General features: G+C 61.7%; 45 protein-coding genes and 1 pseudogene (1 of these 46 running past the window's edge). 24 read left to right on the top strand and 22 right to left on the bottom strand.

Going from position 1 to position 57,671, the window contains the following annotated elements; translation table 11 throughout:
• Positions 1–1,040: the 5' portion of an NAD(P)/FAD-dependent oxidoreductase gene (locus tag AAC077_RS14880; RefSeq protein ID WP_339770954.1), read on the bottom strand. The gene continues 223 nt to the left of window position 1, outside the view; 1,040 of the gene's 1,263 nt are visible here — the first part of the coding sequence; it begins with the start codon at positions 1,038–1,040; its stop codon lies beyond the left edge, outside the window.
• A 147-nt stretch (positions 1,041–1,187) separates the two neighbouring features.
• Positions 1,188–1,871 carry a GntR family transcriptional regulator gene (locus AAC077_RS14875; protein ID WP_339771098.1) on the bottom strand — a complete coding sequence of 228 codons (684 nt, stop codon included), beginning with the start codon at positions 1,869–1,871 and terminating at the stop codon, positions 1,188–1,190.
• A gap of 143 nt (positions 1,872–2,014) precedes the next feature.
• Between AAC077_RS14875 and AAC077_RS14870 the strand changes: the two genes are divergently transcribed.
• Genes AAC077_RS14870 through AAC077_RS14860 form a run of 3 tightly spaced genes read left to right on the top strand, consistent with a single transcriptional unit; the run spans position 2,015 to position 5,463 of the window.
• Positions 2,015–2,971: an ABC transporter permease gene (locus AAC077_RS14870; protein WP_339770952.1), complete on the top strand. Its 957-nt coding sequence runs from the start codon at positions 2,015–2,017 to the stop codon at positions 2,969–2,971.
• Between the two features lie 6 nt (positions 2,972–2,977).
• Positions 2,978–3,835, top strand: a complete 858-nt coding sequence (locus tag AAC077_RS14865) for an ABC transporter permease (RefSeq protein ID WP_339770950.1) — start codon at positions 2,978–2,980, stop codon at positions 3,833–3,835.
• A 2-nt stretch (positions 3,836–3,837) separates the two neighbouring features.
• Positions 3,838–5,463, top strand: coding sequence for an ABC transporter ATP-binding protein (locus AAC077_RS14860; protein WP_339770948.1), 1,626 nt, complete (start codon positions 3,838–3,840; stop codon positions 5,461–5,463).
• Between the two features lie 35 nt (positions 5,464–5,498).
• Here the strand turns inward: AAC077_RS14860 and AAC077_RS14855 are convergent, their stop codons facing one another.
• The 3 genes from AAC077_RS14855 to AAC077_RS14845 form a co-directional block, all read right to left on the bottom strand.
• Positions 5,499–6,677, bottom strand: coding sequence for a 2Fe-2S iron-sulfur cluster-binding protein (locus AAC077_RS14855; RefSeq protein WP_339770946.1), 1,179 nt, complete (start codon positions 6,675–6,677; stop codon positions 5,499–5,501).
• A 1-nt stretch (position 6,678) separates the two neighbouring features.
• A complete protein-coding gene (locus AAC077_RS14850) occupies positions 6,679–7,719 on the bottom strand; it encodes an aromatic ring-hydroxylating dioxygenase subunit alpha (RefSeq protein WP_339770944.1) in 1,041 nt (346 codons plus the stop codon).
• 83 nt (positions 7,720–7,802) lie between these two features.
• Entirely contained in the window at positions 7,803–8,729 is a 927-nt protein-coding gene (locus AAC077_RS14845) for a LysR family transcriptional regulator (protein ID WP_339770942.1), read from the bottom strand.
• Positions 8,730–8,885: 156 nt separating this feature from the next.
• Between AAC077_RS14845 and AAC077_RS14840 the strand changes: the two genes are divergently transcribed.
• From AAC077_RS14840 to hisC, 3 genes are read left to right on the top strand one after another with little or no spacing between them, the layout of a single operon-like run.
• Positions 8,886–10,445, top strand: a complete 1,560-nt coding sequence (locus AAC077_RS14840) for an ABC transporter substrate-binding protein (protein WP_339770940.1) — start codon at positions 8,886–8,888, stop codon at positions 10,443–10,445.
• A 54-nt stretch (positions 10,446–10,499) separates the two neighbouring features.
• Positions 10,500–11,885, top strand: coding sequence for an FAD-linked oxidase C-terminal domain-containing protein (locus AAC077_RS14835; RefSeq protein WP_339770938.1), 1,386 nt, complete (start codon positions 10,500–10,502; stop codon positions 11,883–11,885).
• 14 nt (positions 11,886–11,899) lie between these two features.
• Positions 11,900–13,009: a histidinol-phosphate transaminase gene (hisC, locus tag AAC077_RS14830; protein ID WP_339770936.1), complete on the top strand. Its 1,110-nt coding sequence runs from the start codon at positions 11,900–11,902 to the stop codon at positions 13,007–13,009.
• Between the two features lie 62 nt (positions 13,010–13,071).
• Here hisC and AAC077_RS14825 read toward each other — a convergent pair whose 3' ends face one another.
• The 3 genes and pseudogenes from AAC077_RS14825 to AAC077_RS14815 form a co-directional block, all read right to left on the bottom strand.
• Positions 13,072–13,608, bottom strand: coding sequence for a HutD family protein (locus AAC077_RS14825; RefSeq protein WP_339770934.1), 537 nt, complete (start codon positions 13,606–13,608; stop codon positions 13,072–13,074).
• A gap of 204 nt (positions 13,609–13,812) precedes the next feature.
• Positions 13,813–14,043 (bottom strand): annotated as a pseudogene (locus tag AAC077_RS14820) (IS6 family transposase); the annotation flags it as partial.
• Positions 14,044–14,100: 57 nt separating this feature from the next.
• Positions 14,101–14,412 (bottom strand): helix-turn-helix domain-containing protein, encoded by a 312-nt coding sequence (locus AAC077_RS14815; protein WP_339770932.1) that lies wholly within the window; start codon positions 14,410–14,412, stop codon positions 14,101–14,103.
• A 104-nt stretch (positions 14,413–14,516) separates the two neighbouring features.
• Here AAC077_RS14815 and AAC077_RS14810 point away from each other — a divergent pair, with 104 nt between their 5' ends.
• From AAC077_RS14810 to cysG, 10 genes are all read left to right on the top strand, one after another.
• The gene (locus tag AAC077_RS14810; protein WP_339770930.1) at positions 14,517–15,101 is read left to right on the top strand and encodes an ANTAR domain-containing protein; all 585 of its coding nucleotides are present in this window, start codon (positions 14,517–14,519) and stop codon (positions 15,099–15,101) included.
• Complete coding sequence (locus AAC077_RS14805; protein ID WP_339770928.1) at positions 15,098–16,198, top strand: CmpA/NrtA family ABC transporter substrate-binding protein; 1,101 nt, start codon at positions 15,098–15,100, stop codon at positions 16,196–16,198. Before AAC077_RS14810 ends, AAC077_RS14805 begins: the two co-directional genes overlap by 4 nt.
• Positions 16,199–16,455: 257 nt before the next feature.
• Positions 16,456–17,808: a CmpA/NrtA family ABC transporter substrate-binding protein gene (locus tag AAC077_RS14800; protein ID WP_339770926.1), complete on the top strand. Its 1,353-nt coding sequence runs from the start codon at positions 16,456–16,458 to the stop codon at positions 17,806–17,808.
• 63 nt (positions 17,809–17,871) lie between these two features.
• A complete protein-coding gene (locus AAC077_RS14795) occupies positions 17,872–18,954 on the top strand; it encodes an ABC transporter permease (protein WP_339770924.1) in 1,083 nt (360 codons plus the stop codon).
• A gap of 5 nt (positions 18,955–18,959) precedes the next feature.
• Entirely contained in the window at positions 18,960–20,639 is a 1,680-nt protein-coding gene (locus tag AAC077_RS14790; RefSeq protein WP_339770922.1) for an ABC transporter ATP-binding protein, read from the top strand.
• 3 nt (positions 20,640–20,642) lie between these two features.
• Complete coding sequence (gene nirB, locus AAC077_RS14785) at positions 20,643–23,087, top strand: nitrite reductase large subunit NirB (protein ID WP_339770921.1); 2,445 nt, start codon at positions 20,643–20,645, stop codon at positions 23,085–23,087.
• Complete coding sequence (gene nirD, locus AAC077_RS14780) at positions 23,084–23,419, top strand: nitrite reductase small subunit NirD (RefSeq protein WP_339770919.1); 336 nt, start codon at positions 23,084–23,086, stop codon at positions 23,417–23,419. The genes nirB and nirD overlap by 4 nt, the downstream gene beginning before the upstream one ends.
• Positions 23,419–26,055: a molybdopterin-dependent oxidoreductase gene (locus AAC077_RS14775; RefSeq protein ID WP_339770917.1), complete on the top strand. Its 2,637-nt coding sequence runs from the start codon at positions 23,419–23,421 to the stop codon at positions 26,053–26,055. The genes nirD and AAC077_RS14775 overlap by 1 nt, the downstream gene beginning before the upstream one ends.
• Positions 26,052–27,011 carry a glycosyl transferase family protein gene (locus AAC077_RS14770; protein ID WP_339770915.1) on the top strand — a complete coding sequence of 320 codons (960 nt, stop codon included), beginning with the start codon at positions 26,052–26,054 and terminating at the stop codon, positions 27,009–27,011. Before AAC077_RS14775 ends, AAC077_RS14770 begins: the two co-directional genes overlap by 4 nt.
• A gap of 10 nt (positions 27,012–27,021) precedes the next feature.
• Positions 27,022–28,449: a siroheme synthase CysG gene (gene cysG, locus AAC077_RS14765; RefSeq protein ID WP_339770913.1), complete on the top strand. Its 1,428-nt coding sequence runs from the start codon at positions 27,022–27,024 to the stop codon at positions 28,447–28,449.
• A gap of 109 nt (positions 28,450–28,558) precedes the next feature.
• On the opposite strand, the gene AAC077_RS14760 is transcribed toward cysG, so the two are convergent.
• From AAC077_RS14760 to AAC077_RS14740, 5 genes are all read right to left on the bottom strand, one after another.
• Positions 28,559–30,250, bottom strand: coding sequence for an FAD/NAD(P)-binding protein (locus AAC077_RS14760; RefSeq protein ID WP_339770911.1), 1,692 nt, complete (start codon positions 30,248–30,250; stop codon positions 28,559–28,561).
• Between the two features lie 110 nt (positions 30,251–30,360).
• Entirely contained in the window at positions 30,361–32,172 is a 1,812-nt protein-coding gene (locus tag AAC077_RS14755) for an acetyl-CoA hydrolase/transferase C-terminal domain-containing protein (RefSeq protein WP_339770909.1), read from the bottom strand.
• Entirely contained in the window at positions 32,165–34,225 is a 2,061-nt protein-coding gene (locus AAC077_RS14750) for a 3-hydroxyacyl-CoA dehydrogenase NAD-binding domain-containing protein (protein ID WP_339770907.1), read from the bottom strand. The genes AAC077_RS14755 and AAC077_RS14750 overlap by 8 nt, the downstream gene beginning before the upstream one ends.
• Positions 34,225–35,508, bottom strand: coding sequence for an acetyl-CoA C-acetyltransferase (locus AAC077_RS14745; protein WP_339770905.1), 1,284 nt, complete (start codon positions 35,506–35,508; stop codon positions 34,225–34,227). The genes AAC077_RS14750 and AAC077_RS14745 overlap by 1 nt, the downstream gene beginning before the upstream one ends.
• Complete coding sequence (locus AAC077_RS14740; protein ID WP_339770903.1) at positions 35,505–35,723, bottom strand: hypothetical protein; 219 nt, start codon at positions 35,721–35,723, stop codon at positions 35,505–35,507. Before AAC077_RS14740 ends, AAC077_RS14745 begins: the two co-directional genes overlap by 4 nt.
• A 225-nt stretch (positions 35,724–35,948) precedes the next feature.
• On the opposite strand from AAC077_RS14740, the gene AAC077_RS14735 reads away from it, so the two are divergent.
• Positions 35,949–37,652 carry an ABC transporter ATP-binding protein gene (locus tag AAC077_RS14735; protein WP_339770901.1) on the top strand — a complete coding sequence of 568 codons (1,704 nt, stop codon included), beginning with the start codon at positions 35,949–35,951 and terminating at the stop codon, positions 37,650–37,652.
• A gap of 19 nt (positions 37,653–37,671) precedes the next feature.
• Here AAC077_RS14735 and AAC077_RS14730 read toward each other — a convergent pair whose 3' ends face one another.
• The 7 genes from AAC077_RS14730 to AAC077_RS14700 form a co-directional block, all read right to left on the bottom strand.
• Positions 37,672–38,718, bottom strand: coding sequence for a c-type cytochrome (locus AAC077_RS14730; RefSeq protein ID WP_339770899.1), 1,047 nt, complete (start codon positions 38,716–38,718; stop codon positions 37,672–37,674).
• The gene (locus AAC077_RS14725) at positions 38,715–39,299 is read right to left on the bottom strand and encodes a cytochrome c oxidase assembly protein (protein ID WP_339770897.1); all 585 of its coding nucleotides are present in this window, start codon (positions 39,297–39,299) and stop codon (positions 38,715–38,717) included. The genes AAC077_RS14730 and AAC077_RS14725 overlap by 4 nt, the downstream gene beginning before the upstream one ends.
• A complete protein-coding gene (locus AAC077_RS14720; RefSeq protein ID WP_339770895.1) occupies positions 39,290–39,691 on the bottom strand; it encodes a hypothetical protein in 402 nt (133 codons plus the stop codon). The genes AAC077_RS14725 and AAC077_RS14720 overlap by 10 nt, the downstream gene beginning before the upstream one ends.
• Positions 39,688–42,252, bottom strand: a complete 2,565-nt coding sequence (gene ctaD, locus AAC077_RS14715; RefSeq protein ID WP_339770893.1) for a cytochrome c oxidase subunit I — start codon at positions 42,250–42,252, stop codon at positions 39,688–39,690. The genes AAC077_RS14720 and ctaD overlap by 4 nt, the downstream gene beginning before the upstream one ends.
• Positions 42,249–43,238 (bottom strand): c-type cytochrome, encoded by a 990-nt coding sequence (locus tag AAC077_RS14710; RefSeq protein ID WP_339770891.1) that lies wholly within the window; start codon positions 43,236–43,238, stop codon positions 42,249–42,251. The genes ctaD and AAC077_RS14710 overlap by 4 nt, the downstream gene beginning before the upstream one ends.
• Positions 43,239–43,263: 25 nt before the next feature.
• A complete protein-coding gene (locus tag AAC077_RS14705) occupies positions 43,264–44,664 on the bottom strand; it encodes an APC family permease (protein ID WP_339770889.1) in 1,401 nt (466 codons plus the stop codon).
• Positions 44,665–44,726: 62 nt separating this feature from the next.
• The gene (locus AAC077_RS14700; RefSeq protein WP_339770887.1) at positions 44,727–47,156 is read right to left on the bottom strand and encodes a membrane-bound PQQ-dependent dehydrogenase, glucose/quinate/shikimate family; all 2,430 of its coding nucleotides are present in this window, start codon (positions 47,154–47,156) and stop codon (positions 44,727–44,729) included.
• A 656-nt stretch (positions 47,157–47,812) separates the two neighbouring features.
• Between AAC077_RS14700 and AAC077_RS14695 the strand changes: the two genes are divergently transcribed.
• The 7 genes from AAC077_RS14695 (at position 47,813) to AAC077_RS14665 (ending at position 55,151) form a co-directional block, all read left to right on the top strand.
• Positions 47,813–48,451: an XRE family transcriptional regulator gene (locus AAC077_RS14695; RefSeq protein ID WP_339770885.1), complete on the top strand. Its 639-nt coding sequence runs from the start codon at positions 47,813–47,815 to the stop codon at positions 48,449–48,451.
• A 65-nt stretch (positions 48,452–48,516) separates the two neighbouring features.
• Positions 48,517–50,106, top strand: a complete 1,590-nt coding sequence (locus AAC077_RS14690) for an ABC transporter substrate-binding protein (RefSeq protein ID WP_339770883.1) — start codon at positions 48,517–48,519, stop codon at positions 50,104–50,106.
• Positions 50,107–50,184: 78 nt separating this feature from the next.
• The gene (locus AAC077_RS14685; RefSeq protein WP_339770881.1) at positions 50,185–51,294 is read left to right on the top strand and encodes a Xaa-Pro peptidase family protein; all 1,110 of its coding nucleotides are present in this window, start codon (positions 50,185–50,187) and stop codon (positions 51,292–51,294) included.
• A complete protein-coding gene (locus tag AAC077_RS14680; protein WP_339770879.1) occupies positions 51,288–52,295 on the top strand; it encodes an ABC transporter permease subunit in 1,008 nt (335 codons plus the stop codon). Before AAC077_RS14685 ends, AAC077_RS14680 begins: the two co-directional genes overlap by 7 nt.
• A gap of 1 nt (position 52,296) precedes the next feature.
• Positions 52,297–53,202 (top strand): ABC transporter permease subunit, encoded by a 906-nt coding sequence (locus tag AAC077_RS14675; protein ID WP_339770877.1) that lies wholly within the window; start codon positions 52,297–52,299, stop codon positions 53,200–53,202.
• Positions 53,203–53,205: 3 nt separating this feature from the next.
• Positions 53,206–54,183: an ABC transporter ATP-binding protein gene (locus AAC077_RS14670; protein ID WP_339770875.1), complete on the top strand. Its 978-nt coding sequence runs from the start codon at positions 53,206–53,208 to the stop codon at positions 54,181–54,183.
• Positions 54,180–55,151, top strand: a complete 972-nt coding sequence (locus AAC077_RS14665; RefSeq protein WP_339770873.1) for a dipeptide ABC transporter ATP-binding protein — start codon at positions 54,180–54,182, stop codon at positions 55,149–55,151. The genes AAC077_RS14670 and AAC077_RS14665 overlap by 4 nt, the downstream gene beginning before the upstream one ends.
• A gap of 64 nt (positions 55,152–55,215) precedes the next feature.
• On the opposite strand, the gene AAC077_RS14660 is transcribed toward AAC077_RS14665, so the two are convergent.
• Together AAC077_RS14660 and AAC077_RS14655 are read right to left on the bottom strand one after the other, a co-directional pair.
• Complete coding sequence (locus AAC077_RS14660; RefSeq protein ID WP_339770871.1) at positions 55,216–56,433, bottom strand: MFS transporter; 1,218 nt, start codon at positions 56,431–56,433, stop codon at positions 55,216–55,218.
• A 286-nt stretch (positions 56,434–56,719) separates the two neighbouring features.
• Positions 56,720–57,430: an IS6 family transposase gene (locus tag AAC077_RS14655; protein ID WP_339770869.1), complete on the bottom strand. Its 711-nt coding sequence runs from the start codon at positions 57,428–57,430 to the stop codon at positions 56,720–56,722.
• Positions 57,431–57,671: the final 241 nt, after the last annotated feature.

Raw genomic sequence — 57,671 nt, 5'->3', positions numbered from 1 at the left:
TCTTGCTCAAAACCGGTCGCCCAGATGACAGTCGTGACGCCCGCCTCTGTCAGATCAAGTGACAGGACCGGATTGGTCAGGCACTCGGGATCGGACGGAAGAACATGCGCCTCGGGCTCTGCCGGAAGATCAAGTTCCTCTCTCGCGGCGTATTCGTCCGCCTCTTGCAACAGCGACAGGTAGTTCGCATCGCCAGCGGCAATATTTGCGACAAGATCGTCGTTGAACCGCACGACACCATCATCATACCCCTGCGTCCGACCAACCAGCGTGATGCCGGTGTCCGCAAGTCGGCGGAAGTCGACCGTTTCACCGCCGTTGGCTCCGCTGACCGCAATGGTCACATGCGCTTTTCCAGCGGGTGGCGTCCTGGCCTGCCATTTGCCCAGAACGCCCAGCCACCAGCAAAAGTCCCGTCCGCGATAGCGGCGTGGCGGCCGGTCATGCGGCCCCACAGACAGATAAACCCGGCGTCCGGCGCGTTGCAATTCACTGGCGATCTGCGTGCCGGACGATCCGGCGCCGACGACCATAACGGCACCCGGTTCCAGCTGGTCCGGGTTGCGATAGGCCGATGAATGCATCTGCGTCACACCGTCAAGGGCCGGCAGCACGGGCGGAATGACCGGTTTTTGAAACGGCCCCGTCGCGGCAACGATGTTTTGCGCCGCGATCGTCCCCTTGGATGTCTCGACCCGGAAACCTGTGCCGCCGACGCCGTGCCGGACGTGTCGGACCTCCACCCCGCAATGAACCGGGGCTTCGATCTGCCGCGCGAAATCCTCGAAATAGGACGCGACGCTGTGCTTGGTCGCAAAGGAGTCCGGTGCCGTATCCGCAAAAACCTTGCTGGGGAAACGGTCGTGCCAGGCCGGGCCGTTGGCCACTAGGGAATCCCACCGCTCCGTGCGCCATCGTTCGGCAATGCGGGCACGTTCCAGCACCACATGCGGGATACCGCAAGCGCTCAGATGCGCGCTCATCGCCAGCCCGGCCTGACCGCCACCTACGACAACCGTATCCGTTTTTTCGGGTAACATGGGAATCCTTTGCGCATCCGCGAGCCTTCTGGCACGTCTCGGATCAATCTACTCAGGGTAAGAACTGACTGAAAATACGATTGCGCTAAGCACTGCTTGCGCCCAGGCTTACGTCGCGGATCAGCTTTCAGGTCGCGCCGCAACAGGTCAGTATTTCGTCGTCACCCTGTGACCGCGACGATACGTAAGCCGGACAAGGGTGATTGCCCGCTCCCTCAGCCACGTTGTGCGTTCGGTGCGAAACAGGGCATTCGCGGCAAAGCACCCCATGTGATCGGCAATTTCCTGTGTCGCCTCCACCGCCATAAAACTGATCTCGGCATTGGAAAATGGTATCTCTGCGAGCAGCCATTCATTCGGTCCGCTCGCGGAAAAATCTGCATCCAGCACAGAGGGAACGACCTCGGGATTGATCCAGCGCTCTTCGTGCTGATAAGGGATACCATCGGCCCAATGCATGCAGACCACCCGCACCACCTGTTGGCCAGACGTCAGAGCAAGTCGCCCGCGCAGCCAGTCTGGCACCTCGGCGACTGTCCTGTCGATCAGCGCATAGCGGTACTCTGCCCCCTGCGCCTCGATCTCTTCCCGCACGATCGGAATCGAAAAGCGGGCCTGACGGATCGGTGCCTTGCGAACCCGCGTGCCGACCTTGCGCTTGCGTTCAACGATACCTTCGTCCGCCAATTCGCGCATCGCCCGATTGACCGTTGCACGTGCGCAGCCGTAGGTTTCGGCCAGGTCCATCTCGTTCGGCATCAAAGTGCCGGGCGCCATGATCCCCCGCGCAATCTGATCGAGAAGGTCCGCTTTGACATCCTTGAAGGTCACGGTCAATTGCACTTTCCCTTCATTATTTCAGCCAACCTAACCAATAGACCAGCCCAGCTATTCAAACTTCGGGTATACAGGCGGCTTAAGACCTTCATAATGATATACATAACGAAATAAAAGTAGACAATAGGACCGAACTCTTGTCGCCCATTCTCAAGATCATACTGTCCCGTCTCGTCATGGGAATTCTGACGCTTCTGATCGTGAGCCTTCTGATCTTTTCAGCCATCGAACTGTTGCCCGGCGACATCGCGACGGAAACGCTTGGACAATCCGCCAACGCAGAAACCATCGCCGCGTTCAAAGAGCGTTTTAATCTGAACGGCCCTGTGCATATGCGCTATCTGGAGTGGCTGGCGAATGCCGTTCAGGGTGATTTTGGCGTATCGCTGTCCAATCAGCGGCCGATCTCGGAACTGATTGCGCAACGCGCCGGCAACACCTTCTTTCTGGCCGGATACGCCGCGCTGATCGCGGTCCCAATTGCTGTCATCCTGGGGATGCTGGCCGCGCTCTACCGCAATTCGGCCTTCGACAAGACCGTGTCGGGCGCCACGCTGGCGGCGATCTCGTTTCCGGAATTCTTCGTCGCCTACATCCTGGTGCTGCTCTTTTCGGTAATCTTCGGCTGGTTTCCCAGCCTTGCCAGTGTCGATGCGTCGACCGGCCTAGGTGAACGGCTCTACCGCACCTTCCTGCCCGCCATGACCCTGACGCTGATCGTGGTGGCGCATATGATGCGGATGACCCGCGCCGCGATCATCAACCTGCTGGCCCTTCCATATATCGAAATGGCGCATCTCAAGGGCATACGACGCTGGCGGGTGATCTCGGTCCATGCTCTGGTGAACGCCGTGGCTCCGATCATCAACGTGGTGGCGCTGAACCTTGCCTACCTCGTCGTCGGTGTGGTGTTGGTCGAAGTGGTATTCGTCTATCCGGGGCTTGGACAGTTGCTGGTGGATGCCGTCTCAAATCGCGACGTGCCGATCGTGCAAGCTGCATGTTTGATCTTCGCTGCCACGTACATCCTGCTGAACATGACCGCGGACATCCTGTCGATCATCGCCAATCCACGCCTGCTTCACCCGAGGTAATCGCCGATGACGCTGTTCATAAGAAAACTCGGCGAGGCACCGCTTTCGGCCTGGTTCGGCATCGTTATCGTGACGTTGATCGCCCTTATCGCCATCTTTGCGCCGGTTCTTGCCCCCTACCCCGAATTCGAGATCGTCGGTCCGCAATACAGCCCCTGGGCGGCGCCCTATGCCTTGGGCACTGATGCGCTTGGCCGGGATGTATTGTCGCGCATGATTTATGGCGCACGCAATACTGTCGGGATCGCCCTGCTTACAACGGCACTCGCCTTTCTTCTGGGCGCGACCTTCGGCCTTCTGGCTGCGACTTTAGGTGGCTGGTTCGACATGATCGCAAGCCGGGCGGTCGATGTTCTGATGGCCATCCCCTCGCTGATCTTCGCCCTCCTGATCCTGACGATCACCGGCACCTCTGTCATTTCGCTGATCCTCGTGATTGCCGTGCTCGACAGCACCCGGGTCTTTCGCCTGTCCCGCGCAGTCGCCCAAGGCATTCTGACCATGGATTACGTCGAGGTCGCCCGGATCCGCGGAGAGAGCCTGCTCTGGATCATCCGGCGCGAAGTGCTACCGAATGCGGCTGCCCCGCTGATCGCCGAATTCGGGCTGCGCTTCTGCTTTGTCTTCCTGTTTATCTCGGCGCTGTCCTTCCTTGGGCTGGGGCTGCAACCGCCCATCGCGGACTGGGGCGCCATGGTCCGCGAAAGCGCCAAGCTCATTTCCTTCGCCGATTTTTCAACCTGGCAAACCGCCACCTTCGGGCTGGCGCCGCTTTTGCCCGCAGGCGCCATCGCGCTGCTGACCGTGTCCGTAAACCTGATCGTCGACTGGGTGTTGCACTTGGCCAGCGGGCTGGAGGATTGATCATGACCCAGACGTCCGACCTTTTGCTGGATATCCGCAATCTTGTCATCGAGGGCCGCTCTGGCGGTGCCTGGCTGCCCATCGTCAAGGGCATCGACCTGACTTTGAAACGCGGTGAGATCCTGGGCCTCATCGGTGAAAGCGGTGCCGGGAAATCGACGCTGGGCCTTGCCGCCATGGGCTATACCAAGTCGGGCTGCCGCATCGCCGGCGGCTCGATCAAGCTTGACGGTCAGGAACTCGTCGGTGCCCCGGCCAAGACTTTGCGCAACCTGCGTGGCAAACGCGTCGCCTATGTGGCGCAATCGGCGGCGGCAGCCTTTAACCCAGCCTATCGCCTGATCCGGCAATACAGCGAAGCGCCCGTGAAACATGGCGTCATGTCGCGGAAAGAGGCCGAGCGGGATGCCGTGCAGCTTTATCGCGCGATGCAATTGCCGAACCCGGACGAGATCGGCTTTCGCTATCCGCATCAGGTTTCGGGCGGGCAGTTGCAGCGGGCTATGACCGCGATGGCCATGGCCTGTCGCCCCGACCTCATCATCTTTGACGAACCCACCACCGCGCTGGATGTGACCACCCAGATCGAGGTGCTGGCGGCGATACGCAAGGTCGTGCGTGAACATCACACTGCGGCGATCTATATCACCCACGACCTGGCCGTCGTCGCGCAGATGGCCGACAGGATCAAGGTGCTGCTCAAGGGCGACGAGGTTGAAGAGGCCGAAACGCGGCAGATGCTGGCCGACCCGCGCGAAGAGTACACCAAATCCCTTTGGGCCGTGCGCGAATTCCGTCGCACGCCGATGGACCTGGGGGAAAAAACCGTGCCGATCCTGACAATCAAGGATGTCGATGCGTCTTATGGCACGCTTCAGGTTCTGAACCAGATCAATCTGACCATCGACCGAGGCCAGACCATGGCGGTGGTCGGCGAAAGTGGTTCGGGCAAATCGACTCTTGCGCGGGTGATCATGGGTTTGTTGCCGCCCGACAATGGCACTGTCCAACTCGACGGCATAACGCTGTCGCCGCTCAACCGACATCGCGAGAAAGGCGTGCAGCGCCGCGTGCAGATGATCCACCAGATGGCCGACACCGCGCTCAACCCCAAGCATCGCATCCGCGAGGTTCTGGGCCGTCCGCTGGAATTCTTCCTTGGCATGAAAGGCGCCGCCAAGGAGGCCCGTATTCGCGAACTTCTGACGATGATCGAGCTTGACCCCGAGTCCTTCATCGACCGGCTGCCGTCCGAACTGTCGGGCGGTCAGAAACAGCGGATCTGCCTCGCGCGGGCGCTGGCAGCAGAGCCGGATTTTATCATCTGTGACGAGGTCACATCGGCACTCGACCAGCTTGTCGCCGAAGACATCCTGCGGTTGCTGGACCGTTTGCAACGCGAGATGGGCCTGACCTATCTCTTTATCACCCACGACCTCGCCACAGTCCGGTCGATCGCGGACTGGGTCGTCGTGATGCAAAAAGGGGATATCGTTGAACAGGGCCCCAAGGACGACATCTTCAAACCACCGCACCATCCCTACACCGAGCTTCTTCTGTCCTCGCTACCCGAGATGGATCCGGACTGGCTGGACGGGGTGCTGAAGGCCAGACGCGCGGCCAGATAACGACCGCGCGCCGACGCACCGGGATTTCCAAAGTGTCAGAGGTCCAGCACAACACGGCCTTTGGGCCGGGCGCAGCAGATCAGAACCTGACCTGCGGGCGGCGTCTCCAGCGGCTCCTCAACATAGGACACCTCGCCTTCGACCAATGTGCAACGACAGGTGTTGCAGATGCCGGACCGGCAGGAAAAATCCGGCTCAAGGCCCGCATCTTCGGCCATTTCAAGAAGCGTGCGCACATCGCCGCCCATGGTGGCGGTGATCCCGGATTTGGAAAAGTGGACGGAATCGCCCGAGACGGCCATCTCCTGCCGGTCCCCGTCGGCCGTCGGCTCGTGGGTCTCTGACACTGCCCAGGCCTCTGGGTCGGTCAGGTTTACCAGCGCGGCAATTGCCTTGGGTGCGCGTGAGGCGGCGCGTGGTGCCGACACCGGTTGCACTGCCAGCTTATAAAGCGGTGTGGCCGCGCCGAAGAATTCATAAGCGATCCGGTTCTCGTGAATGCCAAGTTCTGTCAGAATGCGATACATGGCCACCATGAAGGCGGTCGGCCCGCACATGTAGACCTCGTAATCGTCCAGCGGCAGTTGCGATTGCAGCAGGTTCTTGTCAATGACCCCCTCGCTGTCAAAGCGGCCTCCGACCCGGTCATTCTCGTTCGGTGCCCGATGCACAACATGCAAGGCAATCCGGCCCTCAGCCCGTTCGGCCAGCGCCTTCAGTTCCGGACCCAGCGCCTGGACATCGCCGTTTTCACTGGCGTGAAAGATCCAGACGCGGCGCTTTGCGCGCGCCAGAACCTTTGCCATCGCCAGCAGGGGCGTAATGCCGATGCCACCGGCCAGCAGCAGCACGGGCCGGGTGCTTTCCTGATCCAGCACAAAGCCACCACGCGGCGGGGCGATGTCGATCTCGGCCCCTTCTTCAACCTGATCATGCAGCCAGCAGGAGCCAATCCCGTCCGGGACCTCCACACCATCAGGCGCGCACGCGCGCTTGACCGAAATCCGGTGCGCTTCGTCCCGCTGCACGTCGCCTGACAGCGAATAGGTCTTGAGCACCGTTCCTTGTGCGGTCGGCACCCGCAGCGTCAGGTACTGCCCCGGCAGCGCCTGCCAAAGCGGCCCGCCATCGACCGGCGTCAGATGGAACGAAGTGACGACTTCGCTTTCGCGCACCTTTGCGATAACGCGAAACCTGCGAAATGCATCGGCCATCTCACGCTTCCATTTTGGCGTCGACCATCCGTTCCTCGGCGATCATCGCCTCAAGCTGACGGCGGAACCGTAGCTGGCCGGCGTCGATGCTCAGGTCGATATGCGGAGAGTTCTTGTTGGTCATGCCGACCTGGACCTCTTGCAGGATGGCGCGATCCTCTTCGAAGGCGTGGCGCACATCCTCGGACATCATCTTGGACAACGCTTCGTCGTCGGGGCGGATATTGCGCAACTGGAACCAGTAATACCGCGTCTCCGTCTCGGATGTCGGCGTCATGAAGTTATAGCTGTCCATCACAAAGGTGTTTTCGTGCAGCGGCCCGTCCGGCCCACCGGTGCCCGCCGGGGTAAAGACCGCGCGGATCAGGGCGTGCGAGGGATAGCGCACTTCGTAATGCTGGAGGCGGTCGCAATTGCCTTCAAACTCGACCACCTTCTTGTAGAATGGCGCCGGTTCGTGGTCCATCATCCAGCGGTGGACGATCACGCCGTTATCGGTCTTGGTAACGCGCAGCGGCGTGTCCTTCGTGGCCGGCGCCGCAAAGGAACTTTGGTGTACCCAGGCCACGTGGCTGGGGTCCAGCAGGTTGTCGCACATCAGCAGATAATTGCACTGCAACTCCATCGCGGCACCCACATTGATGCCCCAGTCGGGGCTGTCAAAATTCGGGATGTCGATAATTTCTTCCGGGTCTGCCATGGCCGCGTTGCCCATCCAGATCCACACCAGGCCGTATTTCTCGTGGATCGGATAAGGCCGCACCTTGGCTGCCGAGGGGATGCGCCCGCCACCGGGCGCCCAGACACATTGCCCGGCGCAATCAAAGGTCAGGCCATGATAGCCGCATTCCACCGTGTTGCCCTTGATCCGTCCCTTTGACAGCGGCAGTTTGCGGTGCGGACAGGCATCTTCCAGCGCGATAACCTCGTCTTCCTCGGTGCGGAAGATACAGATCTTTTCGCCTAAAACCTTGATCTGCTGAAGATCCCGCGTAACCTCGGTACTCCATGCGGCGACATACCATGCATTGCGTAGAAACATTGGCGACCTCGTAAGTTGCTTGGGGTTAATCGCAATATGTCTGAACATGACGCATTTAATAGGTAGAAATGATCGTTGATACTTTAGATATCCTGATCTTCTGACGAGAGTTTCCGGCTAATTCCGATCAACCAGTTCAGAAATTCGCGTGCTTTCGGCTGGCTCAGCGTGGTGTCACCCCAGCAGACAAAATAGGGTTCGGGCATGGACAGGCTGTCCTGGGACAACCGCACAAGACGCCCAAGCTCCAGATCGAACCGCGCAAACGACCTCTGCGCAAGGACGACGCCCTGCCCGCCCGCAGCCGCCTCGAGCGCGCTGCTGGACAGCGAATGCACCGCCACCGGTTTGAAACTGGTGCGAGACATGCCATGCGCGGCGAACCAGTCCGACCACCGAGGCACCGTGCTGTAGGCAGGCCCCCAGTCAATTTCGATCAGGGGAAGACGCTGCAAACCTTCCACCGTCTTCGCCTCCGGATGCTGACTGAGAAAAGCAGGGGAACCAGCCGGGAAACAGACATCGGTAAACAACTCCCTGGCATGCGGAAACCGTTGCGACACATTTCCGTAAGTCAGCCGGAACATATCGACCGACATGTCCGGGTCCGGTTCAAGATGCGTGGCCTCAAGCCGCAGGGGAAGGTCATCCAGATGTGCCTGAATATCGTGCAACAGCGGGTTGAGCCATTTCAGAAGAAGTGTCGGAAGTCCTGATACTTTCAGGTCAGCGCCCATCTTTGTGCGTTGCACAAGTGAATGGGCCATCCGCAACCGATCGAACCCCTCGACGACCAACTTGTGAAAGGCAAGTGCCTCATCGGACAGCGCGGCCCGGCGCCCGTCCTTGTTGATCAACTTCAGCGAAAGGTGTTCCTCCAGAACCCTAAGCTGCTGACTGATTGCGCCCGAGGTTACACCCAGTTCCCGGGCAGCACCCCCAACGGAACCAAGACGCCCGAACGCTTCGAACGCCTGCAAGGCGCGCAAGGGGGGCAAATAGGATTTCACTGTCACCTTTTCAGCACCGAACCGAGGCATGTTTAGCTGCGCTACACAGTATCACAGGAATACTGAATTGTCCCAGCCTTATGTCTCCTCATACGGTATTATGAATAGACATATAATCAAACAAATATCCATAACCATCTCTGCAGGGAGAGAACCATGACAACTTCCACCAATCGGCGTACATTGCTACAGACTGCGGCCGCCTTTGGCACGCTTGGCGTACTCGGCCTTAACGGGCAACCCTTAAGGGCACAGTCAACGCCGCAAAAGGGCGGTACATTCCGCCTTGCAATCAATGACTTCGACAGCGGCGAAACGCTGGATCCGCAGGTCAACGAAAGCAAATTCATGCAGAACCTGCAATACCAGATCCGCAATGCGCTGATCGAGGTCGGCCCCGGCGGCGTTCTGATCCCCGAACTGGCGACAGAATGGTCAAGCAATGACGATTCGACCGTCTGGACCTTCAAGCTGCGCGAAGGCGTAGAGTTCCACAACGGCCAGCCCTTCACCGCCGAAGATGCGGTGTTCTCGGTCAACCTGCATCGCGGCGAAAAGACCATCTCGGTGATCAAGTCGCTGATGGCCGACGTGACCGACGTGCAGGCCACCGGCCCGCATGAGATGACCATCACGCTGTCCGGTCCGAACAGCGGCTTCCCGGCGGTCCTGTCCATGGCCGCGACGATCGTGGTTCCGGCCGGGACCACGAATTTCGACGAGGGGATCGGCACCGGCGGGTACACTCTGGAAAGCTATGAGCCCGGCGTGAAGGCGCGCGTGGTGAAGAATCCGAACTACTGGAAAGAAGGCCGCGCGCATTTCGACGCAGTGGAAATCCTGGCAATCCGCGATGTGAACGCGCGCACCACGGCCCTGCGTACCGGCGAAATTGATGCGATGAACGCCGTCGACGCGACGACTGCCCAGCTGATCAAGGCGATGCCCGGCATCGACCTGATCCAGGTGCAGGGCAAGATGCATTATTGCTTCTCCATGAACCTGTCCGAAACGCCCTATCAGGACCCCGACGTGCGCCTGGCCATGAAACTGGCCATCGACCGCGAGGACATGGTGAACAAGATCCTCGGCGGCTTCGGCTCCATCGCCAACGACCAGCCGATCTCGAGCGCTTATCCGAACCACTACCCCGACCTGCCGCAGCACAGCTACGATCCGGAACAGGCACGTGCGCTGATGAAAAAAGCAGGGATCGAAGGGCACAAGCACGTCCTACACGCATCCGACACCCCCTTTGCCGGGGCCGTGGATGCCGCACAACTTTTCAGCCAGCACGCTGCGGCAGCAGGGATCGACATCGAGGTCTCGCGCGAGCCGGAAGACGGCTATTGGTCGAACATTTGGGGCAAGACGCCGTTCTTTGCCTCGCGCTGGTCCGGCCGCGCCAACGAAGATCTGATGCTGACGCTAGCCTATTCGCGGGCAAGCCTCGGCAGCTGGAACGCGACTCACTGGGACAACGACGCCTTCAACACCGCGCTGGTCGCCGCGCGGGGCGAAAAGGACGACGCCAAGCGCAAGGAGCTATACTGGGAGTGCCAAAGTCTCATCCACGAAGACGGCGGCATGATCGCCCCGATCTGGGCCGACATCCTCGATGCCAAATCAAGCAAGGTCGCCACGGGCGAGCAGATCGCAAGCGATTGGGACGTGGACGGCAACCGTGCCTCTGAACGTTGGTGGTTTGCCGCCTGATCCCGATTGGCGGGCTACCTCTCCCCGGCCCGCCACCCACATATGCGAGGACACATGACACAGCATTCCAGCCCGCTCGATACGGTTCTTTCGGCCCTGTCGCCGCTTTTTGGCGACCGGCTGTCAACAGAGCAGGCGATCCGCGATCAGCACACCGCGGTGGAAAGCTGGCTGCCGCCTGCCGCACCGGATGCCGTCGTAATGGCCCACAGCACCGAAGAGGTGGCCGAGGTGCTCAAGCTGTGCCACGCACACGGCGTGCCGGTCGTGCCCTTTGGGGCCGGATCGTCGATAGAAGGCCAGGTCAACGCGCCGCACGGCGGGATCAGCCTGGACCTTTCGTCCATGGACCGGGTGCTGGCGGTGCACGCCGATGACATGGACTGTACGGTGCAATGCGGTGTCATCCGGCAACGTCTGAACGAAGATCTGCGTGCCTCTGGCCTGTTCTTTCCCGTCGACTTGGGCGCACACGCGACACTGGGCGGCATGGCGGCGACGCGCGCCTCGGGCACAACGACGGTGCGCTACGGCTCGATGAAGGACCTGGTGCTGGGCCTCACCGTGGTGCTGCCGGATGGCCGGATCGTCAAGACCGGAGGGCGCGCGCGCAAATCAGCGGCAGGTTACGACCTGACACACCTGTTTGTAGGCTCCGAGGGCACGCTTGGTATCATCACCGAACTCACCCTGCGGCTGGCCGGCATCCCCGAGGCGACCAGCACCCTGATGTGCAGCTTTGACGACATCGGAACGGCCACCGCCGCCGTGGTAACCGCGCTGCAATTCGGATTGTGCCTCAACCGGATCGAACTGGCGGATGCGGTCCAGATGGCCGCGATCAACGCCTACGGGAACTCGGACCTTCCCGAGGCCCCCACCCTGTGGATCGAGCTGGCCGGGTCCGAGGCCACCGTGGTTCATGATTCCGAAGTTCTGCAAGACCTGATCCGGGACGCGGGCGCAACCCGGTTGGAGCACGCCAAGGATGCCGAGGCCGCCGCCGCGCTCTGGCGGGTCCGCCATTCGGCACTCTATGCCGCCCGCGCCCTGCGCCCGGGTATTAAGGGGCTGTCGACCGATGTCTGCGTGCCGGTCTCTGCACTGCCCGCCTGTATCGAGGGGATCGGCAAGGTGGTCGCGACAACCTCGCTCAAGGCGCCGCTGATCGGGCATGTGGGCGACGGTAACTTTCACATGGTCCTGCTGTTCGATCCCGACAACCCCGAGGAAACCGCCCAAGGGCGCCGCATCAATTCCGCCCTGATCGAGCTGGCCCTGTCGCTCGGCGGCACATCGACCGGCGAACACGGCGTAGGCCTGGGCAAAAAGGCCTATATGGACGCCGAACACGGTGCCGCGCTCGACCTGATGCGCCAGCTTAAACTCTGCATCGACCCCGCGAATATCATGAACCCAGGCAAGATCTTCGATCTTTGAGCAAAGGACCCACGATGAACCCCGATCTGATCCGCCCTGAAATCGCGGCGCTGCCGACCTATAACGCGGGCCTCGCGCTGGATCGGTTCCGCGCGCATTACGGCATCGACTGCCTGGCCAAGCTGGACAGCAACGAAAATCCCGCAGGCCCCTGCCCCGGCGTCGTCGAGGCGATCCGCGCCGAGGCCGCAGGGATCGCGCGGTATCCCGATGCGGGCAACGGCGCACTGCGCGAAGACCTGGCCGCCGCCACCGGCACGACCGCCGACCAGATCATCATCGGCAACGGGTCCGAAGACCTCATCGGCGCCGTCTTCCGCACGGTTCTCCGCCCCGGCGATCACGTGGTCACGATCTGCCCCAGCTTCGGCCTGCACGAATTCGGCGCGCTGGCTTCGGGCGCGCATGTCACCAAGGTGCCGTTCAACGCCGACTGGACCTTTCCGCTGGACGGTATGATCCGCGCCATGACGGCAGAGGCGCCGCGCGTGCTGATCTTTTCGTCGCCCAGCAATCCCGCGGGTCCGGCGATTTCTGAGACGGAGTTCGGCGCACTGCTCAAGGCCACGCCCGCCGACACGCTGGTCGTGTTCGATGAGGCCTATCTCGAATATCTCGAACCCGCCGCTCGGTTCGATGCGATGGCGCGTCTGGCCGCTGGCCCCCATCCCTGGCTGATCCTGCGCACCTTTTCCAAGGCCTATGGTCTGGCGGGCGTGCGGGTCGGGTATGGCATCGCCTGCGCCCCCGACCTGGCCGCACAGATGATGAAGGCGCGCAACCCTTTCGGCGTGAACGCACTGGCCGTGGCCGCTGCGCGCGCCGCGCTCCGCGATACCGACCATCTGGCCCTTTCGGTAGGTCTGGCCGCCGAGGGGCGCGCGCATCTCGCCCGGCACCTGTCTGAGGCCGGGTTTGTTTGCGCGCCCAGCCAGACCAACTTTGTCTTCTTCGACACGGGCGGGGTGGCGACCGACTTTGCCGAAGCGCTTCGGCACAGGGGCGTGCTGATCAAGCCGTGGCTGGAAGACCCTTTCACAAGCTGGGCGCGTGTGACCGTCGGCACGCCGGACGAGAACCGGTATTTCCTTGAAGCTGTCGAAGCCATGCGCGTCCTGGCCTGAAGCGCGCCACGGCCCGCTTCAGCGGGCAGGCCGCGCCTTTGACCTGCGCCTTGCTCGGTGCGTCAGACGCTCTCCATCCTGACGATCACACAGCGCGCTTCCGGCCCAAGAATAATCGTGCCGCCTTGCCCAAGGGCGAAGGCCCCGACAGGCAAGGCCGCCCCGTCAAGCGCGACATCGCCGCGGTGACAGAACACACCGGTCTGCGCCGGTCCGTTCTCAATGCGCGCCGGTCCCACCGTCACCTCGACCGAAGCGGAGACCGCCGTCGGGTCGTATATCAGGTTCAGATCCCGCACCGGCCCGTTCACCATGCGGCTGTCCACAGGCGTGTCACCGGAAAAGGCCAACGGCTGGAACGGCCGCGCCGACAGCACGCCGTCGGGCGTGTGCAGGTCCAGCCCCCCGCCTTCGATCACCGTCAAGACGCGGGCTAGCCCCGCGAAGGTCGAGAACGGCCCATCGGTCGACACCTCGGCGATGCTGATCCGCCAGCGCCATGGATCCGCCCCCTTGTCGCGCAGGACCTCATGGGTGACGCCGCCGCCATTCTTCCACGGCGTCGTTGTGAACTCTTTGGGCCTGACGATACGAAACATGGCCTTGCGCTTCCTGGGTGTGTGCCACCCGGAGATCCGGGTGGAGAGAGGGTTGATAGGACGCTCCGCCCTGTGTCGAAGGGCCGGAGCGGGGTCGGGTCTGCGGCGGCGGTGTGGCTGCGGGCGCGCCCATGGTCATCGCCACCTCGGGCCCGCCGTGGCCCGCAATCATTGCATCCTGATCGGCAGAGGCCAAGTCGAGAGATCAGCCGCCGAAGGCAGGTCACACCTAACACAACGGGCGAAATGCTGACAAAACCGGCTCACCCATTTGCGTAGGGGTTTCCCGGCAGACGATTACACCTCGCTCGGCAAGCAGGTCTTCCACGTCCGTCGTTCTGAGTGCGAAATGGTGGTACGCCACACTGCATAAGCGATAATCTCACGAGGGAAGCGGTAGCCTTTCACGCGCGGCATCTCAGCTGGAATGTTCACAGTCACCAGCGAGGCCCCCTCAAGGGGCGCAGCAAGTTGGCAATCCCATAACGAGAGCTAGGCCGCCTTGATGCGCTTTTCCACGATCCTTGCGACCTCCGCGCCGTGATGGGTTCCCCACTCGCACAACGGCGCCAATCGTTCTGTCAATTTCCGGCCGAAGTCCGTCAATTCATATTCGACATGGGGCGGCACTGTCTGGAAATCTATGCGACGGATCAAACCGTCATCCGACAGTTCCTTGAGGTGCTGAATGAGCATCTTCTCACTCACATTGGTCACGAGCCTGCGGAGCTCACCAGTGCGCTTGGGGCCGTTGGCGAGATGATAGACAATGAGCGGTTTCCACTTGCCGCCAAGGACGGCCACCCCCCCGCAATTCTGCGCAATTTTCAGGCAACACGGAATACAAGCGGTCGCCGCCCGGGCGTTCAACGTTGCTATTCGCCCCACTGTCTGTTGACGCTCCAGTGATGCAGCGACTTCTGAAAATAACCATTGTAGAAAGCGATCCCGCACGCGCTGCGTTGATCGAGGAAAGCCTGTTGCGGGTGGGGCAATACGAACTGAATATCATCAACGACATGACGCGGCTGAACAGTGCGATCAAAGAGATCAACCCGGACATTGTCCTGATCGACCTCGACAACCCGTCGCGTGATGCTTTGGAAGAGTTGACGCTGGCCACCGCCCCGCTGGAGCGTCCTGTCGCGCTTTTTGTAGATCAGGGCGATGCGAACCTGACGAAGCTTGCGATCGAGGCGGGGGTGTCCGCATATGTCGTCGACGGGCTGCGGGCCGACCGGCTCAAGCCGATCCTCGACGCCGCTGTCGCGCGGTTCAACATGTTCCGGCAGATGCGAACCGAATTGGCGGCGACAAAACGTGCGCTTGAAGAGCGCAAGGTGATCGACCGCGCGAAAGGCATCTTGATGAAAGCAAAAGGGATCGACGAAGAGGCCGCCTATGCCTTGTTGCGCCGGGCGGCGATGGATCAGGGCCGCAAGGTCGGCGATGTGGCCGAGGCGTTGGTCAGCACCGCAGGATTGCTGTCATGACGACAACAATGCCTGTCGGTTTTGTTCCGCTGATTGACGCGGGTCCGTTGATAGTCGCAGCCGAAATGGGGTTCGACCGCGCCGAGGGCATAGCTTTGGATCTTCGGCGGGCGAATTCCTGGTCGGCGCTGCGGGATATGGTGTCCTTTGGACAGGTCACCGCGGCGCAAATGCTGTCGCCCATGCCTGTTGCCACGGCGCTGGGGCTGGGCGGCGCCGGTGCAGCACTGGCCGCGGTCGCGGTCTTGTCTACCAACGGTGAGGTGGTTTGCGTCAGCGAAGCCTTGGCCAAAAGGTTGCGACAGGCTGGTCACACCTTTGACTTTGACGATGCCCACACAGCAGGCCGCGCTTTGATCGAAGCCGCTGATGGTCCGCTGCGCATTGCCGTGCCGTTCCCTTTCTCGATGCACGCCGAGCTTTTGTATCATTGGTTGACGACGCTGGGGCTGCCTGCGCCCTCGGGCATCGACATCCGCACTGTTCCCCCCTCCCTGATGGCGGCAGCCCTTGCTGCGGGCGAGCTTGACGCATGTTGCGTCGGCGAACCCTGGGGGTCCATGGCGGTTGAACGGGGGGCAGGCGCATTGCTGTTGCCCGGGTCCGCGATCTGGCCCGGGGTGCCGGAAAAGGTGCTGGGCGTGCGGGCCGATCTGGCCGACAGCGACCCCGAACCCCTGCGCGCCCTGATCCGCGCCTTGTGGCACGCGGGGCAATGGCTGAACGATCCACGCAGCCGCGTCACCGCCTGCGAGATCTTGTCGGGTCGCGATTACCTTGACGTCCCGACCGAGGTCATCGACCGCGCCCTGTCAGGTCATCTGACGATTTCGGCGCGCGGTGACAGCCGGGTCGTGCCCGAGTTCGTAGATTTTGGCCGGTTTGCACCGCAACAGGTTCACGCGGCATGGATCGGCGGACGGCTTGCGGCGCGTCTGGGTCTGGATCGCAGCACCTCTCAGGCGGCGGCAAAGGCGACCTACCGCACCGCGCTGCACGACAGCACGGTTCAGGCGATTCCCGGCTATGTGCAGGAACCTGCGCCATCGGATCGTTCATTTGACGGTCAGAATTTCACCCTTGCGCTGCCAGAGTGATCATGAATTCAGCACATTTATGCCGCGATGCAGAAAAATGGCCCGCTGCAACCGCAAATCCAGATTTATCGTTGATTAGGGCCGACGAATAAATTTTTATTGAAGGCAGGCAGACAATGGCGTCCGCCTGACCCCATTCCCAAAGTCCGGGTAATCCGAGCACAGCCGCTCGACCCTTCATGCCAACGCATGAGGTTGGTCAGCGGCTATTTTTCGTATGTCCGGGCGTCTGTCCCGGACCCTAAAGGGACGACAAAATGAAACATTTCTCTGCCTTACTTCTGACGACGACACTGCTTGCCGCCCCGGCCTTTGCCGAGATGCTGGAGCTTGAAAAAGACGAACTCAAATTCGGCTTCATCAAGCTGACGGACATGGCGCCGCTGGCTGTCGCCTATGAAAATGGCTATTTTCTGGACGAGGGATTGTTCGTCACGCTTGAAGCGCAGGCAAACTGGAAGGTCCTGCTGGACGGCGTGATCGGCGGACAGTTGGACGGCGCGCATATGCTGGCGGGGCAACCGCTGGCGGCCACCATAGGCTATGGCACGCAGGCGCATATCATCACGCCATTCTCGATGGACCTGAACGGCAACGGCATCACCGTGTCGAACAGCGTCTGGGAGGAAATGAAGCCGAACATCCCAAAAGACGCCGACGGCAAGCCACAGCATCCGATCAGCGCCGCGGCACTGGCGCCGGTTGTGGCCAGCTACAAAGCCGCAGGCAAACCGTTCAACATGGGGATGGTGTTTCCCGTCTCCACGCATAATTACGAATTGCGCTACTGGCTGGCGGCGGGCGGGTTGAACCCCGGCACCTATTCCCCCAACGACACCTCTGGCACGATCGGGGCCGATGTCATGCTGTCGGTGACACCGCCGCCGCAGATGCCGGCCACGATGGAAGCCGGAACCATCGACGGCTATTGCGTGGGTGAGCCATGGAACCAGCAGGCGGTTGTCAAAGGCATCGGCGTGCCGGTGATCACCGACTATGAGCTGTGGAAGAACAACCCCGAAAAGGTGTTCGGTATCACGGATGCGTTCGCCAAGGAAAATCCCAACACCACACTCGCCCTGACCAAGGCATTGATCCGCGCGGCGATGTGGCTGGACGAAAATGACAACGCCAACCGGGGCGAAGCCGTCGATATGCTGGCGCGTCCCGAATACGTCGGCGCCGACCGCGAGGTCATCGCGGCGTCGATGACCGGCACCTTCGAGTATGAAAAGGGCGATGTGCGTGATGTGCCCGACTTTAACGTCTTTTTCCGGCACCACGCGACCTATCCGTTTTATTCGGATGCGGTCTGGTACCTGACCCAGATGCGCCGCTGGGGCCAGATTGCCGAACCCAAGGACGACGCCTGGTTCGATGAAACCGCCAAATCCGTGTACCGCCCTGACATCTATTTGCAGGCCGCGCAGATGCTGGTGGACGAAGGATTGGCAGACGCGGCGGATTTCCCCTTTGACAGTGACGGCTACAAGACCCCGACGCCGGCCGACGACGTGATCGACGGCATCCCCTACGACGGCAAAGCGCCGAATGCCTACATCGACAGCCTGCCCATCGGACTGAAGTCCGGCGATGTGGCCGGTGGCTGACAAAACGGCGCCGCCCCTGATTGGGGTGGCTCCCCTTTTCCATTCTGATCCGAGGACATTTCAATGACCGTTGTCGATCCCGACCACCTTGAAGCCCAGCAGCGCGAAGCCCGCCGCGCCGTTTGGTTCACGCGTATCAACAAGGCGGACGCATGGTTCACTGTGCTCGGCCTTGGCTGGCTTACCCCCTTGTTAAAGGCCGCGGCCGGCGACAACCCTCGCGCGCAAATGAAAGATGTCTGGAAGCTGCTGGGCGTGCCGGTGCTGTCCATCGCGGTGTTCCTGATGCTTTGGTCTGCTTTGGCACCAAGGGTCGTGACCTCGCTGGGCGCGATCCCCGGCCCTGTTGCGGTCTGGCAAGAGGCCAAGGGGCTGCACGCCGACGCCGTGGTAAAGTGGGACAAGGCCGCAGTGTTCCGGGACCGTCTGGACCAGCGCAATGCCAAGCTGATCGAAGCGGGCCGCGCGTCCGAGGTCAAGGACATCGCCTATACCGGATCGCCGACCTATTACGGGCAGATATGGACCTCGATCAAGACGGTGTTCTTTGGGTTCCTGATTGCCTCGGTTGTCGCGATCCCCTTGGGCATTGCTGCGGGCCTGTCACCGACGGCGAATGCCGCGTTGAACCCGCTGATCCAGATTTTCAAGCCGGTGTCGCCGCTGGCCTGGCTGCCGATTGTCACCATGGTCGTGTCTGCGGTCTATGCGACAAACGACGGGTTCTTTACCAAATCCTTTCTCGTGTCCGCGATCACCGTGACCCTGTGTTCGCTGTGGCCGACGCTGATCAATACGGCCCTTGGTGTGGCTTCAATCGACCGTGATCTGATCTCGGTCAGCCGCGTGCTGAAGATGGGCCCCTATGCCAAGATCACCAAACTGGTCCTGCCCTCGGCCCTGCCGCTGATCTTTACCGGATTGCGGCTTAGCCTTGGGGTGGGCTGGATGGTGCTGATTGCCGCCGAAATGCTGGCGCAGAACCCGGGCCTTGGCAAATTCGTCTGGGACGAATTCCAGAACGGATCGTCGCAATCGCTGGCACGGATCATCGTGGCCGTCCTGACCATCGGCATCATCGGCTTCCTTCTGGATCGCGTGATGTTCGCATTGCAGTCGTTCTTTACCTTCTCGGCCCAGCGGTGAGCGGTATGAGCATTCTGGAATTCAAGAACGTGAACAAAGGGTTCGGCGAAGGCACCCACCGCGCCGAAGTCTTGCATGACATCACGCTGGACGTGAAAGAGGGCGAATTTCTGGCCGTTCTGGGGTTTTCCGGCACCGGCAAATCCACGCTGATGAACCTGATTGCCGGGCTTGAGATGCCTGACACCGGCACGCTGACCTTTCGCGGCGCGCCGATTGCGGGGCCGGGGCCTGATCGCGGGCTGGTGTTCCAAAGCTACAGCCTGATGCCGTGGCTGACCGTGCGCGGCAACATCATGCTGGCCGTCGAAGCGGTGCATGGCAAACTGTCCAAAGCAGAAAAGGAAGCCAAGGCAGATCATTACATTGCCATGGTCGGCCTTGCCCACGCAGCGCACCGTCGGCCGGCGGAACTGTCGGGAGGGATGCGCCAGCGGGTTGCCGTGGCCCGCGCATTGGCGATGGAGCCTGATCTGCTGTTGCTGGACGAACCGCTGTCGGCGCTGGATGCGCTGACCCGTGCCAATCTGGCCGATGAGATACTGGAAATCTGGGAGGCGGACAAAAAGACCTGCATCCTGATCACCAATGATGTGGACGAGGCCATCTTGCTGGCGGACCGCATCATCGTTCTGAACCCCGACGGCACGCTGGCCGATCCGGTGCCTGTCACCTTGCCACGCCCGCGCAACCGCGACGCGATGAACCACGATGCCGCGTTCAAATCGTTGCGCGCGCAGGTCACGCAATATCTGATGGACGTGGGAATCGCCGCCAAGGTGGAAGAAACTCGGCACCTGCCGAACGTCACGCCGATCCACCAGACGCTGCCCGCCGTCGTCAAAGAGGCGCGCGCCGGTATGATCGAAGAGCGGTTTCTGGACTTTTCACAACTGCACAAGGTCTACCCGACGCCCAAAGGTCCACTGACGGTGGTCGAGGATTTTGACCTGAAGGTAAATCAGGGCGAATTCATCAGCCTGATCGGCCATTCGGGCTGTGGAAAGTCCACTGTGCTGACCATGGCCGCCGGCCTGAATGCCATATCCAAAGGCGCGATCAAACTGGATGGCCGCCACGTCGAAGGCGCCGACCCCGAACGCGCGGTGGTGTTCCAGTCGCCCAACCTATTCCCGTGGCTGACCGCCAAAGAGAACGTGGCGATTGGCGTGGACAAGGTGTACCCCCGCGCAAGCCAGGCCGAGCGGCAGGATGTGGTCGAATACTACCTTGAACGCGTGGGTCTGGCCGATGCGATGGACCGCGGTGCGGCGTCCATGTCGAACGGCATGAAACAGCGTGTCGGCATCGCCCGCGCCTTTGCCCTTAGCCCCAAGCTGCTGTTGCTGGACGAACCTTTTGGCATGTTGGATTCCCTCACCCGATGGGAGCTGCAAGAGGTCTTGATGGAGGTTTGGTCCCGCACCAAGGTCACCGCGATCTGCGTCACCCATGACGTCGACGAGGCGATCTTGCTGGCCGACCGCGTGGTCATGATGACCAACGGCCCGCAGGCCACCATCGGCAAGATCACCGACGTAAAGCTGCCGCGACCGCGCACCCGCAAGGCACTGCTGTCCCACCCCGACTACTATGCCTACCGGCAGGAGGTCCTTGATTTCCTGACCGAATACGAACACGGCGCAAAACCCGCGCCAAAACCCAAACCCCTTGCTGCGGAGTAAGCCATGACCAGAAATCTGATTGTCATCGGGGCTGGAATGGCCTCGGGGCGGATGCTGGAACATCTGTTCGAAACCCAACCCGGCGCGTGGAACGTCACGTTGTTCAACGCCGAACCGCGCGGCAATTACAATCGGCTGATGTTGTCCCCCGTGCTGTCGGGCGACAAAACCTATGCCGAGATCATCACGCATGATGCCGACTGGTACGAGGCCCACGGCGTCACCTGCCGTTTTGGCGAAAAAGTGCTGCGGATCGACCGCACCGCGCAGGTTGTCGTGGGGGAAAACGGCGCGGTGCCTTACGACCGTGTTGTCATCGCCACCGGATCGAACCCCTTTATGATCCCCCTGCCGGGTCACGATCTGCAAGGGGTCATTCCCTACCGCGATCTGGACGACACCGAAACGATGATGGCCCTTGGTGCCACGCCCGGCGCGCGCGCCATTGTCATCGGCGGTGGCCTGCTGGGGCTTGAGGCGGCGGCCGGCATGAAGGCGCAGGGCATCGACGTGACAGTCATTCACGTCATGGGCCACTTGATGGAACGGCAGTTGGACGAAGCCGCGGGATACCTGCTGAAAAAGTCGCTAGAGGAGAAAGGGATTACCGTTTTGACCTCGGCCAATTCCAAGGAAATCCTTGGCACCGACGGGCGCGTCAGCGGTCTGCGGTTGGACGATGGCACCGAAATTCCGTGTGATCTGCTGGTTATGGCCGTGGGCATCCGCCCGAACGTGGCGCTGGCCAAAGACGCGGATCTGGCCGTTGGGCGCGGCATTCATGTTGACGACGCCATGGTCACATCCGACGCCAACATCCTGGCGCTTGGGGAGTGTGTTGAACATCAAGGCGCGGTGTTCGGGCTGGTGGCCCCGTTGTACGATCAGGCCAAAGTGGCCGCCGATACGCTGGGTGAAACGCCCGCCACATTTACCCCGAAAGAGGTGGCAACCAAGCTGAAAGTCACAGGCTGCGACCTGTTCAGCGCGGGCGATTTTGCCGAAGGGGACGGGCGCGAGGACATCGTTTTCCGCGACCCCGCGCGCGGTATATACAAGCGGCTGGTGCTGGAAGGCACCCGGCTGATCGGTGCTGTCATGTATGGCGACACGGCAGATGGCGCGTGGTTTCATGGGCTGATCAAAGATCGCAGCGACGTGTCGGACATGCGCGATACTTTGATATTCGGTCCGGCGTTTCAGGGGGGCACCCCCTCGGACCCGTTGGCAGCCGTTGCAGCCTTACCGGGTGACGCAGAAATCTGCGGCTGCAACGGCATTTGCAAATCCACGATTGTTGACGCGATCAACGGCGGGGCCACCTCCCTGTCCGATGTGCGCGCACAGACCAAGGCCAGCGCATCTTGCGGGACCTGCACGGGGCTGGTCGAACAGGTCATGGCCCTGACCCTTGGCGACGGATTCGAGGTGCAGACCGTCAAACCGATGTGCCCCTGCACGACGTTGACCCACATGGACGTGCGCCGCCTGATCAAGTCGCGCGCGTTGAAATCCATGGCCGCGGTGATGCAGGAATGCGGCTGGACCACGTCCTGCGGCTGCGCCTCGTGCCGTCCGGCGTTGAACTATTACCTGCTGTGCGACTGGCCCGGCGAGTATCAGGACGACGACCAAAGCCGATTTGTGAACGAGCGGATGCATTCGAACATTCAAAAGGACGGCACCTATTCTGTCGTCCCACGCATGTGGGGCGGCATCACAACCCCGGACGAGCTGCGCGCGATTGCCGACGCAGCAGACAAATACGCAGTGCAGACCGTCAAGGTAACTGGCGGACAGCGCATCGACCTGCTGGGCGTCAAGAAACAGGACCTGCCGGACATCTGGGCCGACCTGAACGCCGCCGGCATGGTCAGCGGTCAGGCCTATGCCAAAGGGTTGCGCACTGTGAAAACCTGCGTCGGCTCTGACCATTGCCGCTTTGGCACCCAAGACAGCACCGGTCTGGGCATTCGCATGGAAAAGGCGCTGTGGGGGTCGTGGACACCGGCCAAGGTCAAGATGGCCGTGTCGGGCTGCCCGCGCAACTGCGCCGAAAGCACTTGCAAGGATGTGGGCGTGATCTGTGTCGACAGCGGCTATGTGCTGCACATCGGCGGTGCTGCGGGCCTGCATATTCAGGGCACCGAGGTGATGTGCACCGTCAAGACCGAGGACGAGGTGCTGGAATACACCGCCGCCGTCGTCCAGCTTTACCGCGAAGAAGCCGCCTATCTTGAGCGGATGTACAAGTGGATGGACAACGTCGGCCTGGATCACATTGTCGAACGTGTCGTGACCGATGCCGACAGCCGCCGCGCGCTGGCTGACCGCTTCTATTTCGCGCAGCAGTTCATGCAACAAGACCCCTGGGCCGAGCGAACCAAAGCCAGCTACCGCGCACTGTACTCCCCACTTGCCGATCTGACACTGGAGGCCGCAGAATGACCGTCTGGACCGATATCGGCGCTTTGACCGACATACCCAAACGCGGCGCCCGCGTTGTGAAAACGCACGTGGGCTGCGTCGCCGTGTTCCGCACGGTTGATGACGAGGTGTTTGCCATCGACGATGCCTGCCCGCACAAGGGTGGCCCGCTAAGCGAGGGGATCGTGCATGGCCGGTCTGTCACCTGCCCGCTGCACAATATGGTGTTGCGGTTGGATACGGGACTGGCGCAAGGGGCGGACGAAGGGGCCGTGAACACCTATGCCGTCCGCGTGATAGGTGGCCGGATCATGCTGGACACCGCACGCCTGCGCCGCGGTCAGGTCGCGTGATGGACGGGTCGCACGACGCCCCCGAAATCCGCACGACCTGCGCCTATTGCGGGGTAGGCTGCGGCGTGCTGGCCCGGCCCGACGGCGCGGGTGGTGTGACGGTGCGCGGCGACCCGGACCACCCTGCGAACCATGGGCGGCTGTGCTCGAAAGGTTTTGCATTGGGCGAAACCCTGTCGCTGGACGACCGCCTGCTGGCGCCCCGCATCGGCGGGGTCGATACCGACTGGGACTCCGCGCTTGGGCAGGTGGCGGATCGCTTCAGCCAGACCATCGCGCAACACGGACCGGATTCGGTGGCCTTTTACGTCTCGGGCCAACTGCTGACCGAGGATTACTACATCGCGAACAAGCTGATGAAGGGCTTTATCGGGTCCGCAAACATCGACACCAATTCGCGCCTGTGTATGGCTTCGACCGTGGCGGGGCAGAAACGGGCGTTCGGCACCGATACCGTGCCCGGCACATACGAAGACCTGGAACTAGCCGACCTCGTGGTGCTGGTGGGCAGCAACCTGGCGTGGTGCCATCCGGTGCTGTACCAGCGTCTGGCCGCAGCCAAGGCCGCGCGGCCTGACATGAAGGTCGTGGTGATCGACCCGCGCCGCACGGCGACCTGCGATCTGGCAGATATGCATCTGGCGCTGGCCCCCGGCAGCGACGTGGCCCTGTTCAACGGGCTGCTGGCGGCTGTTTCCGCTGCGGACGCGCTGGACAACACCTATTTGCGCCATGTCAACGGGCTGGACCAGACGCTGCGCGCGGCGATGGCACAGGACCTTGGGGTCACCGGCCTTGATCCGGCGCAAATGGCGGCGTTTTTCGATCTGTGGCAGCGTACCGAAAAGGTCGTGACTGTCTTTAGCCAAGGCGTGAACCAGTCGTCCTCGGGGACCGACAAGGTCAACGCGATCATCAATTGCCATCTTGCCACGGGGCGCATCGGCAAGCCGGGCATGGGGCCGTTCTCGGTCACCGGCCAACCCAATGCTATGGGCGGACGCGAGGTTGGCGGCCTGTCCAATGCCCTGGCCTGCCATCTGGACATCGAAGACGAAACGCACCGCGAGTTGGTGCGCCACTTCTGGAACGCGCCGACCATGCCCCAAGGGGCGGGATTGAAGGCGCTGGATATGTTCGACCGTGTCAGGACAGGCCAGATCAAGGCGCTGTGGATCGTTTGCACAAACCCCGCAGTGTCAATGCCCGACGCAGATGTCGTGCGGGATGCTATCGCGGCCTGCGATTTTGTCGTCGTCAGCGACGTGACCGCACATACCGACACCGCGCGGCTGGCGCATGTGCTGTTGCCCGCAACCGGCTGGGGTGAAAAAGACGGCACCGTTACCAATTCCGACCGCACTATCAGCCGCCAGCGCAGCGTGCTGCCCGCACCCGGTGTGGCGCGCCCGGACTGGGCGATTATGTGCGATGTTGCACGGCGCATGGGGTTCGGGACAGCATTCGATTATGCTTCGCCCGCCGAGATTTTCGACGAATACGCGACCCTGTCGGGATTGGCGGCAGCGACCGGACGGGATTTCGACATTTCCGGCCTAAGCGGGTTGGGCGCTGCCGGCTATGCCGACTTGCCGCCAACGCGCTGGCCTGTCACCGCGACAGGGCAGACCGAGCGTTTCTTTGCAGACGGACAGTTTTTCACCGGCGATGCGCGCGCGCGCATGGTCCCCGTCACAGCGCGCCCGCCTGCCGCCCGGACCAGCCCGCGCTATCCCTTCCGTCTGAACACCGGCCGCATCCGCGATCAGTGGCACACGATGACACGCACCGCCAAATCCCCCCGTCTGAACCAACACCTGGGCGAGCCGTTTCTGGAAATCCATCCCGACGATGCCGAAGTCCTGGGCATTGCTGCCGCCACGCTGGTGCGCGTGAAAAGCCCGACAGGCAGTTGCATCCTGCGGGCGCTTGTTACTGACCGTGTACGACAGGGTCAGGTCTTTGCCCCGATGCACTGGACCGGTGAAACTGCCCCGTCGGGCCGCGTCGACGCATTGGTTCCCGCCGTCGCAGATCCGCTGTCGGGCCAACCCGAAAGCAAGGCCGCAGTCGTGGCCGTAACCGCGTACGACGCAGGCTGGTTCGGGTTCGCCGTCAGCACCAGCGCCCTGACGCCCGATTGCCCCTATTGGGCGCGCAGCAGGGTTGACGCAGGCTGGCGCGCGGAACTGGCCGGCGACAACGAACCGCAGGATTGGGAGACAGAGGCACGCTGTCTTTTTGCCCTGCCCCACAGTCATTGCCAGATGATCAGCGATCCGGCCAATGGCATGGCCCGCATTGCATTTTTGGACGGTGACCGCCTGCTGGCCGCGCTTTTTGTGGCACGCACACCTGTTGCACTGTCGCGCGATCATATCGTGTCGCAGCTGGGGCAAGTGGCGCACGCCCCGCTGTCAGGCAGACCAAACGCCCAGATGCCAGACCCCGGCGCGGTGGTCTGTGCCTGTCTGAACGTCGGGATCAACACCATCGGCACCGCCATCGCCAGCGGTCAGGCGACCACGGTAACGCAAGTGGGCGAATGCACCGGTGCGGGCACCAACTGCGGGTCGTGCCGCCCCGAGATCACAGTGCTTCTGGCCAAGTTCCGCAAACTGGAAGCCGCCGAATGACCCTTGCCCCTTATGTCGCCATTCTGGGGCGCGGACAGGGCCGCGCGCGGTCCCTGACGATGGACGAGGCCCGCGCGGCGATGCAGATCATCCTGTCCGGCGACGGCGCACCCGAGGCCGTCGGCGCGATCCTGATGCTGCTGCGGATGAAGGGCGAGGTTGCCGCCGAAATCGCCGGTTTCACCGCCGCCGCACGGGCGTCCCTGCCCGCATGGCAGGGCCCGCCGCCAGCGGTTGACTGGCCATCCTATGCCGCGGGCCGCACCCGTGGCCAGCCGTGGTTTCTGGCGGCGGCCAGGCTGGTGGCACAGGCCGGATATCCCGTGTTGCTGCACGGCTGGAACTCTCATCAGGCGACAGGCGCGTCGGTCCGCGCCGCTTTGGCTGATGTTGGCATCGCTCAAGTGAACTGGGCTGATGCCTCGGCAGAGCTTGCCCGGTCCGGCATCGCCTATGTGCCGTTGGAACACCTGCAACCACGCCTGATGGATCTGCTGCGCCTGCGCGACACGTTTGGTCTGCGCTCTTGCATCAACACGGTGCTGCGGATGCTGAACCCCGCGGCAGCTTCTGTGGCGCTGCAAGGTGTCTTTCATCCCTCATACCGCGAGTTGCAGCGCGATGCCGGATTGCTGCTGGGCCAACCGACCTTGCGGGTTCTGAAAGGCGGCGGCGGCGAGTTTGAACATCACCCGGCCAAGGATATTACCTTGCACGGCCTGACCAACGGCATCCCGTGGGAAGACCAGACCGGCGCACCCGTGACCGGCCACCAGCGCCTGTCGAACACCGACAGCACCCTTTCTGATGTTTGGCACGGCACCGTACACGACGATTTTGCCACCGCAATCATCACCAGCACCACCGCTTTGGCGCTGTCTGCCCTTGGGGTCGCCGACGCGGCGCGGGCCGCACAGGACCTGTGGCAGCGCCGTCATCAGGCCTGCACCGTGTAAGGAGATTACCATGCAAAGCTTTCCCATGTTCATCCGCACCACGGGCCGCCGCGTCGTAATCGCAGGCGGAGGAGAGCAAGCTGCCCAAAAGGCGCGGCTGATGCTGAAGACGGATGCCGCACTGGTTTTGCTGGCACCAAAGCTGGATGCGGAATTGACCGATCTGGTGGCCACAGGGCGGGCCACGCAGGTCACAGACGCGATAACACCCGCCAGTTTCGACAACGCAGCACTGGTGTTCATCGCCACAGGCTGCCCCGGCGTTGACGCTGCATTACACGCGCTGGCCAAGGTCGGCGGAGCGCAGGTGAACGTCGTGGACCAACCCGCGCTGTGCGACATGACCACGCCGTCGGTGGTGGATCGTGATCCCGTGGTCGTGGCCATCGGAACCGAAGGCACGGCACCGGTTCTGGCCCGCCAGATCAAGACGCAGGTCGAACAGATGCTTGACCCGGCGCTTGGCCCCTTCGCCGCCCTTGCGGGCCGCCTGCGGGGGGCTGTGGCGGCCAACATACCCAAACCGGACCGTCGCGCCTTTTGGCGGTGGGCCTTTGCCGAACAGCCCTGGCAGATGCACCGAAGCGGTCAGCAGCGCGCGGCTGCCGACCTGCTGAAACAGACCATTGCCACCCGTGATGTCCCCCAAGCCCAAGGCCATATCGCGCTGGTCGGCGCAGGCCCCGGCGCGCGCGACCTGTTGACCCTGCGCGCCGTTCAACGCCTGCAAGAGGCCGATGTGATCTTCTACGACCGCCTTGTTGATCCCGAAGTATTGGAACTGGCCCGCCGCGACGCCGAGCGGGTCTATGTCGGGAAGGTCGTGGGTGCGCACGCCTGGCCGCAAACCCGCATTTGTGCGCTGATCGTGGCCGAAGCCGCAAAAGGCCGCCGTGTCGTCCGCTTGAAGTCGGGTGATCCCGGTATCTTCGGGCGGGCAACCGAAGAGCTGGATGCGGCTCGCGCAGCGGGTGTCGCGGTCGAGATTGTGCCGGGCGTTACTGCGGCCAGTGCCGCGTCGGCTGTGCTGGGGCAATCGCTGACGGTGCGCGGCCAGACCGATACACTGGTTCTGACCACTGGCCAGCACTGTGACGGCGATGCAGCCGAAACCTGTGCGGATCATGCTTTGCCGGGGACGACGCTGGTCTTTTACATGGGCGTCAGCGCTGCGCCAAAAATAGGTCAGTCGCTTCTGAAAAAGGGGCTTTGTGTCAGCACGCCCGTGACCATCGCCGCTGATGTCAGCAAACGCGACCAGCGCGTTTTGACCACAACGATCGCTGATTTGGCCCACGAAATTTCGCGCAACAGTATTGTGGGAAATGCGCTGTTTATCATCCGAATTCCACGTATCGAGCAGTCACGTCACACCGAAAACATGAGGGACAGCGCGACCCCGAGGGGACTGTTGCAACATTTGTCTGAAACTTCGTGATCAATTGGCCGTTACGTTGTTGCACGCCCATCGGACCACGGTGAATTCCTGCGCTCCGGCTTGCGGGGCGCGATTGGGATTACCCCCCCATGACACAAAATGATGTTGATCACGTTGACGTAGAAACTTTGCGATCCCGCGCATCCCGTCCCGTCGCATCCCAGCGCGCGCACACCCCCTTGGCCCAGCGGTCCGAGGACTTTCCGAAGCAGTCATGCAGGGAATCCACCGCAATCACACTGCCCAGGGCAAGTCGACCCAGAAGGCACAAACGCGGCACCACGCGGCCCTGTTCATCCCGAACTTGCCCGTCCGCTACGGTACGCGCCGCCAACCCTTGTGCCAATGGGGCCAGCGCGCCATTTTCAACCAGCGTGCAGATGGGTGCTTTTTCAATGGCAGACAAATCTGGCGAGGGCAAAACCGCGTCAATCATCACTGAAACCGCTGCCGTGCCGTCAGATGTTTCCAGCGTCCAACCGCTGTCCGTCAGGCTGAAATCCGGGTCGGCAGCAAGGCTCAGGTCCATGACACCTGCTTCGATCAGCATCTTCATTTCCTGCGAGGCAGACAGGGGCGGCCCATAACTGTAACGCTTCAGCCCCTCGTCAAAACCCACCAGCGTCTTCGCGGTCTCAGCGGGCGTACCAACAGGGTTGTATCCGGCGCGCAGGGCGTCCTGAAGCTTGCGCCAGACCTGTCCGACCACATAACCCGTGGTGGGCGGCAGACTGCCATCCGCCAACGCGATCCCGGTTCTCAGACACTCCATCGGCGATAGGTGCCGTTCCTGCGATCCGGGGTCGTTCCATTCAGCATGCAGCCAGTCATCGACTTCATTGTCCGGCACCTCGGCGTCACAGGCCGCCAGAATCCGGCTCACAACAGGGATCAGCGCCGCATTGATCGCGGCCGATGCGCTGTCTTGATCGGCCTCCGCAGCCTGTGCCATCGCTTGCGAAAACCGATCCACTTCTGACGGGCGCAGATCAAAGCGCGCATCCAGCGGCTCTGTCGCGGGTTTGGGAAACGGTGGATGACCGTTCAGCGAAAACGGATGGATGCGCACAGGTTCACGCCCCGAAGGGTGATAGCCCTGTGCATCAAACCGCCCGCCCTGCCCGGCTGTCAGCACCCGCAACACATCAAAGGTCGACAGCCCCAAACCACGGATCGCCACGGTGCGGCCTGTCCAGTCACGGGCGCGGTGCGCCAATTGCGCCGCCGGATAAGCCTGCGCCAGTTGCCCCTGACTGCGGCTGGCATGGTCCTGCCATTCGGCCAGTTGGTCGTCGGGCGCTGTTTCGGGTTGGCCGGGGGTCAGCAGCACCTCGTCATAAATCGCGTGCGTCTGGTCACCGGCTTGCACCCGCCAGCCCGCACCCCTGCGGTCGATCCGCGCGACATGCTGCGGAATGATGGCGATTGCCCCGTTGGCGGCGTCCAGCAGATCGTCCAGTCGAGCCTGCAAATAACGGCCCAGTTCGGCCCGTGGCGGGAAACTGTCAGGATCGGCCTGCTTTCCCGCGTGTCTGGCATACCACTCGGCAAAGCTGCCACAGCGCGAAAACGCGGGCGGGCGGATGTCGATGTCGCGAAAGGGAATGTTCAGCAAGCACAGCGGACTTTCGTCGGGATGAAAGTTCGGACCGGCCCCCGGTGCATCAGAAGGTTCGAACACATCGACCGTCACCCGGCACTTAACTTCTGCCAGATGCGTCACCAGCGCCTCAAGCGCGCCCAAACTTCGTGGCCCCAGACCGACAATCGCAATCCGTGCCGTGCCAGTGCCTGACTTCATTCCAGGGCCTTTCCGTGTCGGACATCCACGTGCCGACCAGTGGTATTGAACGTATGTTATCAAACATACCACGCTGCAAAAAGGTTCCCCCCCCCGGATGGACAGGACCACTACCCGACCTGTCGCAACGCACCTTTCAGCGCCAGTGCCTCAAGCCGACTGCGCAATCCGCGCGGTGCCCTCAGCGCCATGCGATCCAGACAGGCGTGATTGGCATCCCCGGCCCGCAAACCTTTCAGAACCAGCCGGACCATGGCCGCGCGGTTGCCTTGGGTTTGGGACAGCAGGTCCAGCGCAGGCAGAAGCCGCTGTTCCACGTCATCAAAATCGGTGCCAAAGGGAAAAGTCGGCAATCCCGCAGGATCAAGCCAGCCATTCAGATGCCGCGGTGTGTTGCAACGCCAGCCGTCGGGAACCGCGAAATCCGACGCCAGTTTGCCCGCCGCCTTGGCCTGCGCGACCAGATCGTCCTGAAACCGGCTGTCGGCAATGCGCACCATACGGGCCACCGCGACCTCGTCACGCACTCCGCGCAGATCGGCGATGCCATATTCCGTCACCACAATATCGCGATAGGCGCGCGGCACGCTTTCGTGCGGATGCGACCAGACAATATTGGACGTGGTCTGTCCCGCCTTTGTCCGTGTGGCGGGCAGCGTGATGACCGACCGCGCCGCGTCCAGTGCAAAGGCCTGTTCGATGAAATTGAACTGGCCGCCGATCCCGCTGACCTCCTGGCCCTTGGCAGTGACGTCGCTGGTCACACCACCCAGCAACGTCACCTTCATCGCGGCATTCACAAACCGCGCATCGGTGCGGGCGGCGCGTTTGGCGTCTTCGTCACCGTAAAGCTGGTTGGTGAATGATACAGGCATCATGCGGATGCGGGCGTGTTCGGCCTCCGTCAATTCGCGCAAAGCCTCGTAGAAGGCGCGGCAATCCACAAAGAATCCCGCGTGGATCGCAACGCCATCAACCTCGCGGCGCACGATGCCGGCCTTGAACAGTTGCAGCAAACCGTCGACCAGCATTTCGGTCACCACATACAGGCCGGTGTCAAAGGCCCCGCTTTCGTCAAAGCCGTCCTGGGCAAAGGGGCTGTTGCGTTGTAGTTCCAAAGCTTGCCCCGCGTGACGCAATATCAGCGCATGGGCCACCGCATCGCCAATTGCGCCGATCCCGATTTGCAGCGTCCCGCCATCGCGGATCAGCCGCGACACATGCAGCCCGATGGCGTGTTCCGCAGCGCCGACAGGGCGTTTGACCACGGAAAACAGCTCGAACTGCGGGCCGTCGTCCATCAGCATCTGGATCTCGTCACGGGCCACATGTGCCTGTGGTCCGGTCATCGCGGGCAGCGTGTCGTTTACCTCGGCTGCCACGACAAAATCCTGCCGCCCTGCGCGCCGGTCATCCAACAGATCGGCAGATATATCGGTGTTGCATGACAAGCTGAAACGGTCGCCGTCCAGCGGGGCCACCAGTTGCATCACCACGTTGGGCCGCCAGCGCCGCAGCACGTCCAGCGCATGGGTGTAGTTCGCCGCGATATAGCGCCGCTGCGCGACAGGCTGCGACAGCCAGCGCCCCGCCTGCATAAAGAATTCCGACACCTCGATGTTGTCGGGCAGGGTGCCGTTGCGCATCATCTGGGCATATTCAATCTGCGGGTAATGCCCGAACAGACGGTCCGCCGCCGGTTCCAGCAGGCGGCGCGCCATGCCCTGTTTCATATCGGGCCGTTCCAGCGTCAGCGCGGTCAGGATCGACAGGCGCACGTCAGGGCGCGCGGCCACCGCACGCGTCAGCGCATTCAACAAGGTCACCGGCTTGCCCAGTCCCAGCGGCAGCGCCAGCCGGATGTCTCCGCCGGTGCGTTCGATGATCTCGGCTGCGATCCGGTCTGCGGTGCTCTCAGCCAAAAGAGGCCCATCCTTTGTCTGGGGCAAACCGCGCGCCATGCTCTGCCGCCAGCGCCTCCAGCCGTTGCGGCACATCGCGGCGCACTTTGGCATAGTGCATCGGCCCACCGCGGAACGGCGCCCATCCGGTGCCGAATATCACGGCGGCGTCCACGTCATCGGCATCCTGCGCCACGCCCTTGCGCAGACATTCCACACCAGCGTCGCACATTGGCAGGATCAGCCGGTCAATGATACTGTCGGCTGGATCGTCTGCGGGTGTATCGGGGGGTGTTTCGCCCTTGTCATAGTTGTACAAACCGCGCCCGGATTTGCGCCCCGTGTGCCCCTGATCGACCATCTCGGCCAGCCAGTCGGGCGTGTCGGCCATCGGACGGTCAAGGCCATCGCGAAGTGACCGCGCAACCTCAAGGCAGATGTCCAGCCCGACCTGATCCGCCAGCGTCACGGGCCCCATCGGCATCCCGAACGCCAGTGCCGCGCGGTCGATCTCTTCCTTGGATTTGCCTTCCTCCAGCATCACCATTGCCTCCATCAGATAGGGGCCAAGCATGCGGTTCACCAAAAACCCCGGATAATCGGTGACCCGCACGGGCAGCCGGTCAATGCCTTGCACAAAGGCCGCCAGGCGGTCCATTGTATTGGCTTCGGCCTTGTCATGCGACACGACCTCGACCAGCGGCATTTGCGACACGGGGTTAAAGAAATGCAGCCCTGCGAAACGCCCTGCATCGGGCGCGGTCGCGACCAGATCGGCCAGTTTCAAGCTGGAGGTGTTGCTGGCCAGTATCGCGGCGGGCTTCATAACGCCGGCAAGCGAGGTATAGATCTTTTCCTTGATCTCCGGCTTTTCCGGTGCGGCTTCGATCACCAGATCGGCGCGGGCACGGCCCAGCCCATTGGGGTCGGGCATCATCCGGTCCAGCGCATCGCGCGCGTCAATGCCGCTCAGGTGTTTCTTGTCATAGATACCCACGGCCCGTTTCACCGCCTTGCCCAACGGTTCGATCGCCAGGTCTTCCAGGGTGACACGCTTGCCCTGCATCGCGGACCAGGCAGCAATCTCGGCGCCCATGGCGCCTGCGCCGATCACGTGCACATGATGAATGCCGTCCTTGCCCTTGCCTTCGGACTTCAGTTTGCGGCGCAGAAAGAACACGCGGATCAGGTTCTGCGCCGTGGCGCTGTCCAGCAGGTCGGCAAAGGATTTCATTTCGGCCATTTGCATCCCAGCCGCATCGCCGCCGTGGTCCTCCCACAGATTGATCAACGCGTAGGGCGCGGGATAGTGCTGGTTCGGTGCCTTTTTCTCGGCTTCGGTCCGCATTCGCGTGGCAGCCAGTGCCCGCGCCGCGCGGGTCCGCAGCGCCGTGGCGCGCAGCCCGCCGGTGTCGTGGTCCAGTTTCCCCGCCGCTGCCGCGCTGATCGCGGCCTCGACATGGCGCTCGGGCACCAACGCATCCAGAATACCCAGCTTGCGCGCCTTGCGGTCGTGCGCCGAACTGCCGGTCAGCATCATCTGCATCGCCGCGACTGGGTCGATCAGCCGCGTCAGCCGCACGGTGCCGCCCAAGCCCGGATGCAAGCCCAACTGTACCTCGGGAAAGCCGACCTTGCCCCCTTCAACCCCGATACGGTGATCGCAAGCCAGCGCCAGCTCCAGACCGCCACCCAGCGTGTTGCCATGCACTACGGCAATGGTCGTGAACGGCAGGGCTGCCAGCTTGTCCAGCACGGCATGCCCCTGTTCCAGCATCCGCACGGCATCGTCACCGCGCAGATCGGCAAAGCCGTCGATGTCGGCCCCCGCCGCGAAACCGCCCGCCTTGGCCGACCGGATCACCAGCGCGCGGGGATTGTCTGTCTTTGCCATGTCCAGCAAGCTGTCCAGTTCGCGCAGAACAGCCTCGGATATGACGTTGGTGCCGGTATCGGCACAGTCCAGCCAAAGCTGTGCAATATCGCCCTTGGCATAACGCCAGTTGGTCACACCCTGCGGTTTGGGCGTATCTTCGGGCACAAGCCTTTTGGGAAGGTGTTCCATAACATCCATCACGCGGCCTCCAGCAGCATGGCACCGCCCAGCCCGCCGCCGATGCATTCGGTGGCGATGCCGCGGCGGACACCTTTGCGTTTCATGGCATTGGCAAGGTGCAACACGATCCTGTTGCCGCTGGCGCCCACCGGATGCCCCAGGCTGATCGCCCCGCCATCCACATTCAGCCGCCCCCGGTCAATCCGGCCAAAGGCCGCGTCATAGCCCAGAACCTCGCGGCAAAAGTCGTCATCCTGCCACGCGGCCAAACAGGAAAGAACCTGCGCGGCGAAGGCCTCGTTGATCTCCCACAGGTCGATGTCCTCTACCGACAGTCCGTGCCGCTGCGCCAGCGGGGTTGACGACAGCACCGGACCCAGCCCCATGATCGACGGGTCCAAGGCCGCCCATTCGCTATCGACCAGCCGCGCAATCGGGTCCAGCCCGTGCGCCTTGACGGCGGTTTCCGACGCAAGGATCACCCAGGACGCGCCATCGGTGATCTGGCTGGAGTTGCCCGCAGTGACCTTGCCATAGGGTTTTTCAAATGCGGGCCCAAGCTTGGCCAGTTGGTCCATGGAATTGTCGGGACGCACGCCATCGTCCTTCGCATGTGCCACCCCGTCGCGGTCAAAGGCAGGCAACACCTCGCCATCCAGCCGCCCGTCGGCCTGTGCCGCGGCAAGGCGTTTGTGACTGTCCACCGCATAGGCATCCGCGGTTTCGCGGTCTATGCCGAAACGATGCGCCAGCACTTCGGCGGTCTGGCCCATGTTCAGCGCGGTGATCGGATCGGTCAGCCCGCGTTCCAGACCGATGACAGGGCTGAAGAAATCGGGCCGCAGCTCGGTCAGCTTGGCGGCCTTGTCCAGTGCGCCCTTCGCTCGCGCCATACCACCGAACCATTCGGTCGCCTCGCGGTTATAAACCAGCGGCGCATGGCTTAACGCCTCGGTGCCGCCCGCAAGGATCATCTCGTGGCTGCCATCGCGGATATAGCGAAAGGCGGTGTCGATGCTTTGCATGCCCGACCCACAGTTGATCTGCACGGTAAAAGCCACCTGTTCATCGCCCATTCCCAACCGCAACGCGGCCACACGGGCGGGGTTCATTTCGTCCTGAATGACGTTCACACAGCCAAGGATAACAAGGTCAAAAGCATCCCGTGGCATCGGCTGGCGCATCAGCAATGGCCTGCCACATTGCACGGCCAGATCAACCGGCGTGAACGGTCCCGGACCGCCGGGTGCCTTTAGAAACGGGGTGCGGGCACCGTCGACAAGGTAAACGGGTCGGGTCATGCTGCGGCCTTTCTGGGGGTAAAGCTGTCAGGGTTTTGCGGGGCGTCGGGGAATATCGCGCGTCTCTCGACCAGTCTGTTCAACGGCTTGCGCGGCGCAGGCCGGTCGGATGTCCCCGAAGAAATCGCTTCGGCTTCGGTCTCGGACAACGCGGGCGATGCGGTCTTGGCCCATGTGAAACCAGGGTTGGTGATGTGGTTCTGGCGAAATAGCATGATGCGACCCCTCCATCGCGAAAACGCACAGACCGCGCACGCAGTTCCCCCAGATATGCAGGTCGCCTTGTCCGCAGCCAAAGCCTTGTGCCGGAAAGCGGACAGATTGTGCAGGCGCGACCCCGTCCAGCCAGCACGCGCGCTGCGGCAACGCTTGCGTCTGGGAAACCACCCCCCATTCGTTTAACCAGCCTTCAGACACCCCAAAGCAGAAAGATGCGCTTCATGCTCCGGCAATTCTTTGAATACTACCGACCCTGGAAAGCCCTGTTCTGGCTGGATTTTGGCTGTGCGGTGGCCTCGGGACTGCTTGAGCTTGCGTTTCCGCTGGCGATCAAGGCGTTCATTGATGTGCTTTTGCCAGCGGGCGATCTGGGGCTGACCCTGCTGGCCGCCTTCGGCCTGCTGGTGATCTACGTTCTGAACTCGGGCCTGATGACCATCGTGATCTATTGGGGTCACATGCTGGGCATCAACATCGAAACCGAAATGCGCCGTCGGGCCTTTGCGCACTTTCAGCGGCTTTCGTTTTCGTTCTTCGACAAGATGCGCACCGGCAAACTGGTCGCCCGCGTCACCCGTGACCTTGAAGAGATCGGCGAGGTCGCCCACCACGGGCCGGAGGATCTGTTCATTGCAATCATGACCTTTGTCGGGGCCTTTGCCCTGATGATGACGATCAATGTCAAACTGGCGCTGATCACGGCGGTGATCGTTCCGGCCTGTGTCGTTATCGTGGTTGTGTTCGGCGGGCGCATGACCCGCACATGGCGGTCCATCTACGCACGCGTGGCCGATTTCAACGTGCGGCTTGAGGAGAACATCGGCGGCATCCGCGTGGTTCAGGCCTTTGCCAATGAAGACCACGAAGCGGCCCTGTTCGCCCAGGACAACAACCGCTACCGCGAAACCAAGCTGTCGGCCTACAAGCTGATGGCAGGGTCGTCGGCGCTGAACTACATGGGGATGCGTTTGATCCAGGTGGTTGTGATGGTGGCCGGAGCCGGTTTTGTGCTGGACGGCTCGCTCAGCACCGGCGGCTTTGTTGCATTCCTGTTGCTGGTGACGGTGTTCTTCCGTCCCCTCGACAAGATTGCTGCCGTAATCGAAACCTACCCGCGCGGGATCGCAGGGTTTCGCCGCTATCTTGATCTGATGGAGACCGAGCCCGACGTGGCCGATGCAAAGGACGCAGTAGAAGCGCCTGCGTTCAAAGGGGCGGTTCGGTTCGAAAACATCGGGTTTGACTACGGTCAGGGTCGGCCGGTGCTCAAAGGCATCACACTGGATGTGCGACCCGGCGAAAAGATGGCCTTTGTCGGACAGTCCGGTGCGGGCAAAACCACCCTGTTGGCGCTGGTGCCACGGTTCTACGACCCGCAGACGGGGCGGATCACCATCGACGGTCTGGACGTCACCAGTGTCACGCTGAATTCCCTGCGCAGTCAGATCGGCATTGTCAGTCAGGATGTGTTTCTGTTCGGCGGCACATTGCGCGAAAACATCGCCTATGGCCGTCTCGACGCAAGCGAAGATGACATCCTGGACGCGGCCGCCAAGGCGCAGCTCAGCGACATGATCGCACAGATGCCGGACGGGCTTGATACCATTGTGGGCGAACGCGGTGTCAGCCTGTCGGGCGGGCAGAAGCAACGGGTCGCGATCGCGCGGATATTCCTGAAAAACCCGCCAATCCTGATCCTGGACGAGGCCACCTCGGCGCTGGATACACAGACCGAACGCCAAATTCAGGACGCTCTGGATGCACTGTCGGAAAACCGCACGACACTGGTCATCGCGCACCGTCTGGACACGATCCGCAACGCGGACCGCATCGCCGTGATGCAAGACGGCCAGATCGTGGAAATGGGCACACATTCCGAACTCAGCCAGTCTTTTGGCCACTACACGCGGCTTGCGAATTCCTGACGCCACAACGCCCGGGGGATCACCGGGCGTCGGCTGTGGGGGCCAGGCCTGCAAACCACTCAGACAACGCTGTGATCTCGTCATCGCTCAGACCTTGGGCGGCCTTGGTCATCAGATTTGCGCGCACCCCGCCGCCGCGATGGCCGTCGCGCCACAGCTTCAACTGGCTTTCCAGATAGGCGCGACTTTGCCCTGCCAACACTGGCGCAATCGGCGCATCCGCTGCCCGTCCGGGGCCGTGGCATTGCGTGCATGCAGGGACAGCGTCGGTGCCGCGCAGGGCCAGACCCGCGCCCGCGTGATCGGTTTGCGTCGTGGCGGTGGCTTGGTCGCTGACCGCCTGTGCCGCGCCATACCGTCCCGCGATGCGGTCGATTTGCGCGTTGGTCAGCCGCGCTGCCGCCTCTTGCATGATGCCGCTGGGGCGCGTGCCGTCGCGGTACTGGATCAACGCCTGCGTGATCTGGTCAGGCGTCAGAATGTCCAGTCGCGGCACATAGCTGTTGGTGCTTTTGCCGCCCTCGCCGTGGCAGGCCGAACAACGGGCCGCCCCTGATCCGTCCCCCGTCAACGCGGTCTGGTCCTGCGCCGTCATATCCGGCACCGCGTTCAAATAGGCGACAACCGACCAGATCTCATCGCCGCGTCCGTCTGCGGGCCAATGGGGCATACCGCTCATCTTTACGCCCTGTTCGACGATCCAGAACATGTGCTGCGGCTCCCATTTTGCCGCCGCCTCGAAGATGTGGGGCGGCGGCGGGTTCATCGCCTGCGCCGTGGCGCTGCGCGGCTGGCCCGGCACCGAATGGCAAAAGGCACAGGCCCCTTGGAAATGCAGCGCACCCAGCCGGATGCGATCGGCATGGTCAATGTCCTCGGGAACTTCCTTGGCATCGGGCGCGCGCAAGCGCACCGATTGTTTGAACGTGGTGTGCAGGACCCATTCGACACCGGGCAAATGCCCCTGCCGTGCGGATACGTTGTACAGGCCAAAACCTACGACCGCAGCGGCGGCAATCCCGCCGCATACCGCCAGCGCCGCCAAAGTTTGCAAAACCCGTCTCATGCCAGCTCCCTCTTGTCATCCAATGCCCGCGCCACCAGCGCCAGCCCCGCCACCAGATAGACCGGCGTGCCGATGCCCAGCATCAAAAGCCCCCCCAATTGCTGCGCATCCAGATCCGGCGCGCGTCCGCAAATTTCTGCATACAGATCGCGCGGCGCCAGTATGATCAGCGCCCCCAGCAAGGTCATATGCATCGACGTCAGCAACAATCCCCCTGCCCCCGCCAGCGGTTGTTCGGCACGCAGGGCACCGGCCCAGACCAACAGACCGGCAATGGCGAAACTGCCCTGTTCGAACACCAGTCCCGCGCCACCACCGTCGGCCCAGCCATGCAGCCCCGGCAGATGCCAGCCCCAGACAACCGCGAACTCGACCGCCGCCCCGACCAGCGGCGACAGGGCAAAGGGGCGGGTGGCGTTGGGAAAGCCCAGAACCAGCAGCGGCGTGACGATGGCCACCAACCCCATGTGCCGCAGCATATGATGCGGAAAATCCGCCCCTGCCCAGTCGCCCAGCGGCAGCAACCACAGCGCGGCCAGAACCAGCAGGCCCGCGTATCCCAGCAAGGGCCTCACCGGCATGTGCCGATCAGCAGCGCAGGCAGGGCAACATAGCTGACCCCGATGAACGAAATCACCGTCAACAGAAACGCGGCATGACCCAGAAACTGGTGGCGGTCCTCGCCGGTGCCCTGATCGTTTTCCCAATCCCGGTCCCGCACCAGATCCCACTGTTGCCACGCTTGCCAGCCCAGCCACACAATCGCGAGCAACGCCACAACCGTGCCGATCCCGATCCCCAGCCGCAAGCCGTCCACAGCGCCCGGCGCACCCTTGGCGCAGATCAAGGCCGTCGCCCCATAGGACGCGGCGAAATGCACCGCCCAGATCAACGGGCCAAAGGTGATACGCCACAGGCTCGCCGCCTCGGACCGGAATTCGCGGGCGTCTTCGTTCTCGTTGATCTCGGTCATGGCAGCCACCCCGGAACCAGCCCCAGCAGCGCGGCCGTCACCAACACCTTCAGCGCGACAAAATGCCAGTACAGCGTGACGTTGCGCAGGTCCGCATCATGGCGCGGCGTGACCTTGCCAAACAGGCTGCCCGCCAGACAATAGCATTGCATGATGATCCCCGCGCACAGGTGCACCACCAGCCAGACCATCAGCGCCCACAGGATCGCGGGGTAAACATGCGACACCGGGTCCAGATCGCGCACGGCCAGCCACGCGGTCCCCGCCGCGGCGGCGGCACTGAGCGGGGCCAGCACCAGCGCCACCCGTGCCAGCATCACCTTGCCACGCCGGTTGACCTCGCGGGCCAGCAGGGTTGCGGCCCATGCCACCACTCCCAACAGCGCCGCCGCTACGACCCATGCGCCAATGGCATGATCGGCGCCTGAAGGCGGAAAATCGGGGCGCGCGGTCCAGTAGAAGAAGAACCCGAACACGATACTGGCAAAGGCGGTCGCGTCGCCCAGCATGGTAATCCACATGCCCCACCAGCCCACTGCGTCCGGCCCCGAGGTGTAGGTCGGCAGGCGCAGACCCAATCCCGCCTCGCGCATATCCGCCTTTGGCGGGCGCGCGGTGCTGGTCCACAGCCAATACAGCACGCAGACGATGGCAAAGGCACCGCAGACAATCGCGGGCTTGTAGATGTGAAACGTCGGGAAGATGAACGCCCCTCCGGTAAAGATCGCGGCCCAGATGGTGATCCACGCCGGGCCCGTGACCCGCTGCACATAGATCGGCTTGGCATCAATCACCGATGTCACAACCGTCTCGCGCTGGTGATCCGGCGCATCCGACAAGTAATAGCGACCCGCGTCCATGCGTTCGACCAACTTCGGTTGATCCCACAGTGGATAGCGCGACGTGATATAGGGCACCGACCGCACACCCCATGCCTCTTCGGGGACGTCATGGGAAAACTCCAGTGTGCCGGCATCCCAAGGATTGCGCGGAATTTGCCCCTGGCGCGATTTGGGCCGCAGCAGGTCATAGACGAACACGGCAAAACCAGCCGCCACGACAAAGGCCCCAATCGTCGAAATCAAGTTCAGCGTCCCCCACCCCGAGCTTTCGGGATAGGTGAACACACGCCGTGGCATCCCCATCAGTCCGGTCAGATGCATCGGCAGGAAGGTCACGTTAAAGCCGGTGAAGATCAGCCAGAAGGACCAGCGGCCCAGCCGTTCCGACAACAGCTTTTTGGCGAAGAACGGGTAAAAATAATAGACCCCCGCAATCACCGGAAAGACCATGCCACCAAACAGTGTGTAATGCAGGTGTGCCACGATGAAATAAGTGTCGTGTGCCTGCCAGTTGAACGGCACGATGGCCAGCATCACGCCCGTCAGCCCGCCCGCCACAAAAATCGCAAGCGCGCCTGCAATCCAAAGCATCGGCAGGGTCATCCTGACCCGTCCGACCATCAGCGTGGCGATGAACGCAAACAACTGGATACCGGTGGGGATCACCACTGCCTCGGAAGCCGCCGAGAAGAAGCCCAAAGACATCTGCGGCAGCCCCGTGGTGAACATATGGTGCACCCACAGCCCAAAGCTGAGGAACCCGGTGCCCACCGCCGAAAGGACAATCCACGAATAGCCCACGATGGGCCTCCGCGCCACGGTCGGCACGATCATCGCGGCGATGGCGATGGACGGCAGAAAGACGATGTAGACCTCGGGGTGGCCGAAAATCCAGAACAGGTGCTGCCACAGGATCGGGTCGCCGCCGCGTTCGGGGTCAAAGAACGGCCAGTCGAACGACCGCTGCAATTCAAACAGGAAATCGCCCGCAATCAGCGGTGGAAAGGCAAACAGGATCATCCCGCCCACGACCATCACATACCACGCATACAGCGGCATGATGTTCACGCGCATCCCCGGTGGTCGGCATTTCAACGCGCCGACAATCAATTCGACGGCGGCGGCAATGCTGGCAACCTCGATGAACGACAGACCCAGCAGCCAGATGTCGGGACCGATCCCTTCTTCTTCGGTGGCCAGCGGCGGATACATGAACCATCCGGCCTTTGGCCCCGCGTCGAACAACAGCGACCCCATGACGAAGCAGCCGCCGATCAGGAAACACCAGTAGCCATAGGCCGACAGACGCGGGAAGGGCATGTCGCGCGCGCCCAGAAAGGCGGGCAGCAACAGGATGCTGATCGCCTCGAACATCGGAACGGCGAACAGGAACATCATCGCTGACCCGTGCATGGTAAAGAACTGGTTAAACCGGTCCGAATCCAGGAACGTCATACCGGGAAAGGACAATTGCACCCGCATCGCCAGCGCCAGAAGCCCCGCGAGCAACATAAACCCGAACGCCGTCAGCGCGTACCAGACCCCCACCTCGGTGTTGTTCACAGCCGAGATATAGCGCCACCCTTCCGGTGTTTTCCACGCCGCGCGCAGCTCGGCCTTGCCGCGTTCCTGTTCCTCGGGCGGCACGGGGGTGTTCAGCATCTCCTCGGTCGGGGGATACAGTCCTTCGGCCACAGGGAACGGGGCTGGGCGGGTCATTCCAACCCCCCCAGATAGGCGGCAAGCGCGGTCAGGTCGTCGGGCGACAGGTGGTCATAGCTGGGCATGGCAACCTCGGGTTTCAGGGTCTCGGTGTGGGCGATCCAGTTGGCAAAATCGACGGGCTCAACGCCAAGGATACCCGCCCCCAGTGACAGGCGGCTGCCCACATGGGTCAGGTCCGGTCCGACCCGTCCGACAGCCTGCGTCCCGCGTACCGTGTGGCAACTGCCGCAGCCTTCGCGGGCGAACACCTGCGCGCCGCGCGTGGCGCTTTGGGTTTGGGGCGGCGTGGCGTTCCGTGCTTCGGCCTCCAGCCATGCCTCGAAATCTTCCGGCTCCATCACCACGGTTTCAAAGGCCATCAACGCATGGGACGCGCCGCAAAACTCGGCGCATTGCCCACGATAGGTGCCCGCGCTTTCGGGCAGAAAGGACAGATAGGTCTCGCGGCCCGGAATCATGTCGGCCTTGCCGCCCAGTGCGGGCACCCAGAACGCATGGATCACCCGGTGCGCATTCAGCACCAGCCCGGTGCGCTGCCCCACGGGCAGGCGCAATTCATTGGCCGATGTGACACGGCTGCCGTCGGGCAGCTCGTATTCCACCCGCCACCACCATTGTTCAGCGGTGATATGCACACGCATCCCCTCGTCCGCTTCGCGCGGGGCCTGCATCAGCGGCAGGCTGTAGACCAGCAAGCCACCCAGCAAGGCGACAGGGAACAGCACGCCGCCGCCAACGATCAGCCCCTCGGCCAACCCCCGCGACATCTCGCGGGGGTTGATCCGTGTCACATAGACAAACAGCCCCCCGACCAGCAGCCACAACACCAGCGCGCCGACGAACATCACCATCGCCAGATCATACAGCAAATGCGCATCGCGCCCCGACGGGTTCAGCACCGATTGCCGCCCCTCGCCACAGGCAGACAGCAGCAGAACGCCGGCCAAGGCGGCCAGCGTTCCCATGCGTTTGCGCGACATAAAGCGGGTCAAGAATGCCTCCGCATCACTGTGCCAACTCGCTCATATCATCCCCTCCGGGTGTCTCGCCCTTCGACCTCATGTAAACGACCGTCGCCCCCCAAAGCACCACACCGATTGCCAGCAAGATGCCCGCAATCAGATACTGTACCGGATCGCGCCCCGTCCAAGGCCCGACAAAAAACGCACAGCTTGCGGCACCAAGATAGGGCAGCCCCAGCGGCGCGGTGAAATGATCGTGGTCCACCTTGTCACTGCGCAACACCAACACCGCCACGTTAACCACCGCAAACACCGCCAGCAACAGCAGCGCGGTGGTCCCGCCCAGATCGGGCACCGCCCCCACGAAGGTGATCAAACCCGCCGCCAACGCCGTGGTGAACAGGATGGCCACCCAAGGCGTCTGCCGGTTTGGCAACACGTGGCCCAGCACCGTCGGCAACACCTTTTCCTCGGCCATGCCATACAGCAACCGCGACGCCATCAGCATGTTGATCAGCGCGGAATTGGCCACCGCACACATTGTGATCACCCCGAACACGCCCAGCGGAAACCACGGCGCGCCGGCCTCGACGACCTTCAGCAGCGGCGTGGCGCCTTCGCTTAGCTCTTCGGCATCCACCAGCGCAATCGCGGTCACCGACACCAGCAGATAGATCACGCCCGTGATCAGCAGGCCGGTCAGCAGCACCTTGGGGAATATCCGCGACGGCTTCTTGGATTCTTCGGCCATGTTGACCGAATCCTCGAACCCGACCATCGCAAAGAACGCCAGCGTGGTGGCCGCGATCACCGGCCAGAACAGACCCTTTTCCGTTTCGCCACCGCTGAAATCAAAGGCACGGCCAAAGTCGCCCTGCCCGCCTGCCAGCGCCCAGGCCCCGATCAGGATGATGATGACCAATCCGGTCAGTTCGATACAGGTGAACACCACGTTCATCTTCACGCTTTCGCCCACTCCGCGCACGTTGACGGCAGCGATCAGCGCCATAAAGGCCAGACTGATCACCGTGACGCCAAATGCCCCGTCGCCAAATCCCGCCGTCTGGGCAAAGTTTTCGGCAAAAGCCCGCGATGCCGTGGACGCCGAGGTGATGCCAGACGACATCACGGCAAAGGCCACCAGAAAGGTGATGAAATGCACGCCGAACGCCTTGTGCGTGTACAGGGCAGCCCCCGCCGCGCGGGGGTATTTCGTGACCAGCTCAAGATAACTGCACGCCGTCACCGTCGCCAGAACAAAGGCCACAAGGAAGGGCAGCCAAACCACGCCGCCGACCTCTCCGGCCACCTTGCCCGTCAGCGCATAGATGCCGGTGCCCAACACGTCGCCCACAATGAATAACAACAGCAGCCCCGGTCCCATCACCCGTTTCAGCTTGGTGTCTTCATCCTTTCCCGATGACCCCGAGTGTGCGTCCGACATATCCCACCCTCCAACGACATAAGACCAAAAGTACCCCCGCCTGATGACGGGGGCGTTAGTTATTATTCTTCCGGAAGCGCATAGGCGATAATCTGGTCGCCCACTTCGGTTTCCATGAAATGATGCCCGCCGGGATAGATTACGACGTATTGGCGACCATCGACCTCATAGGTCATTGGCGTTGTCTGTCCCCCCGCAGGCAGATCGACCTGCCACAACTCTTCGCCCGTTTCGGTGGCAAAGGCGCGCAGTTTATCGTCGGTGGTGGCTGCCACAAAGGTTACGCCCCCCGCCGTGGTGATCGGCCCGCCATTGTTCGGCGTCCCGATCGTCAGCGGCAGCATTGATGGAATGCCAAACGGCCCGTTGTTTTCGGCCGAGCCGAACGGCTGGTCCCACAGGGTCTCACCGGTGGCCAGATCAATGCCCCTGATCCAACCATAAGGCGGCTCGGAACACAGCATTCCGGTAAATGGCACCCGCCAGCCCGCGTTCACCTCAATCGCATAGGGCACGCCCTGCATCGGACCCGCCTCGCCACCGGCATCGCTGAACGGTTTTACGCCCCGTGCATCAGCCTCTTCGCGCGGAATCAATTGGTTGTAGTTCGGCATGTCGTTGTAGTTGGCGATCAGGATGCCGCGTTCGGTGTCCACCGACACGCTGCCCCAATCCGATCCGCCATTGTAACCCGGGTATTGAATGAACGGCTTGTCCGCCGAGGGCGGTGTGAACTGCCCCGCATAATTGGCGCGGCGGAACTGGATGCGGCACCACAGCTGGTCAATCGGACTCATGCCCCACATATCTTTTTCCGTCAGCGGAGGCTGGTTCAGATTGGCATAGCCCGAATAAGGCTGCGTATCCGAGATATAATCAGGCTCGACGCTGCCCAGCTTGGGGGCGGGACGTTCTTCCACAGGAAACAGGCTTTCCCCTGTCTCGCGATTCAACACGTAAATCTGCCCCTGTTTCGATGGCAAGATCAGCGCCGGAACCGTGCCACCGTCGGCAGGGAAATCGACCAGCGTCACCTGACTGCCCAGATCGTAATCCCACACGTCGTGATGAACGGTCTGGAAATGCCAGACCTCTTCGCCGGTTGTGGCATCCAAAGCCACAAGGGAGGATGCATATTCATTCTCTTCCGCACTGCGGTCACTGCCGTAGTAATCGCTAGAGGAGTTGCCAAGCGGCAGATACACATACCCCAGTTCCTGATCTCCCGATGCCATCGTCCACATGTTCGGCGTGCCGCGGGTGTAAGTCTCGCCTTGACCGGGTTCATCGACGACACCGCCCTGCCCCAGATCCCAGGCCCACAGCATGTCGCCTGTAACCACGTCATAGCCACGGATAACCCCCGACGGGGCATCGTTTGCCTCGTTGTCGCTGACCTGTGCACCAACCACGGCAACGCCGCGCACGATGGTCGGCGGTGCGGTCACCGCGTACCAGCCGGGCACCGTGTCCCCAAGGCCGTTGTTCAGATCAACCATCCCTTCGCGCCCGAATGCGGGGCAAATCTGGCCGGTGCCCGCATCCACCGCAATCAGCCGCGCATCCAGTGTCCCGACCAGAATGCGGGCCGCACAAAGGGTGTCAGGATCGACATCGTTTTGCACATGATAGGCCAGACCGCGGCAGGTCGCCCCATAGGGGATCGCATCCTCGGACACGTTCGGATCATATCGCCACTCTTCAAGCCCGGTGGACGCATCCAGCGCCAACACCTGATTCATCGGTGTGCAGACAAACAGCGTATCGCCAACCTTCAGAGGGGTGTTTTCGGGTGAATATTTGCCGTCGGCGGCCTCGGACGGCATGTCGCCAGTGTGAATCGACCAGGCCTGTTCCAGATTTGCGACGTTTTCGGTGGTGATCTGCGTCAACGGCGAATGCCGCTCGCCCCGAACAGTGCCACCGTAGACCGGCCAGTCCTCACCGGTTTCCAAGGGCGCGGCCTGCGCTGTTGCCGCCGCATCCGGTGTCTCTGTGGCACCTGGCGTGGTGTTTGGCGATGTGTCCTGCTGCGCATACAGCGGCACGGCACCCCCCATGATCAGCGAAAGCCCCAGCGCCACTGTGGCCACGACCGCGCTGACACCGCTCATATCTCGTCGACGCAGTGCAGGCAGACCAATCAACACAAGAACCAACAGCACCGTGGGCGCAAACACCCTTGGCTCCAACGCCCACCAATCCGAGGCAGGTTGCCACCCGTCCAGGGTTACCTCCCAGATCGCCCAGATCAACGTGCCAATCCAGACCGCCACAAACAGCGTCACACCGCTGCGTCGCTTCCGAAACAGCAAGGCACCCGCGACGACCAACAGCACGCCCGTGATCGCATAATACCAAGAACCGCCCAAGGAAATCAGCCAGACACCACCCGCTGCCAAAATCAATCCGATCGCCAACACGACTATGCCTATGAATACAACGTACCACTCAAATCCGGATTGGGTGCGCGGTGTATCGGTGTCAGGCATGTCACCTCTCCTTAATCTGTCTAGATCGGTAAAACAGGGCAAAATAACCCTGCCTTAATGTTTCAGAAACGCACGGGCCGGGGTTTGGTTCCCGCGTGACGTGTGGTGCGGATCTGAAAGCGCGCGCGGCGCGGCGTTGATTTTAACGTCGCTCACCGGGTTTGAACGCGAACGAAAGGATCACGCCGCCGACCCTAGGACGCATATGATGGTTGGTCTTGCGGCCTCGTGCTCCAGCACCTCATGCTGCACAAGCTTGGTGGGGATAGGGAAAGGGTCGATATTCTGGCACTGGTTCTGCATCACGATGAACAGGCCGTGCTGGTCGCCGTGGAAATGGCCTTGGCAGAGGGCGTCGCAACCAAGAGCTGGAGATGTTCATGGTCGACTGACCTGCGCATGGGTCTAACGTCAGCTTGGGCGATCTGTTTTTCGTTCGCCAAATGCGTGTTGAAATACAAAAGTGTCCTTCACCGAAACGGCCCGCCAACAGCGGGTAGAACGCCGCAGTGACTTGTCAAAAACATCATTCGGCGCTCCTGAGATGCAAACATTTTTGACCTGACAATAATTTTTATTGTTGACCTAAACTGTTTTCATCCCCAAGCTTCGCGACACCATCAAGCGCGCGGGCCTCGGGGAGTTTCCAGCCACCTATGCAAAGCAAAGCTGCAACAGAAAAGCCATCCAATCTGCTGGGGGCGCGTATGCGTACGCAGCGCCATCGGCTTGCGATGACTTTGCAAAAGCTTTCTGCTGCATCGGGGGTATCCGTTGGCTATCTCAGTCAGGTCGAACGTGGCAATGCCACGCCGTCACTGGGAACCCTGAACCAGATCGCCACCGCGCTGGCTGTGGATCTTGACCATTTTGTCCATTCACCGCGTGCGGTCGACAGTCTGACCCGCGGGGCCAGCCGACCACGGTTTTCCGTGGCGGGATCGCCTGTGGAGTATGAACAGATCGGTGCAGCCTTTTCGGGGCACGAACTGACCTCTTATGTCATGAACGTGCCGCCAGGGTATGAATCCGAAGTCGTGAACCACATCGGCGAGGAAATCATCTATATTCTCGAGGGTGAAATCTCGCAGATGGTGGGCGAGCGCGAGTATCTCATGCGTGAGGGCGACAGCCTTCATTATCTGGGGGACACGCCGCATTGCTGGTCGAACAAGACAGATAAACCGGCCCGCATTCTTTGGGTGGGCCGTATGGAATACGATAAGTCCGGGCAAATCGGACAATCAGAGGCTGCACTCGCGGACGTCCGCGAAATGTTACCCCTCAGGCGCTGAAACCCGTCGCTGTGGCGGCACAAGCCCGCCTCAGGATAACAAATCTTCAAACAGGAGAGAATGATATGTCTTTGAAGAAAATTATGGCCGCTGGCCTGTTGCTAAGCACGCTGGGCGTGTCGGCACATGCCCAGTCGCTGGTCTACTGCTCGGAAGGGTCACCGGAAGGTTTCGATCCGGCGCTGTATACCTCCGGCACCACCTTTGACGCGTCCAGCCACCCGATCTACAACCGCTTGTCCGAATTCAAGACGGGCACGACCGAAACCATCCCCGGTCTGGCAGAAAGCTGGGAAGTGTCGGAAGACGGCAAGAAAATCACGTTTAATCTGCGCAAGGGTGTCAAGTTTCACTCGAACGACCAGTTCACCCCGACCCGCGATTTCAATGCCGACGACGTGATCTTCAGCTTTGACCGTCAGGGCAACGAAGAAAACCCGTATTACACCGTGTCCGGCGGCACATGGGAATACTTCAACTCGATGTCGATGCCTGAACTGATCGAGAGCATCGAAAAGGTTGACGACTATACCGTCGTGTTCAACCTGACCCGTCCCGAAGCGCCGATCATTGCCAACATGGCGATGGATTTTGCCTCCATCCAGTCGAAAGAATATGCCGACGCGATGATGGAAGCGGGCACGCCCGAAATGCTGAACCAGGCGCCCATCGGCACCGGCCCGTTCCAGTTCCAAGCCTATCAGAAAGACGCGGTTATCCGCTATCTGCGCAACGACGCATATTGGGGTGATGCGGCCAAGGTCGAAAGCCTGATCTTCGCAATCACACCTGACGCATCGGTGCGTTACCAGAAAGTGCAGGCCGGTGAATGTCATGTCATGGCCTACCCGAACCCTGCCGACGTGCAGGCGATGAAGGACGCCGAAGACATCGTCGTGATGGAGCAGGAAGGTCTGAACGTCGGCTACCTTGCCTACAACACCAAGGTCGCACCCTTTGACAACGCCAAGGTCCGCAAGGCCCTGAACATGGCGATCGACAAGCAGGCGATCATCGACGTGGTGTTCCAGGGCTCGGGCCAGATTGCAAAGAACCCGATCCCGCCGACCATGTGGTCCTACAACGACGCGATCGAGGACGACAATTACGACCCCGAAGCGGCCAAGGCGATGCTGGAAGCCGAAGGCGTGTCCGATCTGACGTTGAAAATCTGGGCGATGCCGGTGCAGCGTCCCTACAACCCCAACGCACGCCGCATGGCCGAGCTGATGCAGGAAGATTTCTCGAAAGTCGGCGTCAATGTTGAAATCGTGTCCTACGAGTGGGGTGAATACCTGGAGCGGTCCAAAGCCGAAGATCGTGATGGCGCGGTTCTGCTGGGGTGGACCGGCGACAACGGCGATCCCGACAACTTCCTTGCGGTTCTGCTGGGCTGTGATGCCGTCGGCGGTTCCAACCGTGCGCAGTGGTGCAACGAAGACTTCGACAAGCTGGTTCAGGATGCCAAAGTGCAGTCGTCGCAAGACGAACGCGCGGCCCTGTACGAGCAAGCGCAAGAGATCTTCAAGGATCAAGCACCTTGGGCCACGATCGCGCACTCGGTTGTCTTCATGACCATGCGCCCTGAAGTTGAAGGTTACGTTGTTCACCCGCTGGGTGGCCACATCTTCAACCAGGTTGGTCTGTCGCAATAAGCGACCCGGACCCAAACAGAGGCAGCGCTGCGTTGGCGCTGCCTCTTCTGTTTCAGATTGATCAGGAGCAAGCCGCCTGTGCCGGATACACTTTCAAACCGCTTAAGCGCCTATGCCGAAGTTGCGAGCCAGCTTGATGTTGACGCCGTGGCGCTGGTGCCTGGCCCCAATTTCACCCGCGCGCTTGGTCAAAGCTTCATGAGCCATGAACGGCCCTTTCTGGTGGTTGTGCCTGCCGGCAAACCGCCCGCCGCACTTGTGCCCAACCTTGAACTGGGAAGCTGGCAATCGACAGGGTTCGAGGGCGCGCTGTTCGACTGGCGCGACCAGACCGGATATGACGATGCCTTTGCCGGATTGCTGAAGCATCTGAACATCGCATCGCTGGCTGTCGAAGGGCAGGTGATGCGTGTGTTCGTGCATCACGCATTGAAATCCGCCCAACCCGATCTGCGGATCATTGACGGTGAACGCGAAATTTCGGCGTTGCGGATGATCAAGACGCCGCAAGACGTGGCCGCCCTGCGCAAGGCCGTAGAGATTTCAGAACGCGCCCTGCACCGCACGCTTGCGACGATCAAGCTGGGTCAGAGCGAAAAACAGATCGAACAAACGCTGGTGCGTATGATGTTCGAAGAAGGCGCCGACAACCTGTCTTTCACGCCCATCGTGGCGGCTGGCGAAAACTCGGCGCAGCCGCACGCGCACGCGCGCCACGACTACATGGTCAAGGCAGGCGATGCGCTGCTGTTCGACTTTGGTGCCCGTGCGGACGGGTTCACCGCTGACATCACCCGCACCGTATTTCTGGACCACGTCAGCGACGAGGGCCACGATGTCTACGACACCGTTTTGCGCGCCAATCTGGCCGGTCTTGATGTCACCCGCGCAGGTGTGACAGCCCACGAGATTGATGATGTGGTAACGGGTGTGCTTGAAGCATCGCCCTATGCCGACCGCATCCGCACCAAGACAGGTCACGGTCTGGGACGCGAGGTGCATGAGGCGCCCTATATCATGCGGGGCAATCAAATGACCTTACCCGCGGGCACCGTTTACACCAACGAGCCGGGACTCTACGAGCTCGGAAATTTCGGTGTACGGATCGAAGACGACGTATTGGTGACCGAAGACGGATACGAAACGCTGACGCGCTTCCCGAAAGAGTTGATGGTGATCCCATGCTGAATTACATTCTTGGACGGCTTTTGACGTTTATCCCGACCTTCATCGGGGTGACGCTGATTTCCTTCAGTTTCATCCGCGCGTTGCCCGGCGATCCTATTCAGGTGATGGCGGGCGAACGGGGCGTTTCCGAAGCGCGCTACGCCGAACTGGCCGCGCAATACGGCTTTGACCAGCCGATCCATATCCAGTTCTGGGACTATCTGACCGGCGTGCTTCAGGGCGATCTGGGCACTTCATTCGTCACCAAACGCCCTGTTTGGGACGAGTTTTTTGCGCTGTTCCCGGCCACGCTTGAGCTGTCGTTTTTTGCGATGCTCTTTGCGATCCTGCTGGGATTGCCCGCCGGGGTCATTGCCGCCGTGAACCGGGGCAAGCTGTTTGACCGCGCGCTGATGTCGACCGCACTGGTCGGGTATTCGATGCCGATTTTCTGGTGGGCGCTTCTGCTGATCATCGTGTTTTCGGGCAATCTTCAATGGACACCTGTTTCGGGGCGCATTGACCTGCTTTACTATTTCCCCAACCCCACGGGCTTTATGATCATCGACAGCCTGGCCTCGGGGCAGAAGGGGGCCTTTGCCTCGGCCGTGCGCCATCTGGTCTTGCCGACCATCGTGCTGGGCACGATCCCGCTGGCGGTGATCGCGCGGCAAACGCGGTCCGCGATGCTGGAGGTTCTGGGTGAGGACTATATTCGGACCGCCCGCGCCAAGGGCATGTCGCCGGGACGGATCAATGGCATCCACGCCCTGCGCAATGCGCTGATACCGGTGGTCACCGTGATCGGTCTGTCGGTCGGCACCCTGCTGGCGGGCGCTATCCTGACCGAAACCATCTTTAGCTGGCCGGGCATCGGCAAGTGGATGGTCGACAGTATTTTCCGCCGTGACTACCCGGTGGTGCAGGGCGGGCTGTTGTTGATTGCCGTGATGGTGATGATCGTAAACCTAACGGTTGATATGCTGTACGGCGTCATCAACCCCAAAATCAGGAAACGTTGAGATGGATGACGCCCTTTCAGCCGAAGCCGAGATGGTCCACGAACGGCCCGGACGGCTGCGCGAGTTCTGGTTCTATTTCCGCGAAAACCGAGGCGCCCTGTTCGGGCTGGCCATTTTCGCAGTCTTTGCGTTTTTGGCCGTGTTCGGCCCGTGGGTCGCGCCGCATGACGCCACCCAGCAGTTCCGCGAGGCAACGCTACAGCCCCCCGTTTGGCAGGATGGCGGCACCTGGAGCCACATCCTTGGCACCGATCCACTGGGCCGCGATATGCTGTCCCGCCTGATCGTGGGCGCGCGGTTCTCGTTCTTTGTCGGGGTGTTCGTCGTGACGATCGCCGCCACGGGCGGGATCATCATCGGATTGATCGCAGGGTTTTCGCCAAGGTGGGTCGACAGCATCATCATGCGGATCATGGACATTGTCCTGGCGTTTCCGTCGCTGTTGCTGGCGCTGGTGCTGGTGGCCATCCTTGGGCCGTCGCTGACCAACGCGATGATCGCCATCGCCATCGTGCTGCAACCCCACTATGTCCGCCTGACCCGCGCCAGCGTGCTGTCCGAGCGGCAGAAAGATTACGTAACCTCGGCGCGTGTGGCAGGGGCGGGGACGCTTCGGCTGATGTTCGTGACCGTGCTGCCGAACTGTCTGGCACCGATCATCGTGCAGGCGGCGCTGTCGTTCTCGACGGCGATCCTTGATGCTGCGGCCCTTGGGTTCTTAGGCATGGGCGCACAGCCACCAACCCCCGAATGGGGCACCATGCTGGCCGAAGCCCGTGAATTCATCCTGCGCGCGTGGTGGGTCGTCACCTTTCCCGGTCTTGCGATCCTTGTCACCGTTCTGGCCATCAACCTGATGGGCGACGGTCTGCGTGACGCACTTGATCCGAAACTGAAGCGGAGCTAACGCATGGCCCTTTTGCGTATCAGAAACCTGAGTGTCGAATTCGCCACCGCAACCGGACGGTTCCGTGCGGTGGACGGGGTGGACCAGGACGTCAACGAAAGCGAAATCCTTGCCATCGTCGGTGAAAGTGGCTCGGGTAAATCGGTATCAATGCTGGCGGTGATGGGGCTGCTGCCGTGGACCGCGACCGTGACCGCCGACGAGATGACCTTTGACGGGCAGGACCTGTTGAAGATTGACGCCGCCGCCCGTCGCAAGATCATCGGCAAGGACATGGCAATGATCTTTCAAGAGCCGATGTCATCGCTGAACCCATGCTTTACCGTTGGCTGGCAAATCCGCGAGGCCCTGCGCAAGCACCTGAAGATGGGCCGCCGCGAACGTCACACCCGCGCCATCGAGCTGTTCGAACAGGTGGGTATACCCGACCCTGAAAAGCGCCTGTCGGCATTTCCGCACCAGATGTCGGGTGGCATGAACCAACGGGTGATGATCGCCATGGCGATTGCCTGCAAACCCAAGCTGCTGATCGCGGACGAACCGACAACCGCATTGGATGTGACCATTCAGGCGCAGATTCTGGACCTTCTGGCCAAGCTGCGCGACGAAAACGGCATGGGTCTGGTGCTGATCACGCACGATATGGGCGTGGTGGCTGAAACGGCGGAACGTGTCAGCGTGCAATACGCAGGCCAGAAGATCGAAGAGCAGCCGGTGATGCCGCTGTTTCGCACGCCGCACCACCCCTACACCTCGGCCTTGCTGGATGCGCTGCCGGAACGGGCGACGGAAAAACGGCTGCCGACAATTCCAGGCGTGGTGCCGGGCCAGTTTGACCGTCCTGCGGGCTGTCTGTTTTCGCCACGGTGCAAGTTTGCCAATGACAAATGCCGCACCGATCCGCCACCCGCGCTTGGCCCCGACGTGGGATATGCGCGGTGTTTCTACCCCCTCAATGCGGACGAAAGGGTTGCATCATGACGAAACCGGTGATGACAGCAACCGCGCTGGAACGGCACTATGATGTCTCGGGCGGCTGGCTGCGCGGGTCGCGCACGCTGAAAGCTGTGGCGGGCTTGGACTTTGCCCTCTACCCCGGCAAGACGCTGGCCGTTGTCGGCGAAAGCGGCTGTGGCAAGTCGACATTGGCGCGCATGGTGACCATGATCGAAGAGCCCACGGCCGGTCAGCTGATCCTCGACGATGAGGAACTGACGCCGGACAACTGGGCCTCGCATCGCGAGGCGGTGCAGATCGTGTTTCAGGACCCCTACGGATCGCTGAACCCGCGCCAGCGCATCGGCGCGATCCTTGAAGAACCGCTGAAGATCAATCGCAAGTCGATGTCCAAGGAAGAGCGTCAGAAAAAGGCACGCGACATGCTGGCCTTGGTCGGATTGCGCCCCGAGCATTACGACCGCTATCCGCATATGTTCTCGGGTGGTCAACGCCAACGTATCGCCATCGCGCGTGCGCTGATGCTGGACCCCAAGGTGCTGGTGCTGGACGAGCCTGTTTCGGCGCTGGATCTTTCGATTCAAAGCTCGGTTTTGAACCTGCTGGTCGATCTGCAAGACCGGTTGCAGCTGGCCTATCTGTTCATCAGCCACGACCTGAGCGTGGTGCGTCACGTGGCGGACGAAGTGATCGTCATGTATCTGGGCCGTGCCGTCGAAAAGGGCAGCCGCGATGCCGTGTTCGACGCACCGTTCCACCCCTATGCCAAGGCGTTGCTGTCGGCCACGCCAAAGGCCGACCCGGGTGGCGTGAAGGAACGGATCAAGTTGCAAGGCGAATTGCCTTCGCCGCTGTCGATCCCTGACGGTTGCCCCTTTGCTCCGCGTTGCTGGAAGGTGCAGGACAAATGCCGCGCCGAGCGTCCGGTGTTGCCTGACATGGCCCATGCGGCGGCTTGTTTTTACCCCGAAAATGGTGGCGAACCCGCCTGATCCCGCACCGTTTTGTCGGCAGCACCCGACGCGGGTGGTGTCGGCAGGACTGCCTGTGCGCGGCCTAACGGGACGGCGGGCGCAAGCGCAGCACCCGCCCCCACGATCGCGCAGGGATCGCGACCGAGATCAAAACGGCTGACAGCGTTGCGGACAACGCAAACGCCACCGCAACAGCCCACACAGGACTGGTGGTCAACGCCCCGACGCCCGTGGCAAACACAAAGGCGACCAGACTGGACGTCGCGGCGATGATGGACGCGCTTAACCCCGCCAGATCGCCCAGCGGGCGCATCGCCAGCGCATTCAGGTTGCCGAACAAAAGGCCAAGGGCAAAAAAGCCAATCCATGCCAGTCCCAGTAGAACCGCCAACGATGGGTGACCTTCGGTAAATGCTGCGGCCGCCATCAACGTGGCGCCAGAAACGCCAAGCAAAGCAAGGCCCGCCAGGATTGGCGGTCCCATGCCCGTATGTCGAACGAAACGCACGTTTAACAAAAGCGCCGCACCCGTACCCGTGGCAAGCAGTGCAAATAGCGCGGGCATCCTTGCGGACTGAAGGTAAAGCGTTCCAAAAAGATCTGCCGCCACGGCGAAATAGGTCAGTTGCGCGCCAAAGATGAAACCGGTCGCGATGATAACCGGCGTCACGTCGGCGCGTCCCAGCACGGTGCAGGTGTTCCTGACCAAACGCCGGACGTGTAGCGGTATCTTCTTTTCAGGGTGCAGGGTTTCAGGGTGCCGCACGGCCAGCCAAACCCCCAGCACAAGCGCCAGCACCAGATACGCCCAAAACACGCCACGCCAGCCACTGGCGGCGGCGATCACAGCCCCTATGGCGGGTGCAATCATTGGCACAAGGATCAGCAGGGTGAAGATCACCGACATCACCTGTGCCATGTCGTTGCCGGCATATCGGTCCCGGATCATTGCGCGCGTTCCGATTTTCGGCCCCGCGACGCCCACACCCTGTAGAAACCGGCCCATTATGACCGCCGCAAAGCTATCTGCGGTTGCTGCGATGATTGTCCCGATGGCAAAGACGACAAGCCCTGCAATGACCACGCTGCGCCGACCCACCGCATCGCTCAGCGGTCCGGTCAAAAGCTCTCCACCGGCCATCCCGAACACGAAAACCGTTATGATCTGTGCGCCGGTGAAAGGTGAGGCATCTTCAAGATCGGCCTCGATCATGGGCATCGCAGGCAGAACACCGTCAATCGCCAAAGCGGTCAAAGCTGTCAGCGCCACGTAAAGGGCAAATCGTTCAACCCGGTTCATGAATAACTACGATCTCTTGCAGACAGGTGAAGCGGTCTGCAAAAAATGGCGACCTCTGCCGCGGGCTTGTGCGTCTATCACCTAAGGCTCCCTTTGCGACGGCGGGCTTTCGCTATCATTTTGGTATACCATTTCATGGAGCTTCTCCACCGAAACCTTTTACCGGGACTGTCAGGTTCTCGAGTCGAGGCCACCAAGCCGTTCCATGATCGCTTTGCCAACGCTATCGACAAGGGACTGTTGCGTTAACTTGTCGCGCGGATAGTTTTACTTCGCTGCGTTGATTTCAGGCAGCCAATCCAAAGAGCTGGTGGACGAAACTGATCTCGCCCCTGACGCCCGTTTGCCTCGTTTGTATATGCCCGTTCCTGATCGCTCTGATTGTCTCCATCCCTAGCAGTGTCGCCTTGGCACAACTCAGAGATCGGAAGCTTTGCCGATACCCGAGCAGCCGATTCAGCGCGGCATGATCGCTCTCGACACGGTTGTTGAGATACTTGCGGTCAACATGGGTGATATAGTCAAAATGCGGGTCGTAGCGATGGTTGATCTCGCGGATCACCTTTCGATACGTCGGTGCCTTATCTGTGCAAATTGACAAGGGGCGGTGCAGCCGCACCCGTTCCATTGCCTTGGTCAGAAAGGCTTTTGCAGCTTTCGCATCGCGTCTGGCAGTGAGCCTGAAATCCACCAATTGGCCGTTGGCATCAATTGCCCGCCAGAGGTAACGCCATTTTCCACCAACACGGATATAGGTTTCATCCACGTGCCAATTGAGGCTTGCGCGGCGGAGATGACGCTCAGTCCGCCGGGACAGTTCCGGCCCGAACTTCTGGACCCACCGAAAGACCGTGGAGCGATCAACCTCCAGCCCTCGCTCCGCCAGCAGGTCTGTCACATCCTGATAGCATAAAGGGTAACGAAGATACATCCGCACAGCAACTAAGATGACCATTGCAGGAAACCGGTGGCGTTTGAAGGGCTGTTTGCTCGACATCTCAGCGATCCTTTCAAACCGATATTCCCCATCAGCCCCTGTTAATGCAACAGTCGCCCCCTACGGACATGCGGGGTATCGTGTCTGTCTCTCGGATGTGATCGTCTGGACTAATCCCTTCATCTGCGCGGCGCTTACGCCCAGAAATTACCTTAAAAACCGCCGCAACTTGCCAGATTCTTTTATGTCCAATAAGTTTGCCTTATCGGTCACGACGAAATACACTCACGCGCATGTCGGA

Source organism: uncultured Pseudosulfitobacter sp. (genome assembly GCF_963976325.1).
Classification (GTDB): domain Bacteria; phylum Pseudomonadota; class Alphaproteobacteria; order Rhodobacterales; family Rhodobacteraceae; genus Pseudosulfitobacter.
This window is presented reverse-complemented; position numbering and strand designations above follow the sequence as displayed.

Coding starts and splice junctions, on each gene's coding strand:
- AAC077_RS14865 (WP_339770950.1), top strand. CDS start 2,978: ATGACGCTGTTCATAAGAAAACTCGGCGAGGCACCGCTTTCGGCCTGG.
- AAC077_RS14860 (WP_339770948.1), top strand. CDS start 3,838: ATGACCCAGACGTCCGACCTTTTGCTGGATATCCGCAATCTTGTCATC.
- AAC077_RS14855 (WP_339770946.1), bottom strand. CDS start 6,677: ATGGCCGATGCATTTCGCAGGTTTCGCGTTATCGCAAAGGTGCGCGAA.
- AAC077_RS14850 (WP_339770944.1), bottom strand. CDS start 7,719: ATGTTTCTACGCAATGCATGGTATGTCGCCGCATGGAGTACCGAGGTT.
- AAC077_RS14840 (WP_339770940.1), top strand. CDS start 8,886: ATGACAACTTCCACCAATCGGCGTACATTGCTACAGACTGCGGCCGCC.
- AAC077_RS14835 (WP_339770938.1), top strand. CDS start 10,500: ATGACACAGCATTCCAGCCCGCTCGATACGGTTCTTTCGGCCCTGTCG.
- hisC (WP_339770936.1), top strand. CDS start 11,900: ATGAACCCCGATCTGATCCGCCCTGAAATCGCGGCGCTGCCGACCTAT.
- AAC077_RS14825 (WP_339770934.1), bottom strand. CDS start 13,608: ATGTTTCGTATCGTCAGGCCCAAAGAGTTCACAACGACGCCGTGGAAG.
- AAC077_RS14810 (WP_339770930.1), top strand. CDS start 14,517: ATGCAGCGACTTCTGAAAATAACCATTGTAGAAAGCGATCCCGCACGC.
- AAC077_RS14805 (WP_339770928.1), top strand. CDS start 15,098: ATGACGACAACAATGCCTGTCGGTTTTGTTCCGCTGATTGACGCGGGT.
- AAC077_RS14800 (WP_339770926.1), top strand. CDS start 16,456: ATGAAACATTTCTCTGCCTTACTTCTGACGACGACACTGCTTGCCGCC.
- AAC077_RS14795 (WP_339770924.1), top strand. CDS start 17,872: ATGACCGTTGTCGATCCCGACCACCTTGAAGCCCAGCAGCGCGAAGCC.
- AAC077_RS14790 (WP_339770922.1), top strand. CDS start 18,960: ATGAGCATTCTGGAATTCAAGAACGTGAACAAAGGGTTCGGCGAAGGC.
- nirB (WP_339770921.1), top strand. CDS start 20,643: ATGACCAGAAATCTGATTGTCATCGGGGCTGGAATGGCCTCGGGGCGG.
- nirD (WP_339770919.1), top strand. CDS start 23,084: ATGACCGTCTGGACCGATATCGGCGCTTTGACCGACATACCCAAACGC.
- AAC077_RS14775 (WP_339770917.1), top strand. CDS start 23,419: ATGGACGGGTCGCACGACGCCCCCGAAATCCGCACGACCTGCGCCTAT.
- AAC077_RS14770 (WP_339770915.1), top strand. CDS start 26,052: ATGACCCTTGCCCCTTATGTCGCCATTCTGGGGCGCGGACAGGGCCGC.
- cysG (WP_339770913.1), top strand. CDS start 27,022: ATGCAAAGCTTTCCCATGTTCATCCGCACCACGGGCCGCCGCGTCGTA.
- AAC077_RS14760 (WP_339770911.1), bottom strand. CDS start 30,250: ATGAAGTCAGGCACTGGCACGGCACGGATTGCGATTGTCGGTCTGGGG.
- AAC077_RS14750 (WP_339770907.1), bottom strand. CDS start 34,225: ATGGATGTTATGGAACACCTTCCCAAAAGGCTTGTGCCCGAAGATACG.
- AAC077_RS14745 (WP_339770905.1), bottom strand. CDS start 35,508: ATGACCCGACCCGTTTACCTTGTCGACGGTGCCCGCACCCCGTTTCTA.
- AAC077_RS14740 (WP_339770903.1), bottom strand. CDS start 35,723: ATGCTATTTCGCCAGAACCACATCACCAACCCTGGTTTCACATGGGCC.
- AAC077_RS14735 (WP_339770901.1), top strand. CDS start 35,949: ATGCTCCGGCAATTCTTTGAATACTACCGACCCTGGAAAGCCCTGTTC.
- AAC077_RS14730 (WP_339770899.1), bottom strand. CDS start 38,718: ATGAGACGGGTTTTGCAAACTTTGGCGGCGCTGGCGGTATGCGGCGGG.
- AAC077_RS14725 (WP_339770897.1), bottom strand. CDS start 39,299: ATGCCGGTGAGGCCCTTGCTGGGATACGCGGGCCTGCTGGTTCTGGCC.
- AAC077_RS14720 (WP_339770895.1), bottom strand. CDS start 39,691: ATGACCGAGATCAACGAGAACGAAGACGCCCGCGAATTCCGGTCCGAG.
- ctaD (WP_339770893.1), bottom strand. CDS start 42,252: ATGACCCGCCCAGCCCCGTTCCCTGTGGCCGAAGGACTGTATCCCCCG.
- AAC077_RS14710 (WP_339770891.1), bottom strand. CDS start 43,238: ATGTCGCGCAAACGCATGGGAACGCTGGCCGCCTTGGCCGGCGTTCTG.
- AAC077_RS14705 (WP_339770889.1), bottom strand. CDS start 44,664: ATGTCGGACGCACACTCGGGGTCATCGGGAAAGGATGAAGACACCAAG.
- AAC077_RS14700 (WP_339770887.1), bottom strand. CDS start 47,156: ATGCCTGACACCGATACACCGCGCACCCAATCCGGATTTGAGTGGTAC.
- AAC077_RS14695 (WP_339770885.1), top strand. CDS start 47,813: ATGCAAAGCAAAGCTGCAACAGAAAAGCCATCCAATCTGCTGGGGGCG.
- AAC077_RS14690 (WP_339770883.1), top strand. CDS start 48,517: ATGTCTTTGAAGAAAATTATGGCCGCTGGCCTGTTGCTAAGCACGCTG.
- AAC077_RS14680 (WP_339770879.1), top strand. CDS start 51,288: ATGCTGAATTACATTCTTGGACGGCTTTTGACGTTTATCCCGACCTTC.
- AAC077_RS14675 (WP_339770877.1), top strand. CDS start 52,297: ATGGATGACGCCCTTTCAGCCGAAGCCGAGATGGTCCACGAACGGCCC.
- AAC077_RS14670 (WP_339770875.1), top strand. CDS start 53,206: ATGGCCCTTTTGCGTATCAGAAACCTGAGTGTCGAATTCGCCACCGCA.
- AAC077_RS14665 (WP_339770873.1), top strand. CDS start 54,180: ATGACGAAACCGGTGATGACAGCAACCGCGCTGGAACGGCACTATGAT.
- AAC077_RS14660 (WP_339770871.1), bottom strand. CDS start 56,433: ATGAACCGGGTTGAACGATTTGCCCTTTACGTGGCGCTGACAGCTTTG.
- AAC077_RS14655 (WP_339770869.1), bottom strand. CDS start 57,430: ATGTCGAGCAAACAGCCCTTCAAACGCCACCGGTTTCCTGCAATGGTC.